The organism is Facivitalis istanbulensis (assembly GCF_040560405.1).
Lineage (GTDB): Bacteria > Pseudomonadota > Alphaproteobacteria > Sphingomonadales > Sphingomonadaceae > Sphingomonas > Sphingomonas istanbulensis.
Genome location: NZ_JAVSCQ010000028.1, coordinates 1 through 52,568, shown reverse-complemented (window position 1 = coordinate 52,568; position 52,568 = coordinate 1). Strand labels below are relative to the sequence as shown.

Genomic DNA, 52,568 nt, shown 5'->3' with positions numbered 1-52,568 from the left:
GCGATCCAGGCTTCCTGGATGACGCTGACCAGCGCCTTTTCGACGGTCTTGCGGGGTTCGAGAAAGCCGGGGAAGTACGCGCCGGTCCGCAGCTTGGGGATCTTCAGGTTGAGCGTACCCAGCCGGGCGTCGAGCGCCCGGTCGCGATAGCCGTTGCGCCACGTACTGCGCTCGCCGGATCGTTCATGCCGGCCGGCGCCGATCAGGCCGTCAACATCGGCCTCCATGATGATCTGCAGCACGCTCTCGGCAACGCTGCGCAGGAAATCGCCGTCTCCGGTCTTCGCCATCAGTTCGGCAAGCGGTAGTCTGTCCTCGGTCATCGGGAATTCCTCGGGTCAGGTTGAAGTCTGCAAACTCCACCATATCCGATGAGCCCGGTGGCCACCGTGACGCCGACGCCGGGGTGGGGCCTCGGCCCCACCCCGGCATACACCATCATCTACACCGGGAAATTACACCACGACCGCGGACGCTAACTGGCGGCAACTTCTGCGCGAGGGCGTCACCATCGCCAAATGCACGGGCGAGCGGCTGATGAAGGTGATGGGGCTGGCCGGTGTCGGCGCGGCAAATCCTGCGTCACCACCGTTCCCGATCGCAAGGCACCGTGCCGGCTCTACAAGGTCAAGCGCCTGGATCTGGCTTTTTTCGTCGACCGACAGCACGATGGCGTGGGCGGGCGGCGAGACATAGAGCCCGACCACATCGTGCAGCTTTTCAGCAAAAGCCTTGTCGTTGGACAGCTTGAAGCTGCGCCACCGGTGCGGCGCCAGACCGTGATCGTGCCAGATCTTCACCACCGTTGAAGCGGCAATGCCGACAGCTCTGGCCATCGCGCGCACCGTCCAATGTGTCGCCTCCTGAGCGGGCGGCTCCAGCGTCAGCGCCACGACCTTGTCAACCAACCTGGCTTCCAGCGGCGCAATGCCGGGCGGCCGGGTCTTGTCGCGCAGCAGGCCGTCGACGCCGTCGGCCATGAAACGCTCCTGCCACCTCCACACGCAGGTCTTCGACTTGCCGGTCGCCGCCATGATCGCGGCGGTGCCCAACTCCTCGTCGGTCAGCAGGATGATCCGGGCTCGCCAGACATGCTTCTGCGGTGAACCGCGAGCTGCGACAATCGCCTCAAGCCGAGCCCTGTCCGAGGCCGTGACGGAAATACTGATTCCGCTGCGCATGCCGCAACGTCGCACGCCACTCCATCTTTGGGAATCCTGAAACCAGACGCTTTCGTTCCGATCAACCCACTAGGTCCTGTGAAAGCGTTCGTGCCATCCATGCTGGCCTCCTGCCACCAGCAGATAGCCTGAATCACATCAGCGCTGCGAAGGGCACCCTTTCCGATTTAGTTCGTGTGAAAAACGCTATAGCCACCCAATTGCTTGGAAAAATGATAAATAATCATTGAGAACCGTCAGGTTATAATCGTTCATGATTTTTACCTGGCAGTATGAATTTGACCTTTCGAATTTTCTATTGCAGCATTGTTATGGCTGCATCGATCGAGTTTAGGAGTATCTGTTTCAGACCGTCACGGATGGCAGCATATCAAGTTAGTTCAGGAGGATAATATGAGTAAATTCATTTTCGGCGCACTCGTTGCGGTAGGTGTCGCGGTTTCTGGTGTCGCCGCGGCTGCCGAATTCGAGAACAATGCCAAAGTGGAGATCAAGGATTTTCCTGGCGGTGGCAAGCCCATCTACACCCTGATCAAGCAGGGCGAAGACGCGAACAAGGATGGTATCTACCTGCTCAAGACTCAGTCCAATAATTTTCTGACCGTTCAGAAGCCGGATGTCGGGGCCCCTGTGGGCTGGACGCAGACTGGCGATCCCAAGGCCAAACCGTCGAAGTGGATCCTTCACAAAAACTCGACGGGATGGTCGATCATTGCCGCCGGCAACGGCGCCAACACCGTCACCAAGGTCGGCGGCAAGTTGGTCCTTCAGCGGAACCAGGGCACCCCGACGCAGGTCTTCCAGCTCATTCGCCAATAGCATCTGAAGCCACGATCCTCTCCTGCCGAACGGATAAGCGGCAGGAGGGGGCGGACCGGCGCGGGAGAAGGCAAGATCGTTCGCGCCGGCCCGCCGCGCTTTTCCGGATCTCACCTGGTGCTTTGGCAAAGCAGCAGTGCGGTCGAGATACAATCTTGACCTTACCCGGTGCCCGACTGGCCTATCGACGCTCCGTAGCCGGTGCGCTTCAACAGCGCTTCAGCACGACCAAGTGGTTGGCATAATCAGCGGAGAGGTGGTCGCAGGATTTCGGACCAGTCGTTAAGCTCTGACGACTGACGAGGGATCCTCTTTATGACGAAGCGAAAGCGCTATTCGGCGGAGTGCAAGGCGAAGGTCGCGCTGGAGGCCAGGCGCACCAGCAACTCAAGGAGGAACTTGGTCTCGACCATTTCGAAGGTCGCTCCTGGACCGGGCTGCATCGCCATGCGCTTATGACAATGATCGCCTATGCCTTCCTCCAGACACGAAGGCTCGCCCAGGCGGGACGGAAAAAAAAGAGTCTCGGGCCCGCCACCTCAGCCGACCCTCCCGGCTGTCCGTCAGGCCATCCTTGATCGTCTGTTACGCCCGCCGCCGCGACACTGTCCGAATTGCGGAACGGCGCTATCATCACCGCGTCCCGAACTTCTGCCAAAGTAGTGCTAGGAGGTCTACCTCAACGCCTACGCCTCGATCCCCGAGGCCCGCGCCGGCATCGGCCGCTACATGGCGTTCTACAATGCCGTCAGACCGCATTCCGTGCTTGGCGGTCGCACGCCCGACCAGATATACTTCAACCAGCCGCTCCTCGCAGCGGCATGATCAACCAGCGGCAATCCACCTATCCGACCCGCGAGCCTGTGCAGACAAACCGAACCACCTCTGCAATATCGATATGGCAGAAACCGATCGGGTAGCGTTTGAAGCGCTGACGCTTTGGCTTGTCACCTTCGATATCTGGCAGGCGTGAGATGCCGTGTCGCTGCCGGCATCGGTGCAGCGCTGAGCGCGTCAGGTGCGGGATCGATGGTTGCAAGGCATGAAGACAGTCATCGAGCGGCAGCAACGTGTGTCGACGGAACGCCACAACCATTGCCTTCTCGGCCTCGGGCAGGGTGGTGGAATGAGGGGCCTTCGGCCGGGTCTTCAAATCCTCGACCGTCGTTCTCTTCCGCCACTTGGCGACCGTCTTCGGGTTGATCCCCAACTTCCGGCTCAACGCCGAGAGCGAGGCCTGCGATCGCTGTATTGCTGCTCGGACGGCGTGCGTGGTCGTGGCGCACCCATGACGTACCTGTCCCGTAAGGCTTCCTTCCGTTCCAACGAAAGGATCGCACCATCAAACCGTGGGATCAAATGCCTAGGCTCCGGTCGGCTTCAGTGGTCGCCCACCCGGTTTCCCCAGGGAAAACCGATAAATCGAATATTATATAAAGGCACGGCACCGGGCGTTATTTGACCCTCGTCAATGTCCGTCCTCGGGCGCCCTGCCTAATCCTGTCTCGCGAGCCGGCCGCGAAGGCGGGCTCTGTTGCCACGGAGTCCCTCATGGCGATCAAGATTGCAGTCCTGAAAGAATCCCTGTCCGGCGAGACGCGTGTCGCGGTGGTGCCGGTCATCCTTGGCCGGCTGGCGCATCTCGGCGCGGCGATCATGCTGGAACGGAATGCGGGGGTCGCCGCCACCTTCGCCGATGCGGCGTACAAGGACGCCTCCTTTGCCGACACGGTCGAGCCGCTGGTCGCGGATGCCGACATCGTCGTGGCGGTGCAGCCCCCGCCGATCGAAACGGTCAAGGCGATGAAGCCCGGCGCGCTGCTGGTGTCCTTCGTCTATGGTCAGGCGAATACCGGCCTGGTCGCGGCGCTGCGCGACGCGAAGGTCACCAGCTTCGCGATGGAACTCATCCCGCGCATCAGCCGGGCGCAGTCGATGGACGCCCTGTCGAGCCAGGCGGCGCTAGCCGGCTATTATGCGCCGCTGCTGGGCGCGGTGCACATGCCGCGCATCCTGCCGATGATGACGACCGCCGTCGGCTCGTTGCGGGCCGCCAAGGTGCTGGTCATGGGCCTTGGCGTCGCCGGTCTTTCGGCGCTGGCCACCGCGCACCGGCTGGGCGCGATCTGCGAGGGTTATGACGTTCGCCCGGAGACCGCCGAACAGGCACGCTCGCTGGGCGCGAAATTCGTCGACACCGGCATCGATGCGCGCGGCGAGGGGGGCTATGCCCGCGAACTGACCATCGAGGAAAAGGCGAAGGTCCGCCAGATTCTCTCGCAGCATATCGCCGAGGCGGACATGATCGTCACGACCGCGGCGGTGCCCGGCCGCAAGGCGCCGATCCTGATCGAGGCCGACCAGGTCGCGGCGATGAAGCCCGGATCGGTCATCGTCGACCTGGGGGCCGAGGGTGGCGGTAACTGTGCCGGCACCAGGCCGGGCGAGACGGTGACGGTCGGCCCGGCGACGATCCTCGGGCCGCTGAACGTCCCCGCCGCACTCGCGCAGGATGCCAGCGAGCTTTACGCCAAGAACATCCTCAATCTCCTGACGCTCATCGTGAAGGACGGCGCCATCGTGCTCGATTTCGACGACGAGGTCGTCGCCGGAACCGTGCTGACCCACGCGGGCGAAATCCGTAACGCGGCGGCGCGCAAGGCCGTCGAGGACGCCTCCTCCATCGGTGAAGGGCCTTCGCAATGACCATCGACACGTCCATGACATGGCTGATCGCGCTCTATATCTTCATGCTGGCGGCATTCACCGGCTATGAGGTGATCAGCCGGGTTCCCTCGATCCTGCACACGCCGCTGATGTCGGGGTCCAACTTCATCCATGGCATCGTCGTCGTCGGCGCGCTGCATGCGCTGCTCAACGCCACCACGCCCTTCGCCCAGATCGTCGGCTTTCTCGGCGTCATGCTCGGGGCGGCGAACGCGGCGGGCGGCTATGTCGTCACCGACAGGATGCTCGCGATGTTCAAGACCAGCGACAGGAAGGACAAGTAACATGGTTGCGCAGCACATCATGGGCCTGAGCGGCCTGCTTGCCGCGGGTCTGTTCATCTTCGGCCTGAAACGCATGTCCTCCCCGGCCACCGCGCTATCGGGCATCGTCGCGGCGGGTGTCGGCATGGTGGTGGCGGTCGCGGCCAGCTTCCTCGTGGTCTTCGACCTGGTGCAGGCCGGGAACGCGGAGCTCGGAACGAATGTCGCGCTGGCGCTCATCGCGCTCGTCCTAGGCGGCGGCTGGGCGTGGTGGCGCGGTAGCAAGGTCGCGATGACCGCGATGCCGCAGATGGTCGCGCTCTATAACGGCATGGGCGGCGGCGCGGCGGCGGCCATCGCGGCGGTCGAGCTGTCCGGCACCGGACGCGGCGCATCGCTCGCACTGGCTGTCACCGTGATCGGCGCGCTGATCGGCTCGGTGTCGCTCACCGGCTCGATCATCGCCTGGGCGAAGCTCGACGGAAAGATCAAGAAGCCGTGGCGGTTCGGCGGCCAGCGCCTGGTCAACGGCGTGGTGTTCGCGGCCACGGTGCTGCTCGGCATCGCCGCGGTCGTGCTGCACGGCACGGCGGACGGCGTTTCGCTGGCCATCCTGTTCTTCCTCGGCGCGCTGGCGTTCGGCATCATGATGACGCTGCCGATCGGCGGGGCCGACATGCCGGTCGTCATCTCGCTCTACAACGCCTTTACCGGGCTCGCGGTCGGGCTGGAGGGTTTCGCGCTCCAGAATCCGGCGCTGATGATCGCCGGCATGGTGGTGGGGTCGGCGGGCACGCTGCTCACCGTGCTGATGGCCAAGGCCATGAACCGCTCGCTGGTCAATGTGCTCTTCTCGAACTTCGGCGACGTGTCCGGCGGCGGTGGCGAGGATGTGAAGGGTGAGATGAAATCCACCGACGCGTCGGACGCCGCCATCAACATGCGCTATGCGTCGAGTGTCATCATCATCCCCGGCTATGGCCTCGCCGTCGCGCAGGCGCAGCAGAAGCTCTATGAATTCGTCAAGCTGCTCCAGACCGCCGGGGTCGACGTCAAATTCGCGATCCACCCGGTCGCGGGGCGCATGCCGGGCCATATGAACGTGCTGCTGGCGGAAGCGGGCGTTCCCTATGACATCATCTTCGACATGGACGATATCAACGCGACATTCGCCAACACCGATGTCGCCCTGGTCATCGGCGCGAACGATGTCGTCAATCCGGCGGCCCGGACCGACAAGTCCTCGCCAATCTATGGCATGCCGATCCTCAATGCCGATCAGGCCCGCCAGGTCTATGTCGTCAAGCGCGGCCAGGGCAAAGGCTATTCCGGCGTCGAGAACCTGCTCTTCTTCCAGGAGAATTGCAGCATGGTCTATGGCGATGCCCAGGCCGTGATGACCAGCATGATCCAGGCCGTCAAGGATCTGGGCGCCTGACCCTTCCCCCCTCCAGCACCCACAATCCAGCCACCATTCACGAAGGAGAATGACCATGGCCTATGCAACGATCAATCCATATACCGGCGAGGCGGTCGCCAGCTTTCCCGACGCGACGGACGCGCAGGTCCGGACCGCGCTCGACAAGGCCGATGCGGCGTTCGCGGCCTGGCGCAGGACGTCCTTTGCGGAACGCGGCCGCATCCTGCAAAATGCGGCCGATATCCTGCGCCGTGACGCCGACGCCTTCGCGAAGCTGCTGACGCTCGAAATGGGCAAGCTCTTCGCCGAGGCGAAAGCCGAAGTCGAACTGTCGGCCAAGATCTTCGAATATTATGTCCGCAATGCCGAGGCGCTGCTGCAGCCCGAAAAGCTCCCGGTCCTGGACCCGGCCGAGGGCGATGCGGTCCTGGTGTGCGAGCCACTCGGCGTATTGCTGGCGATCGAGCCGTGGAATTTTCCCTATTACCAGATCGCCCGCATCCTCGCGCCGCAACTGTCGGCCGGCAACACGCTCATCCTGAAGCATGCCTCCAACGTGCCGCAGAGCGCGGCGGCGTTCGAGACGCTGATGGCCGATGCCGGGCTGCCCGAAGGGTGTTTCAAGAACCTCTATGCGACGCGCGACCAGATCAACCTGATCATCAACGATCCCCGCGTCCAGGGCGTGGCGCTGACCGGGTCCGAGGCGGCGGGGTCGGTCGTCGCGGCCGAGGCGGGCAAGGCGCTGAAGAAATCGACGATGGAACTGGGCGGGGCCGACGCCTTCATCGTGCTGGCCGATGCGGACCTGAAGAAGACCATCGATTGGGCGGTCTTCGGCCGGCACTGGAACGGGGGCCAGGTCTGTGTCTCGTCCAAGCGGATGATCGTCGTCGACGAGGTCTATGACGCCTTCCTCGAAGGCTATCGCAAAGGCGTCGCGGCGTTGGTCGCGGGCGATCCCTTCGATGCCGCGACGACGCTGGCGCCTCTGTCGTCGCAAAAGGCGGCGGACGACATCAAGGAGCAGATCCGCAAGGCCGTCGGCCATGGTGCCAAGGCAGAAGAGGTCGGCCCGCCGGTCCCCAACCAGGGCGCCTTTGTGCAGCCGACCATCCTGACCGGGCTGGATGACCAGAATCCGGCCCGCCATTGGGAATTCTTCGGCCCCGTCTCGATGCTGTTCCGTGCGAAGGACGAGGATGATGCCGTGCGCATCGCCAACGATTCCCCGTTCGGCCTCGGCGGCTCGGTGTTCACGTCGAACGAAAAACACGGGCTTGAGGTGGCCAGGCGAATTTCGACCGGCATGGTCTTCGTCAACCATCCGACCAAGGTTGAGGCGGACCTGCCGTTCGGCGGCATTCGCCGGTCCGGCTATGGCCGCGAATTGCTGGGCCTGGGGCTCAAGGAATTCGTGAACCACAAGCTGATCGATGTGGTCGATATCGACACGCATTTCTGACGCTGCGAGGGTTCGCGGTGGCGGCCGGGGGGCAAAACCCTCCGGCCGTCATGCGCGTTTCGGGGCCCTTTAGTCGCTGGTCGTTTCGCGCGCGATCCAGGCCATGATGAGCGCGACGGTGAAGGATCGCTCCTCCTGCGTCATCGCCCGGTCGTCGGGAATCCGGTGCCATTTTGCCAGGCAGGCGCGGCAGCAGGTGGCCGTGGCATGCTGGGCGATGAATACCGGATGCCCGCGCATCGGGGTTTGCCGGCCATCGTTGCGCGGCTGGAATGCGGCCAGCCGGTCCGCCACGAAACCATGCGCATGGTCTTCAATGACGGACAGTCCCCTGGCGATCGCATAGGCGCGCTCGCGCTCGCCCAGATGGAAACGGGCGCGGAAACGGGACCGCGCCAGGCTGGCCAGCCGCTGGTCCAGCATGGGGCGATGTGGCGCGTTCCGATCATCCGGGGGCTCGGCCGATGGCACGATCATCCTCCATTGTTTCCCGCGGCGGACAGATACGGGAAGGGGCACCCCGGATCCTCCCGGAGCGCCCCTTCGCCGCGCAGCCACGGGACGCCGCCGGATCAGCCCGACAGCGCCCCGCGCCGGAGATCGTCAGAAAGCGGCGTCGATGTCGACGACGTCGATTAGCTTGTGATTGACGAACTCCTTGAGCCCCAGGCCGAGCAGCTCGCGGCCATAGCCCGAACGCCGCAGGCCGCCGAACGGCAGGTCGGCCTTCACCATCGTCGGGTGGTTCACGAACACCATGCCGGTCGACACCTTGCGGGCGACGGCCACGCCACGCTTCTCGTCGCGCGTGAAGACCGAGCCGCCAAGGCCGAAGGGCGAATCATTGGCGATGCGGATCGCGTCTTCCTCATCCTTCGCGCGGAAGATCATCGAGACGGGGCCGAAGAATTCCCAATAGCGGGCGGGATTGTCCTCGCCGATATCGGTGAGGATCGTCGGGCGGACGAACGCCCCGTGGTTGGGTGCCTCGGGGCCGACTTCCTGCGCGGTGGCGCCATGCTCGACGGCCTTGCGGATCTGCTCCTTGAGGCCATCGGCGGCGCGTTGCGACGACAGCGGCGCCAGCGTGGTCGCCGGATCGAACGGGTCGCCCATGCGCAGTTCGGCGACGCCCTGCGTATAGCGCTCCAGAAATTCGTCATAGATCTCGTCGGCGACGATCATCCGCTTGGACGAGACGCAGACCTGGCCCCCGTTCCAGTGGCGGCCGAAAACGGCCCATTTCACCGTCTTTTCGAGGTCGGCGTCGTTCAGCACGATGAAGGCATCCGCGCCGCCCAGTTCCATGGTGGACTTCTTCAGCGCCTTGCCTGCGGTGGCGGCGACGGCGGCACCGGCGGCTTCCGATCCGGTCAACGCCACGCCGTGGACGCGCGGATCGTTCAGGATCAGCTCGACCTTGTCATGCTCGGCGAACAGATTGATGAACGCACCCGCCGGCAGGCCGGCCTCGGCCATCAGCTTTTCAAACGCCTGCGCGCTCTGCGGGACGTTCGCGGCATGCTTGAGCAGGATGGTGTTGCCCGCCGAAAGCTGCGGCGCGATGATGCGCGCGATCTGGTAATAAGGGAAATTCCACGGCTCGATCGCGAGCAGCACGCCCAGCGGATCGCACACCAGCATGGCCTCGCCCTCGGCGGGATCGCTGACCGGCAGCTTTTCGGGCTGGAGCAGCGCTTCCGCATTCTTGGCATAATATTCGAAGATCGCGGCTGACAATTCGACCTCGGCGCGCGCCTCGGCGATCAGCTTGCCCATTTCCAGCGTCAGGATCGGGGCATAGGTCTCGACATCGCGGCGCAGAATGTCGGCGGCGGCCTGCATCACTTTGGCCCGCTCGGCAAAGCTGGTCTCACGCCACTGCTTGAAAGCCTTGTCCGCCTCGTCGATCGCGGCCAGGATTTCCGCGTCGCTGGCGGACGGGAAAGTTTTCAGGACTTCGCCGGTATAGGGATTGGTGGTTGCGAATGGCATGGGATGGACCTTCCTTCATGACGCAGACAGCCCGCCCGCCCGAGAATCGGGACGGGTGCATGCACCCGGACATAGGGTCTGCCCGGCGCTGCTGCCACAGCCGGATCAAAGGAATACATAAGACCAAAGTATCATTGCGACCATTCCACTTTGGGTATTCTATGGGGTGGTAGAATGGCGATTTCCGCGTCGGACTCCGTCATTTGGACCGGGCGGACGCCCTTCAAGCCCTGGCAAGGCTGATCTGCCGGTTGCTCGATTTCCGATGCTCGCTGAAGGCGGCGGTGATGGCGCGTAGCGTTTCCCGCGTCTTGGTGTCGGTCAGCGACGAATGCAGCAGGATCGAGAGCGACGGAATGGGCGGCAGGCCGAGCGCCTGGCTGACCTCGATCATGTCCGGCGTCGCCAGTCGGCAGGGAAAGGCCGCGACCGCCAGGCCGGCGGACAGCGCGGCGGTGACCGCCGAGGTGCCGCCGATGAAGACCTCGGTCCAGGGGATCGCCGCGCCGTCCAGCAACCGCGTCGCCACCTCGCGCACCGCACAGCATGACGGGTGGCTGGCGAGCGGCAGCGGTTCGCCCGCATGATGCTCGAAATCGGCCGACGCGTACCAGCCGAAATGCTCCGGGCCGAGGACTTCGCCGTCGCGCCGGTCGTCATCGCTGCGCGCGATGACGACATCGAGCGCGCCCTCCTGATAGGCATCGAGCAACGTGCGCGAATTGTCGATCATGACCTCGACCGTCAGGCAGGGGTCGAGCGTCTTCAGTTTCGCGAGCAGCGTCGGCACTTCGGGGCCCATGATATGGGCGGCGATGCCGAGCCGGAACCGCCGCCGTTCCGCCGTCAGCGCGGCCAGCGCCCGCTCATGCGCGGCCAGGAACTCGCGCGCCGGCGGCAGGAAGGTCTCGCCCAGCGCCGAGAGGCGGACCTGCCGGGGGGTGCGTTCGATCAGCCGTTTCCCGAGCCGCTCCTCAAGGCGCTTGAGCTTCACGCTGACCGCGCCTTGCGTCGAACCGAGTGCCTCCGCCGCGCGGGTGAAGCTGCGCAGGTCGGCGATCATCACGAACGCGCGTACGGCATCGACCTCGAGCATGATCAGCATTCATCCTAATTTGTTGTCACTGTAATATCCTGTCATTGGATTGATGGATGGTCAAGCGGCTGCCAGATGGATCCGCGTCACCAACGCCAATGTGCAGCGCCGCATCGTCACGTCCTGGCCTTCCCTCCGGCATGCGATCCGCCTGGCACTGGGAAAGAGCAACGCCGAACCATGAGCACGCAACCACCATCCCACAACAGACTCGCGCTGATCGCCATATGCCTCTCGGCCTTGATGCTGGGGCTGGAGATCACGAGCATTCCGTCGATCCTGCCGACGCTTGAAAAGGTGCTTTCGGCGGATTTCCAGCAGCTTCAATGGATCATGAACGCCTATACGATCGCGATGTGCTCCGTGCTGATGGCGATGGGGACCTTGGGCGACCGGTTCGGCCGGAAACGGGTGTTCCTGACCGGCGTCACGGTCTTTGCCGTCGCCTCGCTGATCTGCGGTCTGGCGACCAGCGCGCCGCTGCTGATTGCGGCCCGTTTTCTCCAGGGGACGAGCGCGGCGGCGATGCTCGCCTGCCAGGTCGCCATCCTCTCGCATCAGTTCCGGGACGGCGCGGAGCGCGGCAAGGCGTTCGGCTGGTGGGGCATCGTCTTCGGCATCGGCCTGGGCTTCGGCCCGGTCGTCGGCGCGATCATCACGCTGACCAGCTGGCACTGGGTTTTCCTCATCCATGTCGTGATCGCGGCGGTGACCATCGTCTTCGCACGGAAGGGCGTCGAGGAATCCGTCGACCCGCAGGCCACGCGCATCGACGTGGCGGGGATGGCGACGCTGTCGCTGGCGGTGTTCGGCATCGTCTATCTCATCACCCAGGGGCAGCGGATCGGGCTGACCAGCCCGTTCGCCATGACCGTCCTGGCGGTCAGCCTGGCCAGTTTCGCGCTGTTCGTCGTCGTCGAGACCCGCGCGGCGCGGCCGATGTTCGACTTCCGCGCCTTTCGCGTCCGCCGCTTCTCCGGCGCGATCCTCGGGTCGAGCGGCATGAACTTCAGCTTCTGGCCGTTCGTCATCTACCTGCCGATCTATCTTCAGGCGGTGCTGGGCTATGACGCGATCGCGGCCGGGATGACGGTGCTGGCCTATACGCTCCCGACGATCGTCGTCCCGCCGCTGGCCGAGCGCCTGTTGCTCGCGCGGGGGCCGCGACTGGTCATCCCGCTCGGGCTGTTCACGATCGGCACCGGGTTCATCCTGCTGATGCTGGCGATCACCAGCGGCCATGCGAGCTGGATGACGCTGCTGCCCGGCTGCGTCCTAGCGGGGATCGGCCTTGGCCTGACCAACACGCCGGTCACCAACACGGCCACGGCGGCGTTGCCGCCGGAACGCGGCGGCATGGCGTCGGGCATGGACATGAGCGCCCGGATGATCTCGCTTTCGGTCAATATCGCGCTGATGGGCCTGATCCTGTCGAGCAGCGTCGCGGGCTATCTCCCGCACGCCCTGCCGGATCTGGCCGCCGCCGCGCGCCCTGCGCTGGCGGACATGGTCTCCGCCGGGAACCTCGCCGCCAGCCAGGCGCATGGCGTGCCGGTGGCGGTGGCCCGCGCGGCGCTGGCGCACGGCATCGGCCGGGTCACGCTCTATGGCGCGCTGTGCGCATGGGGGCTCGCCCTGGCCAGTTTCACCCTGTTCGGACGCCACCCGGCCCCGCATTCCGGCCGGGGCGCGCATTGATGGCGGGCGCCGGACCCGCCCTCCAGCCATGGCGGCCCATGGATCGGCGGCGGGCGATACGCCTATTGCGCCACGGGCCAGCCGTCGCTCGTCCAGCCCAGCCGCTGGACCTGCAGCGTGGGAATGCCGTTCCGCTGCGTGTCATAGGCGTGATAGACGAGATAGTCGCCATCCGCCTGTTGCAGCACCTCGACGCCGCCACGGCCGACGAAGCGGCTGCCATCGCCCTGGCCGTTGGTCAGGACCACGGTGCCGCCGCCCTTCAGCATCGCCTTGCCATCGCGATCGACATAGGGGCCGTCGGGCGCGGAGGCGCGGCCGACCACGGTGTAATAGGTGCTCTTCGCCCCCTGGCAGCAGGCGTCGAACGACAGGAACAGATAATAATAATTGTCGTGCCGGATGATGTACGGGCCCTCGGCCGCATCGGGGGCGGGGCGCTCGGCCAGGGCACGCGGGGCCGCATCGCCCGCCAGCCGCAGGCCGGTCGTCGGGTCAAGGCGGATCAGCTTGATCCCGGACCAATAGCTGCCAAAGACCATCCAGTCGCGCCCCTGTGCGTCGGTGAAGGCCATCGGATCGATCGCGTTGAAATCGTCGCTGGTCTGCGACTGGATCACCGGCCCCTGGTCGACCCAATTGGCGGCCGGCGCGCTCGGATCGATCCGGGTCGCGGTGGCCAGGCCGATCGCCGACTGGTTCTTTCCGAAGGTCGAGATCGCGTAATAGAGCCGGTACTGGCCGTTCACCTTGGAGATATCGGGCGCCCACATGCCCGTGGCACCCGGCACGGCGGTCTTCGCCCAGGCGGGCAGCGACAGGTAGCTGCCGCCGCGCAGCGTCCAGTCCCTGAGATCGGTCGAGGTGCGCAGCGCCAGCAGCCCCTCGGTGTCGCCCGCATTGCCGGTGGTGAACAGATAATAGGTGTCGCCGTCCTTCAGGATCGCGGGATCATGCGCCGCGCTGACATTGCCGGTCAGCGCGAGCGGGCCGCCGGTCGGCGTCGCCGTGGCGCTGGGTGACGGTGACGGTGACGGAGAGGGCGAGGGTGAGGGCGAGGCGGTCGGCGTCGGCCCCGGCACGGTCGAAATGGCGGGCGAGGACGACAGATCGCCATCGCCCGATCCGCAGGACGAGGCGACGAGCAGCAACAGGATCGGCGAAATGCGCTTCACGAGCGATTTCCTTCCCAACATGTGCGGGCGGGCCCATCGACCCGCCCGGCAGGACATCAATTGAAGCTGTAGCGGGCACCGATCGCGAAGGTGCGCGGGATCAGCACGGTGCCCAGATTGTAGCGATCCTTGTCGCCGACATTGCCGAAGCGATAATATTCCTGCTGCTTCATCCGCGTCAGGTTGACCGCGTCGAAGGTCAGGCCAAGCCGGTCGGTCAGGCGTGCGGTCAGCTGGAAATCGAGGCTCGCCTCGGCCCGGCGCCAGACGCCCAGCGGGTTGGCGAACAACGCCGCTTCGTACCGCGCCTGCCACGGGTTGCGATAGACATAGGACAGGCGCGCGCCGATCGGCCCCTTATCATAGGCCAGCGTGGCATTGTAGGAGAAGTCCGATACGCCGAAGAAGCCCGAACGCTGCTCGCCGGTCTGCTGGCCCGCATTGTTGAAGACGGGGACATTCTGGTTCGAGTCGAGCACCGTCAGGCTGCCCTGGAAGCCCAGGCCGTCGAGGATCGAGGGCAGATAGGTCGGGAAATAGGTGAGGCCGACCTCCAGCCCCTTCAGCACGCCGTTGGAGGCATTGGCCGGGCGGCTGATGAGAAACGTATCGGTCTTGCCCGCGACGATGCCATTGTTGGGAATGGTCTCCAGGCTGCGCACCGAGGTGACCAGCCCCTGGATATCCCGCCGGAACCCGGTGACGGTGATCGCGCTGTTGCGGCCGAAATACCATTCGAGCGCGAGGTCGTAATTCTTCGACGTGGTCGGCTTCAGCGTCGCGGTGCCGGCCGAGCCGCTGCCATAGCCGACATTGGTCAGGTCGCCGGTCAGCGAATAATTGGGGTTGATGTCGCCGAAATTGGGACGACGCAGCGTTTCGCCATAGTTGAACCGGGCGCGGAAGTTCGAGGTGATCTCGTACCGGGCGGTGAAGCTGGGCAGCAGCCGCTCCGACCCCGGCGATGCGCGCGAGATCGCGCCGTTGTTGAACCGGTCGCGGAAGGTCGCATCGGTATCGACCGTGACATAGCGGAGGCCGGCTTGCAGCTTGAGCGGACGACCGAAGATGTCGATCTGTCCATCGGCCTGGAGATAGGCGGCCAGCGTGATCTCATCCACCTCGAACACGCGGGTCATGCTCAGCTGGTTGGACGTCTTCAGGCCATAAAGCTGGCGGATGTCGTCGGCATGGGCGTAGTTGTAATAGCCATTGGCCGACACCCAGCTGCTCGGCACGTCGCCGCGCCCCTCGAAAAAGTCCGAATTGGTGAAGGTCGCGCCCGCCGGCAGGCTGGACAGCGGCCGCCCCAGCCCGGCGGCGTCGGCGGTGCGCACGTCGCTCGACGCGCGGCGTTCGTCGAAGCGGAAGCCGCCCTTGATCTGCCGGAGAAAGCCCGAGTCCCAGGTGTAATAGGCGTCGAGCGTCCCGGTGATCGCGCTGCCCTTGTCGCGATTGGCGTTGTCGTACAGCTGCGCGACGTTCCACACCTTCGGATCGGCCAGCAGCGCGTCATTGTCGAAATGATAGGACGGAATGCCGCCGCCCGCGTTGAAGGTCGTGCTGATCTGGTTGGCGACGCGGTCGGTGCGCATCGCGAAGAACGCGGTCTTGTACTGGCTGGTCTGATAGGCGACGTCGGCGACGATGCCGCCGCGCGTGCCCAGGTCCCATTTGCCGTTCAGCGCATAGACGAAGCTGTCGGTCTGGTTGCGCGTATAGTCGGCGCTGTTGAAGCCATAGACGCTGTTGGCGATGCGCGATTTCACGATGTTGGTGCCGTCATACAGGGTCGGCGCCTGCGGATTGGCCCAGAAGTCGACAAAGCTGAATTGCAGGCTGTTGAACGTGTCGCCGCGGAAACCCGAATAGAAGACCTCGGCGGTATAGGTCGAGCTGCTGTTGGGCGCCCATTGCAGCGCCGCATTGACCGAGGGACGTTCGCGCTTGCCGTACAGGTCGGAACTGAACACCGCGTCGCGCGACAGCCAATAGGGTGTGTCGATGCCGTTGACGGAGATGGTCGAGCCGGGGGCGGTGGGCAGGCCCGTCTCGGTCCCGACTTCCCAGTTGCCCAGCCCGGGCGTGTTGACGAACGCGCGCGTGCGCGGATCGATCGGCGCGGGGAAGATGCGCTGGAAGCCCGCCAGCCCGGTGCCTGCGGGCGGGGCAAGCGTGGCGAAGGGGACGAACGCGCCCGCCGTGGTCGCCATGGTACGGAATTTGGACCGGCTGTAGCTGCCGTTCACCAGCAGGCCGATATCGCCGATCCCGGTTTCCCAGCGATCGCTGACCAGCAGCGCGGCGTTGGGATTGAAGCTGTCCGCCTCCTGGTCGTAAATGCCCCGCGCCAGCGCGGAGACGGCGAAACCGTCGAAATCGAACGGACGGCGGGTGACGACGTCCACCTGCCCGGCCAGCCCGGTCTCGATCTGGTCGGCGGCGCGCGTCTTGTACACGTCCACCCGCTTGATGAGGTTCGCCGAGATGTCCTGCAACGAGAAGGACTGGTTGGCGGCGGTGAAGATGGTGCGACCGTTCAGCGTGGTCAGCGCATCGGGCAGGCCGCGAATCTGGATGCCGCCCGCTTCGCCCTGGCCGCGATCGGTGACCTGAACGCCGGTCACGCGCTGCAACGCCTCGACGACATTGTTGTCGGGCAGTTTGCCGACATCCTCGGCCACCACCGAGTCGACGATCTGGGTCGAGTTGCGCCGGCGGTTGAGCGCCCCGACGATCGAGGCGCGGACGCCGGTGACGACGATCTCGCTGTCGTCCGGTTGCGGCGGCGTGGCTTGCGCGTCGGTCTGGCCCGGCATGGCGGGGGACGCATCGCTCTGAGCAAAGGCCGGCACGGCGAGCAGCGATACGACCGAGACGGACGCGAGGAACAGCAACCTGGACGTCATTTGAGATCCCCTCCCAAAGCAAGTTTATCATGACCGATGCGCTCTGTTGACGCTGATTACTCGGACATGTGCGAGAGAAGACGTTTAGCAGTTTTGCGGATCGCCGCAAGCCATTACGGTATCGCAATGCCTGTGACCGCACCGGAATACCATCGTTTGACAGGGTATTGTCCCGGAATGTGTTCGGGTATCTCATCGGCGTCATGGCCGTGCGCACCATCGTCACACGGCCATGTTAGCGCTAATTTATAGGAGTAATAGTCGGGCGCGGTCAGCCGCGGCGCAGCGGCCCGTTCGCGACCGGCTGGCCGAAATCGGGCGTGCCGTCCGCGCGATAGCCGAAATATTGCATCCGCGTATGGCGGTTCGGATCGAACAGCGGATCGCCCTTTATCTCGGCATAGTCGCGCGCGTGATAGACCAGGATGTCGCGGCCCCGCTCATCGACGGTGAAGCTGTTGTGCCCGGGGCCGAATATCCTGTGCTCGACCGAGGTCTTGAACACCGGCTCGGGGGCCTTGGACCAGTTGGCGGCGGTCATCAGGTCGGCATCGGCGTCGCAGGTCAGCATGCCCATGCAATAGCGCGAATCGGTGGCGCTCGCCGAATAGGTCATGAACAGCTTGCCGTTGCGGGCGAGCACGGCGGGGGCCTCGTTCACCTTGAAGCCCTGAATCTCCCAGTCGAGCGTCGGCACCGACAGCCGCACCGGCCGGGCGGCCAGGGTCAGCGCGGTCTTCAGCGGGGCGAGGTACAGGTTCGAGTTGGTCTCGATCCCCGGCTCGCGCTGCGCCCAGGCCAGATAGCGCTGGCCGCGATGGACGAAGCTCGTCGAATCGAGGTTGAAGCTGTCCCATTCGGTCTGCAACTGGCCAAGCACCGACCATTGGCCCTTCATCGGATCCGGCCCGTCGCACACGACCGCGAAGGTGCGGATGCGGAACACATCCTCGCCCCCGCCGCTGGGGCCCGCCGCGAAATACATCATCCAGCGATGGTCGACCAAGTGCATCTCGGGCGCCCAGATGAAGCCCGACATCGGCCCGCTGGCCAGATGCCGCCACACCACCCGTTCGGTGGCGGTGGACAGGCCCTCCAGCGTCCTCGACCGGCGCAGCACGAGGCGATCATATTCGGGCACCGAGCCGGTCATGTAATACCAGCCGTCGTCATGGCGAAACACCTGCGCGTCGGCGCGCTGGCGCACGACCGGATTGACGATCGTCGGGGCGGCGGCGACCCTGGCGATCGCCGGCGTCGCCAGGGTCGCCGCCGTGCTGGTCAGGAAGGAACGTCGGGTGAACATGTCTGCATCCTCTGCCATCGACAGCCTTGTGCGGCTGTGCATTGCGCCGGCCCCCTTGTCCGTCCATCAGGGGCCTGGGCGATGCCCTTAGACCATAACTCCGACATTATAAAAGGGCCGATGCACCGGCCACAACGGTCCTGTCGCGGGGCCACATGGCCCCGCCGCCCTGCAACGGCACGTCATGGCCGATCGCGGCGGCACCGCACGATATGAACCCGCTCAGCGCCAGCAGGCCCGACCCACCCGCCGCAATCGTCATGGGCGGTCCGCCGTAAGGACGGCCTTCAGGATCGCCTCGGAGCGCCGTTGGCCATAGCCATGACCATAGGCGCTGGAGGTGATCGCGACGACCATGTGGCGGCTTGGAATCACATAGATCTTGTTGCCGCCATTGCCCGACGCGAACGACACCGGGATCGCGGTCCCGGCTATCGTCTGGACTTTCGAATACCAGAAATAGCCATAGCCATCGGCATAGGGATCGTCGTCGGCGATCACGACCTTCGGTGTGAGCGCGGCGCGTATCCAGTGCGCGCTGACGATCCGGCGGCCGTGGTACAGACCGTCGCCGCGCACCATCTCGCCGATCGTCGCCAGATCGCGGGTCGTGAGCGACAGGTTGCCCTGGCCCTTGATATGGCCGGCGGCGTCCGACGCCCAGCGCCAGCGGTGGATGCCCAGCGGCTGGAAGAGCGATCGCCGCGCGAAATCGGCCAGCGATCGCCCGGTCGCCTTCGCGACGACGACGCCGGCGGTGTAGGCGGTGAGCGAGTTGTAGCGATAGCGCGTGCCCGGTGGATCGGCCCGTGGCACCGACCGCAGGAAGACCAGGGGATCGGGCGCGGCGTCGAGCCTGTCCTCATTGCCGGGCGATGCGGGGTCTTCGTCGAACGCGGCTAGCCCGGATCGCATCGTCAGGAGATCGTCGATGGCGACATCGCCGATCGCGCTGCCCCCGGTTTCGGGCCAATAGGTGGCGACCTTGTCGTCCACGCCATGGATCCTGCCCTGGTCGATCGCAATCCCCACGAGCAGCGCGGTGATGCTCTTCCCGGCCGAACGAATGTCGTGGAGGGTGCCCGCCGTTTCGCCGTTATAATAGCGCTCCGCGACCATCTGGCCATCGCGAAGAACGACGACTCCGCGCAGATCGGGATGCGCATCCCAATCGAATGTCGCCAGGATCGTGTCGAGCGCGGTGTCGCGCGAGGATGCGGGGGCGGCGGCGCCCAGGAGAATCCCTCCGAATATGACGATGATGGCGTTGACGTGGTTCACGGACCGTCTCCCAGTGCGAGGATGCCGTTTTCCGACAGATATCGGCGTTTGAGGAGTCCCGGGTCGAACAGGGGGCTCAGCGATCGGGCGGCCCCGCCCGGCCGTCGCCGGGCGAGAAGGCCTCCAGAATGCGGCATTCAGACACCTTGCCGCCGCCGCAGCTGGCGATCAGCCGGGCCAGTTCGTGCCGCAACGCCATCAGGTCGGCGATCTTGCCATCGATCCCCGCCAGGTGCCGCTGCGCCAGCGTGTCGACGGTGCCGCAATCCTGGTCGCGGTTGCCGGCCATGTCGAGCAGCGCGCGCACCTCGTCGAGCGAGAAGCCCAGGTCGCGGGTGCGCCGGATGAAGCGCAGCCGGTCGAGATCCTCGGGGTGGTAGGCGCGGTAATTCCCCTCCGTTCGTGCCGGTTGGGGCAGGAGCCCCGCGCGTTCATAATAGCGGACCGTCTCGACGCTGGTGCCAGTCGCCGCGGCGAGCCTGCCGATCGTCAGAGGTTTCACAGCATGATGCCCAGCCGGGCGGCGACCAGCGTCATCACCGTGTAGAGCAGCATGGTCAGCGCGCAGCCCGCGACGAGCGCCCCCCAGAAGGGGACGCCGCCCCGCAGCAACAGGGGGATGAGCAGGAACATCGGCAGCGACGGCAGGACATACCAGAAGGTGGCACCGGCATGGGCGGCCAGCCGCTGCGGATCATGCGTGTCATGCCAGAGCCACATCATGCCGAGGATCGAGATCAGCGGCAGCGAGGCGACGAGCGCGCCGACCCCCGGGCTGCGCCGGGCGATCTCGGACACGGCCGCGACGATGACCCCCGACAGCAGCGCCTTGACGACGAACCACATCATGCCCTTGACCCTGTAGCTGGTACAGGGTCCATATAGGGCGTCGCACCACGAACGCGAAGGGCGACGATCATGGCATGTGGCACCTGCTGTACCTCCGGGGCGGAGACGGGCGACGACCCGCACTGGCGGCGCGCGCTGTGGATCGCGCTGGCGGTCAACGCGGCCCTGTTCGCGGCCGAGATCGTCGCGGGCGTCGCCGGCCATTCCCGGGCGTTGCAGGCCGATGCGCTCGATTTCCTGGGCGACAGCGCCAATTACGCGATCAGCCTGGGCGTCACCGGAATGGCATTGGCGTGGCGGGCGCGCGCGGCGCTGCTCAAGGGCGCGACATTGATCCTGTTCGGCGGCTACGTCCTCGTCGCGACGCTCTGGGCGGTCTGGCACGGCGGCACGCCGCACGCCGAGGTCATGGGCGCGGTCGGGATCGCCGCGCTGGCCGCCAATGCCGGCGTTGCGCTGATGCTGTATCGCTGGCGCTCGGGCGACGCGAACAGGCGCTCGGTCTGGATCTGCTCGCGCAACGACGCGATCGGGAATGTCGCGGTGGTGCTCGCGGCGGCGGGTGTGTTCGGAACGGGCACGGCGTGGCCCGACCTGATCGTCGCGGCGGTGATGGCGTTGCTCGGTATCTCGGGCGGCGTGCAGATCATCGTGCAGGCGCGCGGCGAGTTGAGCCGCACGCGGCAGGGTTACAGCGCGGGTGTCGGCTGCTAGGAAAGACGGGATGCGTGCGGTGATGCCCTTTCTGGCCTGTCTGATGCTGGTGCTGACCGGCTGGGCGAGCATGGCCCATGCCGCCGAGATGAGCGGCGGCCGGATCGCGGGCGTCGAGGTCATCCTGCACGCGCCGGGCGACGGCGACGAGGTGCCGGGCGATGGCGACAACGCTTTGCCCCACCATCATAATAGTTGCCATGCGCATGATCTGGGAGCGCCCGTCACGCGCTATGTCGTGGACGCCCATGCGCCCGAGTCCCGCACCCGCCATCCCGGGGAGCCGAGCCTGTTGACGGGTGTGAAGGACAGCGTCCTGCCGAGACCGCCGCGCGCCTGACCGAAATCGCCACCGGCCGGGGCCGGTTCGCCGAATTCAGTCAGGAACGATCATGATGAAGACAATGGTTGCGGCCTTGATGGCCGCGGCGTCCTGCGTCGGGGTGGCGCAGGCGCGGACGGGTGTCGAGGCCGACAGGGCCGCGCCGGTCCTCACGCTCGATCAGGCGGTCGCGGCGGCGGGCGGGGCCGCTCCGGCGACCCAGGTGGCCCGGGCGGCGATCGACGCCGCCCGCGCGGCCCGCGATGTCGCCGGGCTGCGTCCCAATCCGGTGGCCCAGGGGCAGGTCGAGAATATCATCGGCTCCGGGGCCTTTCGCGGCCTGCGCAGCGCCGAGACCACCGTTGGCGTCGCGGTTCCGATCGAAACGGGCGGCAAGCGCGGCGCGCGCGTCGCGGTCGCGGGAGCGCAGCTGTCGCGGGCCGAATTACAGGCGGCGATCACGGCGGCCGATATCCGCGTCCAGGTGACCCAGCTCTATGTCGAGGCGGTCGCGGCCGAGCGGCGGCTGGCCACCGCGCGCGACCAGGTGCGCATCGCGGGCGACGCGCTGCATGCCGCGTCGATCCGGGTGCAGGCCGGCCGGGCCTCGCCGCTCGAACAGCAGCGCGCCGATGTCGCGCGGGTCAATGCGGCGGCGAATGCCGAACGCGCGGGCCGTCTGGCGCAGGCGGCGCGGACCAACCTGGCGCGCAGGATCGGGCAGCCGGTCGACGGATCGCTCGACGACGGGCTGCTCGATCGCCTGCCGGTGCCGATGATCGGGCCCGACGCCCCGGTCCGCGTCGCGGGCACGCTGGCGATGGCGGCGGCGGATGCCGATCTCGCCATCGCGGAGGCGGGGGTCCGGCTGGCGCGCGCGAACCGCGTGCCCGACCTGAACATCGGCCCGGCGCTGCGGCGGCTGTCGGCGACGAACGACACCGCCGCCGTCCTCAGCGTCTCGATCCCGATCCCGGTCTTCAACAATGGCCGCGCCGCCATCGCCGAGGCGACCGCGCAGCGCCGCCAGGCCGAGGCGGTCCGGCGCGTGACCGCGCTCGACGTCGAACAGGCCGTCACGGACGCCCGGGCCGAGGTCGCCAATGCCGCTACGATGGCGCGCGCGGCCTCGGGACCGGCGCTGACCGCTGCTCGCGAAGCCGCGCGGATCGCCCGCATCGGCTATCGCGAGGGGAAGTTCGGCCAGCTCGACCTGCTCGATGCCGAACGGACACTCGCCGAGACCCGTCTGGCGGCGATCGACGCGCTCGCCTCCTATCAGAACGCACGCGCACGGCTGGAGCGGTTGACCGCCCCCGTGCCCAATACCGGGGATCATTTCTGATGCGCTCCATTGCATTGACGGGTGCGGTGACGCTCGTGCTGCTGCTCGCCGCCTGCGGGCGCGGCCCTGACGCCGCCATTCCTGATAACAGCAGCCCGAATGCCTCCAGCCCTGACACTGGCAGCCCGCCGACGGGCCATGCGGACGACGGCACCGTCACGCTGTCGGGGGACCAGATCGCCGCCGCCGGTATCCAGATCGGGCGTCCGGTCGTCGGCGGCACGGGAACGATCGATCGCCCCGCGACGGTGGAGGGCGATCCGCAGGCGATGCAGGTCGTCTCCGCCGCCATTGCCGGCCGGGTCGTGGCGCTCACCCGCAATCTCGGCCAGACGGTGGCGCGCGGCCAGACCCTGGCCGTCATCGAAAGCCGCGAGGCGGCGCAGCTCAAGGGCGAGGTGCAGGCGGCCCGCGCCCGGCTCCAACTGGCCAATGCGAACCTTGCGCGCGAACAGCGGCTGTTCGCCCAGCGCGTCTCGCCCGAACAGGATCTGGTCGCGGCGCGCACCGCCGCCACCGAAGCGCGCATCGCGCTGGCGCAGGCACAGAGCCAGGTCGCCGCCGCCGGCGGTGGCGGCGGCGGGCTCAACCGGCTGGGCATCGTCGCGCCGCTGTCGGGGCAGGTGATCGCGCGGCCCGTGACGCTGGGCCAGACGGTCGCGGCGGACGCGGAACTCTATCGCATCGCCGATCTGGCCCGGGTGTCGCTGTCGTTCAGCCTGCGACCCGAAGAGGCGGGCCGCATCCGGCCGGGCGATCGCGTGACGGTGACCGCGCCCGGCCGCCGCGCCACCGCGCGGATCGGCTTCGTCTCCCCCGCGCTCGACCCGCAGACACGGCTCGTGCCCGTCATCGCGACGCTGGACAACCGGGCGGGCGCATGGCGGGTAGGCGAACCCGTCACTGCCTCGGTCCAGCTCGCCGGCAGCGGCGATGCGGGCGGCGCGGTCCGCGTGCCGACCACGGCGGTGCAGACGGTCGACGGCCGCAGCGTCGTGTTCGTGCGGACGGCGCGCGGCTTTCGCGCCACCGCCGTGACGCTCGGCGATGCCGCCGGAGACAGCGTCATCATCCGCGCCGGCCTGACCGGGGCGGAGCGCGTCGCCACCAATGGCAGCTTCACCCTGAAGGCCGAGCTCGGCAAGGGTGAGGCGGAGCATGAGGACTGAGCCATGATCGCCCGCATCGTCACATGGGCGGTCGAGAAGCGCTGGCTCGTCCTGCTCCTCACCGCCATCGCCGCCGTGATCGGCATCTGGTCGCTGTCCAGGCTGCCGATCGACGCCGTTCCCGACATCACCAACAACCAGGTCCAGATCAACGTCCGCGCGCCCGCGCTCTCGCCCGAACTGGTCGAGAAGCAGGTGAGCTTCCCGATCGAGACCGCGCTGGCCGGGATTCCCGGCCTCGACTATACCCGTTCGCTGAGCCGCAACGGCTTTGCGCAGGTCACGGCCGTCTTCTCCGACGCGACCGACATCTATTTCGCCCGGCAGCAGGTGGGCGAGCGGTTGCAGGGCGTCGGCGAGACGCTGCCCGCGGGGATCACGCCTGAAATGGGGCCGATCTCGACCGGGCTGGGCGAGGTCTACATGTACACCGTGCGTCTTCAGCACCGCGCGGACGACCGGCATCGGCCGGGCGAGCCGGGCCAGCAGCCCGATGGCAGCTATATCACGCCCGAAGGCGAGCGGTTGACCAGCGAGGAGGACAAGGCGACCTATCTGCGCACCGCGCAGGACTGGATCGTCACCCCGCTGCTCAGGACCGTGCCCGGCGTCGCCGGGATCGACTCGATCGGCGGCTATGCCAAGCAATATCTGGTCGTGCCCGACGTCCAGCGGCTCGCCGCGCTTGGCCTGACGCTGACCGATCTCGCCACCGCGCTGGAGCGCAACAACACCAGCGTCGGCGGAGGCTTTGTCAGCCGCAATGGCGAGGGGCTTGCCGTGCGGTCGGACGCGCTGATCCGCAACACGAACGAACTGGCGCGCACGGTCGTCGCGACGCGCCGGGGCGTGCCGATCACGCTCGACCAGGTCGCGACCGTGCGGGCGGGGCAGGCGGTGCGGATGGGATCGGCGTCGGAGAATGGGACCGAGGTCGTGGTCGGCACCGCGATCATGCGGATCGGCGAGAATAGCCGCGCGGTGGCGACCGCGGTGGCCGATCGGCTGCGGTCGATCAATGCCTCGCTGCCGCCCGATGTCGTCGTGCAGCCGGTGCTCGATCGCACCGCGCTCGTCAACGCGACGATCGCGACCGTGGCGCGCAACCTGAGCGAGGGCGCGCTGCTGGTCGTGGTGGTGTTGTTCCTGCTGCTCGGCAATGTCCGGGCGGCGCTGATCGCGGCGCTGGTCATTCCGATCACGATGATGATGACCGGCTTCGGAATGCTGCGGCTGGGCGTCTCGGCCAATCTGATGAGCCTTGGCGCGCTCGACTTCGGCCTTATCGTCGACGGGGCGGTCATCATCGTCGAGAATGCGCTCCGGCGGCTGGCGGAGCGCCAGCATGGCGCGGGACGGATGCTCTCGCTCCCCGAACGCCTGGCGACCGTCGCGGCGGCGGCCCGCGAGATGATCCGGCCATCGGTGTATGGGCAGGCGATCATCGTCCTCGTCTATCTCCCGCTGCTCACGCTGACGGGGGTCGAGGGCAAGACCTTCGTCCCGATGGCGCTGACCGTCATCCTGGCACTGGGCTTCGCCTTCGTCCTGTCGGTCACCTTCGTGCCCGCGATGATCGCGATCGGGCTGTCCGGCAGTGTGGAGGAGAAGGACGGCCGCATCGTCTCCTGGCTGAAGCGGCGCTACGCACCCGGGCTGGACCGCGCGATGCAGCGGCCGACGATCACGATCGGCGCGGGCGTCGCCAGCCTCGCGGTGGCGGCGCTCGCCTTCTCCAGCCTGGGCCAGGTCTTCCTGCCGCAGCTCGACGAGGGCGACCTGCTGATCCAGGCGCTGCGCATCCCGGCGACCTCGATCGAGCAGAGCCAGGCGATGCAGGCGCCGATCGAGCGGATGATCGCGAAACAGCCCGAGGTGCGGCTCGTCTTCTCCAAGACGGGCACCGCCGAACTGGCGTCCGATCCGATGCCGCCCAACGCGACCGACATGTTCGTGATCCTCAAGCCGCGCGACCAATGGCCCGATCCCGGTCTCGACAAGGCGGCGCTGGTCGAGCGGCTGGAGACGCGGCTCGCGCGCTTTCCCGGCAATGCCTATGAGATCACCCAGCCGATCCAGATGCGGTTCAACGAGCTGATCGCCGGGGTGCGCGGCGATATCGCGGTGAAGGTGTTTGGCGACGATTTCGCCACCATGAACCGCACCGCCGCGCAGATCGCGGGCGTGCTGCGCGGGACCAGGGGCGCGGTCGATGTGAAGGTGGAGCAGACGGCGGGGCTGCCGATGCTCGACATTCGCGTGAACCGCGATGCGATGGCGCGGCTGGGCGTCACCGCGCAGGACGTGCAGGACACCGTGACCGCGACGATCGGCGGCCGGACCTCGGGGACGATCTTCGAGGGGGATCGCCGCTTTCCCGTGGTGATCCGGCTGTCCGATGCCCAGCGCGCCGATCTGGATCGGCTGGCCCAGATCCAGGTGCCGGTGGCGGGCGGCGCGTTCGTGCCGCTGTCCAGCGTCGCGGACCTTCGCATCGTCGACGGACCGAACCAGATCAGCCGCGACAACGGCAAGCGCCGGGTCGTCGTCCAGGCCAATGTGCGGGGCCGCGATGTCGGCTCGGTCGTGGCCGAGGCGCAGGCCGCGATCGCGCAGCAGGTGCGCCTGCCCGCTGGCAGCTATCTGCAATGGGGTGGCCAGTTCGAGAATCTGCAATCCGCCGGCGCGCGCTTGACGCTCGTCGTCCCGGCCTGCGTCTTTCTCATCCTGCTGCTGCTCTACGGGGCGCTCGGCACGATCCGCGATGCGGCGATCGTCTTCACCGGCGTGCCGTTCGCGCTGGTGGGCGGCGTATTGCTGCTGTTCGCGCGGGGGATGGACTTCTCGATCTCGGCGGCGGTCGGCTTCATCGCGCTGTCGGGTATCGCGGTGCTGAACGGCCTGGTCATGGTCAGCGCGATCCAGGACCTGATGCGGTCCGGCATGGCGCGCGCCGAAGCGGCCCGTGCCGGCGCGATGCAGCGCCTGCGCCCGGTCGCGATGACCGCGCTGGTCGCGAGCCTGGGCTTCGTGCCGATGGCGCTGGGCCATGGTGCCGGGGCCGAGGTGCAAAAGCCGCTCGCCACCGTGGTGATCGGCGGGCTGATTTCGGCGACGCTGCTGACCCTGTTCGTCCTGCCGACCCTCTATGCCCGGTTCGGCCAGCCGCATCCGCGCGACGAGGCGGACCGGACGTCCGTTCCCGATCACCAGACCGAGGTTCTTCAACCATGATCATCCGCATCACCCGCGTCCCCGACGCGATCACCATCCACCCCGTCCCGTCGGCCATGGCGCGGACGGCCGGAATGCGGCAGAATGCGCGGTGGTTCGAGGGCCATCGCGTCTTCTCGGACGCCACGCCGCAGGGAGGTCGCTAATGGCCCATGATCATGCCGCCGCCGGTCACGCCCATGACCACACCGCCGGGGCGAATGCCCGGATGCTCGGCTGGGCGCTGGCGCTGACATCCATCTATCTGGTCGCCGAAGTCGTCGGCGGCATCGTCTTCAACAGTCTGGCGCTGCTGTCCGACGCCGCGCACATGATGACCGACGTCGCCGCGCTGGTCATCGCGCTGCTGGCGCTCAAGCTGGGAGGCAAGGCCCCCGACGACAAGCGGACCTTCGGCTATCGCCGGTTCGAGATTCTGGCGGCCGCGTTCAACGCGGTGCTGCTGTTCGGCATCGCGATCTATGTCTTTGTCGAGGCGATCCGCCGTTTCAGCGATCCGCAGGAGATCCAGTCCTGGGGCATGATGATCGTCGCCGCGATCGGCCTGCTGGTGAACATCGTCTCGATGCGCCTTCTGACCGCGGGCAAGGAGGCGAGCTTCAACGTCAAGGGCGCGTATCTGGAGGTCTGGGCCGACATGATCGGTTCGGTCGGCGTGATCGCGGGGGCGGTGCTGATCCGCCTGACCGGCTGGACCTGGATCGATCCGGTCGTCGCGGTGGCGATCGGCCTCTGGGTGCTGCCGCGCACCTGGATCCTGTTGCGCGACACGACGAACGTGCTGCTGGAGGGCGTGCCCGCCAATCTGCGGCTCAACGACGTCCGGGCCGCCATCGCGGCGGTGCCGGGGGTGGCCGGGCTGCACGACCTGCACGTCTGGTCGATGGCGAACGACGATGTCAGCTGTACGGTCCATGTCACCCTGGACGCGGGCGCGGAGGCCGATGCCGCGCGCCGGGGGGTGACCGCGATGCTGGCCGCGCGCTTCGGCATCGGGCATGTCACCGTCCAGACCGAAGCGGCCGGCGAGCCCTGTGGCGACGGACAGACGACCCATCCCTGATCGCGCCATGACCGGATAGGCGGGCATGGTCGGCGTGGTCGGCATCGCGCGACAATAGCCCGTTTATTCAACGCGACACGGGCAGCTTTTCATAACAGGCATTGGAGTGGTCGAGCAGCGCCGCGATCGCTTCGGCGGTTCCTGCGATCGCCTCGACCAGCGAATAGGTCGCGCCCGCCTGCCAGTGACAGACGACGGGTCGGGTCATGCCGATCACGCTGCCCGCCATCATGCGATAGCGCAGCTCGGGGTCTGGCGCGCGCGCGCGAAACGCGTCGGCCCCGGCCAGCGCCAGCGCGCACAGCCATTCCAGGCGGAGTTGCCGGTCGAACTCCGACGAACGCAGCGACGCCGAACCGCCCAGCAGGGCCGCGAAGGCACGCATCGCCCCGCGATGCTGCTCGCAATAGACGGCGGTCTCGGTCAGCGCGGCCAGCACCGCCCGATGCGGCGGATCGCCCCGGTCGAGCGCATTTTCCAGCGCGCACTCGAACGCGCTCACCTCGTCGGCCGCGGCATAGACGATCAGGTCCTTGCGCGGGAAATAGCGGAACACGGTCCGCTGGGTGACGCCGGCCGCCTCCGCGATGCGGATCGTGGAGACCGCGTCATAGCCTTCATCGCCGAACAATCGCATCGCGGCGTCGACGATGCGCTGGCGCACCGTGGCCTTCGCCTTTGCGCGGACACCCATGGTGCCGGTCTCTCGATCCTTCATGCCCGCCCTCCTGCGACCGGCCGCCTTCATCTTCAAGGCGCAACCGCTGATCGCCTCCAGAAAATCTGTCAGTGACTGACATAAAATGTTCACGAGGCGGATCTAGGGGCGGCGGCGAAGGGGGAGGGCACGATGCATTCGTGGACGGTTCGACTGGCCTGGGCCGCATTCGGGGCGGCGTCTGTTGCTACGCTCTGGGGGGCGAGTGCCGCAATGGGCGGTGGGCTGGCCATGCTCGATACTGTGGCGACGCCCTTTGGCGGCCATGTCGGCTATCTGGGCACCCATGTCCCCGATCTCGTCGCCATCCTGCCGCCGCCGCCCGCCCCGGCATCGCCGCAGGCCGCAGCGGATGACGCGTTCTTCCTGAATACCCGCGCGCTGGCGGGGACGCCGCGCTGGACCGTCGCGATCGCCGATATCCAGACCAGCGGCTATGGGCGCTTTGCCTGCGCCACCGGCATGGACCTGCGCCCCGGCATGGTGCCGGCGCTCGACCGGCTGACCGCGCGCATGGCCATGGACGCGCTGGTCATGGGGCTGGCCAAGAAGAGGTTCGCGCCGCGCCCGCGCCCCTTCAAGGCGCATCCGGGCGCGCCGGTCTGCGATCATGTCACGTCCGATCTGGACACGACCTATGACTATCCCTCGGGCCATGCGACGCGCGGCTATGCGACGGCGCTGGTCCTCGCCGAGCTCATGCCCGACCGCGCCGACGCGCTGCTGGCCCGGGGGCGCGACTATGCCGAGAGCCGTGCGATCTGCGGCGCGCACACGCAAGGCGCGGTGCGCGCCGGGATGCTGGCAGGGGCGGCGCTGGTCGCGGCCGAGCGCGGCGATCCCGGCTTCCGCAACGATCTTCAGGCCGCGCGCGTCCAGTTGTCGGCGCTGCGCAGGCCGTCCTCCACGCCGCCCGCCTGTCCGGCGGCCTGACCCTTTCACCAACCCTCCCACACTCCCATTCGAAGCAGGATCCGATCCGATGAAGACGTTCGCCATGACTTTGCTTGCCGCCACCAGCCTGTCCTGTTCGGCCGCCGCCCTCGCGCAGCAGACGCCGCCGCCGGGGCAGGCCGACCATGAGGGCGATGCGGCCGCCCCGGCGCCCGGTACGATGAGACCGGACGACACAAGGCAGGACGATGTCGTTGTTACAGGAGAGAAATTCGGCCGTACGCTGAAGGATACCGCGACCAGCGTCACCATCGTCTCGGCCAGGGAGATCAGCGGGCTGGCGGCGGTCACCAGCCGCGACCTGCTGGACACTGTTCCCAACGTCAATCGCGCGGGCGCCGATGGCCGCTTCGCCATTCGCGGCATCACCTTCGACAACATCACCGGCGCGGGCTATGGCGCGCTCGGTACCATCTATGTCGACCGCGTCAGGCTGGGCGACAAGGCGACGCGCTTCGGCCCGGACCTTTTGTTCGACGTCCGCGCGGTCGAGGTGCTGCGCGGGGCGCAGTCGACGCTGCAGGGCCGCAATGCGCTGGCGGGGGCGATCTACATCACCACCAACGACCCCGGTTTCGATTGGGAAACGGCGGTCCGGGCGCGTTATGCCTCGGGGCAGGATTCGGACCTGGCGGCGCTGATCGGCGGCCCGATCACCGACAGGCTGGCCTTTCGCCTGACGGTCGAGAAGCATGACCTGGGCGGTTTCGTCGATGATCCGACGCTGGGGCACAAGACGCAGTTCCAGGACGATCTGCAACTGCGCGGCAAGCTGCTCTGGGAGCCCGCCGCCAATCTGAAGGTCCATCTGACCGGCAGCTACGCCGATGTCCGGCGCTATGACTCGCCGTCCGACACGCGGGTGCCGGGCGCGGACGGCCTGCTCCCGCGCAGCCCGTCGACCGCGCTGAACGTCGAACAGGGGATTCCGGGCGTGGCCTCGGGCGATCGTCGCGTCACCTATATGAACATTCCCGGCTTCGATCATGACAAGGTCGGGCTGGGCGGCGTGTTCGTCGACTGGACGGTCAGCCCCGCGCTGACCCTGACCTCCGAGACGAGCGGCCAGGTGGGCACCAATTTCAAGCAGCGCGACGGCGATGGCGGCTATTTCACCTATTCGCCATCGGCCACCAGCTTCGCGGTCGTCGCGCCGGCGGGCTTCACCGGCTATTTCCCGCGCCTTGCGGGGAGCACCGCCAAGGTCGATCCGATCCAGCAGCAATATCAGCGCTTCTGGATGGTCGCGCAGGAGTTTCGCGCGAAATATGACGCGGGTGGGCCGCTGCGCCTGCTGGGCGGGGTCTATTACACGCATGAGAGCCGCCGCCAGTTCGACTATTCGCAACTGATGTTCCGCAACGTGTCGTCCACGGTCGGCGGCCTGTTGCGCCAGGCGGGGCTGCCCGCGGCGACGGCGGGCATGGTGGCGCGGCTCTATCCGGCCGATGTGCCCGTCTATTCGATCCAGACCGCGCCGATCGATGTGGACAATATCGCCGCCTATGCCGAGGCCGAATATGACGTGACCCCGCGCCTGACCCTGGATGTCGGCGCGCGCTATGACCGCGAGTGGAACACATCGGCGTCGCAGGCCAATGGCGGGGTCATCGGCCTGCCGGGCACGGCCGGTCTGCCCGCGGCGCTGGCCGGGGTGGTGACGACGGTGAACAAGGCGCTGAGCCCGTTCAGCGGCACCATCTCCAGCATCCGCGTGCCGCAATCCTTCGACGCGGTCCTGCCCAAGCTGAGCCTGCGCTGGAAGATGACCGATGCGGTGACCGTCGGCGCGACCGCGCAGCGCGCCTATCGCGCGGGCGGCGTGTCGCTCAACCCCTCGCGCCAGCTCGTCACCACGCTGAAGCCCGAATATACCTGGAATTACGAGCTGTTCACCCGGGCCGCGCTGTGGAACGGACTGCTGACGCTGGACGCCAACGCCTTCTACACCGACTGGCGCGATCTTCAGGCCAGCATCAACCTGTCCAACAACCTCGCCGACCAGATCGGCGTGAATGCGGGTCATGCGCGTATCTATGGCTTCGAGGCGTCGGCCCGGCTGCGGCCGGGAGCAGGGCTGGGCTTCGACGCGGGCGTGGGGTATGCCGATACGCGCTTCCTGTCGTTCGACGCCACCCTGCCGCCGGTCGTGACGGGGCTGGGCATTCCGATCGATGTCCGCAACCTGACCGGGCTGGCCGGCAAGCGCTTCGCCTTCGCCCCGCTCTGGTCGGCCAGCGGCACCGCCTTCTGGCAGAATGACAGCGGTTTCGTCGCCAGCGTCAACGTCAACTACCGCGCCAGCAGCTATAGCGGGATCAGCAGCGACCCTGCCTATCGCAACGATCCGCGCACGCTGGTCAATCTCAGCCTGGCGCAGACGATCGACCGGCTGACGCTCAAGCTGTTCGCGCGCAACCTGTTCGACGTCGATTATATCACCTCGAACACCCCGGCGCAGCCGCTCTACGGCGAACCGCGGAGCATCGGCATCGAGGCGGGGCTTCGCTTCTGATGGCGGCGGTCGACCATTTCATCCTGGGTGCCGCCATACCGGCGGCACTCTTCCTGGCGATCGCGGTGGCGCTGATGGTGCTGGCCATGCGGGGCAGGGGGCGCCCCGGGCGGTGGGGCACCTGCGTCTCCGCGCTGGGCGCGGCCTGCCTCGCCTTGTCGTTCGGCTTCGTCGCGGTGATGGGGGCAATGCTATGATCCGGCGATCCCTGATGTGCGGGCTGGTGGCGTTGCTGCTGCTGTTCGCAGGCGTGGGCGCGGGCCCGGCCATGGCGTGGGACGGCACGACGCATATGCGGATCACCGAGCTGGCGATCGGCGAGGTCCGCGACCCCGCGCTCAAGGCGTTCCTGCGCCGCCACCGCGACGTCGTGCTGACCGCCGCCGACTTTCCCGACTGGGGCCATCACCTCAAGCCGCATGGCGATGTGCTGCATCTCCGTTGGCCCGGTGCGGTGTGGGAGCATATCCGCCGCCAGGGCAGCGCCGCCCATCCCGCGCTGATCGCGCAGGCGATGGGTGCCTGGGCGCATGTCGCCGAGGACCGGATGCTCGACGCCACGCTCAAGGCCGCGGCGTGCGAGGTCGGCGAGTGCACCCGCGACGACATGGAACTGGGGCTGCTGGTGCCGTCCTTCTTCCCCTATGCGCGCGACCATCGGATCGTCCAGCCCGACGCCGATATCGCCGCCATCTATGCCGAACAGCGTTATTTCGGCGATCCCCGGCTCGACGCGCGGACCTATCCCGGCACGATCGCCGAGGATATGGGCGCGCTGGAGGTCGGGCGGCGCAAGCACAAGCTGCTGTCATGGCTGACCGGCGACTGGGCGCGCCGGGCCTTCCCCTGGAGCGCGGCCAATGTGCGGACCGCACCGGGCGGGCTCCAGGTCGAGGCGGCTGCCGTCGCGCGGGGGTGGGAAGCCGACTGGGCCGCGCTGCATGGGCGGGCCGCGCCGATCCTTGTCGCGACGATACCGGCGGAGGGCGGCCATCTGGCATCGCTCGACCCGCGCTCGGCCTTTGGCCGGATTCTCGTCCTGTCCCGCCGGATCGTCGACTTTACCCGCCTGCCGCCCGTGACGTTGACCGATGCGAAGGGGCAGGCGATCCCGGTCCGGTTGCGGCCCTATATCCCGGAATCGGGCGCGACGCCCGACTTCGCGTTCCTGGTCGTGTCGGCACGGCCCTGGCAGAAGGGCGAAGGCTATACGCTGACCGTTCCCGCCGCGCCCGGCCGTATGGACGCGCCGATGGTCGTGCATTTCACCGGGCAGGACGGTTCGGGTTTCGCACCGCCGGTAAAAGCCACCTCACCGCTCTGGCGGTTCGGGCTGTTCCTGTTCGGGATCGTCGGCGGGGTGGGCATGCTGCTGCTCGGCGCGCCGTCCTGCCTTCAGCGGATGGGCCGGCTGCGCCGTCCGGGCATCGGCGCGCAGGTCACGCGTGCGGTCGGCGCGGTGCTGCTGGGGGTCGGCGTTTATCTGCTGGTCACCGATGGCGAGAGCGTCATCGCCTTCCTGCGGGTGCACCACTGAGGCAGGAAGGGCAGTGGCGGTCGTGGCCGTTATCGGCACGCCGCCGATGCCCTCCGAGATGCGGTCCTCATGCCCTTGATGGCCCGGACATCCTGATATCCGGGCCATCCGGGCGGACGGCAGGGGGCATCCCCGACCGCCGCGCCGCGATCAGGCGGCCAGCAACTCGTCGGCGGGGCCGAAGAATTCATAATGGATCCGGTCGGCGGGCACCCCGGCCAGCGACAGCGCCGAGACCGCCGCGCGCAGGAACGGGCGCGGACCGCAGATATAATAATCCGCCGCATCGACCCGCGTGTTCGCGACCAGCCATTCGCTGGTGATCAGGCCGGCCTCGTCATAGTCGCGGCCCGCCACTTCGTCGGCCAGCGGCGTCTGGTGGAAATCGGTGACGGTGATCGCCCCCGATCCGGCGGCGAGCGCGCGGACATGATCGCGCATCGCATGGGTGTCGCGGTCATGCGTGCCATGGACATAGTCGACGGCGAGCGCCGGGTGCCGCTCCACGATGGTCTCCAGCATCGCCACCATCGGGGTCAGCCCGACGCCGCCCGACAGCATCACGATGGGCCGTTCGGGATTGTCGGCGAGGAAAAACTCCCCGGCAGGCGGCGAGACCCGGAGGATCGTGCCGGGCTTCGCCTGGTCGTGCAGCCAGCCCGAGGCCAGACCCAGCGGCTCGCGCTTGACCGAGATGCGATAGAATTCGCCGTTGGGCGCATTGGAGATCGAATAATTGCGCTTGATCGGCGGGTGGCCCGGAATGGCCAGCCAGAAGGTCAGATACTGGCCGGGCTTGTGCCGGATGACGCCCCGCCCATCGACCGGCCGCAGGATGAAGGACGAGATCACGCTGCTCTCGCGGATCACCTCTTCGACGCGGAAATCGCGCCAGCCCGTCCAGCCGCCCTCGGCATCGGCGAGGTCGTGATAGATGCGCCCCTCCCGCGCGATCAGGATATTGGCCAGGAACCAATAGGCCTCGCCCCAGGCGGCGAGAATCTCGTCGGTCGCGGCCTCGCCCAGCACATGGCGGATCGCGCCGAGCAGCGCCTCGGCGACATAGGGGTAATGTTCGGGCAGGATCTGCAATCCGACATGCTTCTGCGCGATCCGCTCGACCGCGGGGGCCAGCGCGCCCAGATTGTCGATATTGGCGCCGTAAGCGAGGATGGCGGTCGCCAGCGCGCGCGGCTGCGACCCGGCATCGCCGTGATGCGACTGGTTGAACAGGTCACGGATGTCGGGATTCTGGAACATCCGGCTATACATCTCGCGCACGATATCGAGGCCATGGACCTCGAGCGCCGGGACCGTGGCTTTGACGAGCGCGATCGTGCGCTCGCTGAGTGGCTGTGACATCAACGTCTCCTTTTGACAGCAATGGAAAGTGGAACGGGGCTCAGCCGTCGGGCGGCTGGTCGTAGAAATCGACGCGCATCCGCATCGGGCCGAGCGGCGTGACGAAATGGGGCTGGCCGGGACGGATCAGCCCCGGCGTGGCAGGATCGAGCACCGTTTTGCACGGCGGCTTGACATAGGTCAGCCGCACCCGCCCTTCGAGGATCCGCACCATCCCCCAGACACCCGCTTTGGTGGCATGGTGCGCGCGGAGTGCGGCGGGCAGCGAGATCTCGTCGAAGACCGGCGTCGACCGATAAGGCTCGACCGCCATGTCAGGCGGCCCGATCGGAGCGGGGCTCCAGCGTGAAGAACAGCGCCAGCTTGAGGCTTTCCGCGATCCGCGCGGCCTTGTCCTGGAGTAGGGCGGCGGCGGGGGCGGGCATCCGCGCGTCGGTCGTTTCGCGCCAGAGGCCGAGCCAGCGATCGAACAGTTCGGGCGTGATGCGGTCGAGATGCTTTCTGTGGGCCGGAACGGGCTGTCCCTTATAGCGCCCGCTGGTGAGTATCACCGATGACCAGAAGGCGGTGAGCGTCTCCAGATGCCGGGGCCAGTCGTCCACCGCGTCGTTGAAGATCGGGCCGAGCGCCGCATCCTCGCGCACCCGGGCGTAGAAGGCGGCGACAAGCCGTTCCAGTCCCGCTTCGTCGATGCCTGCCGCCCCGTCCACGATTCGACCTCCAATCATGTATCGTCAATACATCTATACCGGCGCTTTGAAACAGGCAAGGATGATGCATATTATTCTTTCACCGCCCTGGAGTGCGTTCGACCCGGCATGAAGCTGACCTTGTTCACCGATTATGCGATGCGGGTGCTGCTGCATCTGGCGGCGAATCCCGACCGGCTCTGTTCGATCGCCGAGGTCGCGCGGGCCTATGGAATCTCGCACAATCATCTGATGAAGGTGGTCAACGACCTCGCGCGCAACGGCTATATCGAGAGCGTGCGGGGGCGGTTCGGCGGCATCCGGCTGGGCCGCGCGGCCGGGGAGATCAATATCGGCGATGTGGTCCGCCACACCGAGGACGGGTTCGCGCTGGTCGATTGCAGCAACTGCGTGATCGCGCCCGCCTGTGGCCTGACCGGCGTTCTCCGGGAAGCGCTCGCGGCCTTTCTCGCGGTGCTCGATCGCTACACGCTGGCCGACCTCGTCACGAATCGCCAGGATCTCCGTCGGCTGTTCGGCGCGCTTCCCGCCACCAGCGCCGCCGAGCCCTGATTCTCAGCCGTCACGCGTTCCGCATATAGTCGGCCAGCACGCGCGCATGGTTATGCTGCGTGTCGCGCGCGGCGTAGAGAAGGGTGACATCGCCCCGCGAGAGGAATGCGCGAAGTTCCGCGACGGCGGCGACATTCGCGTCGAGTTCGCACCGGTAGTGCTGGCGAAACGCGTCCCAGCGATCGGGATCGTGCCCGAACCATGTCCGCAGGCCCGTGCTCGGGGCGATCTCCTTCAGCCACGCGTCGAGCCGCGCGTCGTCCCGGCGAAGCCCGCGCGGCCATAGCCGGTCGACGAGCACCCGCTGACCATCGCCAGGGACGGGGGCTTCGTAGACCCGCTTGATGCGTGCTTCGCCCATCAGTCTTGTCCCTCCATCAGCCTCGGGCCTCCACCTGCCTTGGGTCGGGGAATGGCCGATTGCGCCGCGCCGATCTGGTCGCGGCGACACGGGCGGCGCGGCGGGGGGCCCCGTCATCCACCGTCATGCCATGATCGTCGCGGCGGTGCGCAGGCCGAAGCGGATGCGGTCCATGACGCCTGGATCGGCCTTGGTCGAATGGACGACATAGGCGGAATAGGAGAATTCCGGGCTGTCGGGCACCAAAGTCAGGCGGCCGTCCTCCAGATAGGAGCGGATGAAACCCTGCCGGAAAAAGCCGCTGCCGCCGGTTGCGAGGATATATTCGAGCGCCAGCGGCCCATAGCTGATCGAGACCACCGCATTGGGCTGGTCGGGAAAGGCGGCCTGATAGCTGGCCGCGAATTCCTCGCCCCAGTCGATCTGGACATGATCCTCCGGCCCGAGCGGCGTCGTGGTCGGCGTCGTGCGGACGAGCACCAGCTTTTCCTCGAACAGGAGTTCTGCGATCACGCCGGGACGGCTGGGCGCGGCATAGAGGATGGCGACGTCGAGCGTACCGTCCTGGACCTGTTCCATCAGGCGTTCGGACGTGTCGATCGTCGTGCTGACGGCGATTTCGGGGCATTCGCGGCGCATCCAGAGCAGCCAGTGGCGCAGCAGTGGGCTCCACAGGGACAACTCGGCGCCGATGGTCACGACCGTCTCGCGGCCCGGCGGCAAGGCGACGGCCCGCTTGGCGCGCGCCCAGACCTGCACCATCGTCGTTGCGAAGCGGAGGAATTGCTCGCCCGCCGGGGTCAGCCGGGCGCCGGCCTTGTTGCGGATGAACACCGGGCGATCGAGCTGCTCTTCCAGAACGCGGATGCGGGCGCTGACCGCGGTCTGGGTCAGGTTGAGATTGGACGCTGCGGCCACGAAGCTGCCGGTCTTCACGACCTCCAGAAAGGTTCTGGCCACGTTGATGTCCATGCATCAAGATCCTTGTGCTCTTGGGCCGATGATAGGCATCCATTTGATGGATGCCAATGGCCCGACGGCTCCCGGCTATTGCCGCCTGGCCGTCGTCGCGACCGGCGTCCATCCGCCGCCCAGCGCGAGGAACAGCGCGATCTGATCCTCGCTCATCGCGACACGGCCATCGGCGGCGGCCTGTTCGGCGATCACCAGATCGCGTTCGGCCTCGATCGCGGGAAGCTCGGCGATCTTGCCGCCGCGCCGCAACCGCGCCGTCTGCTGCGCGACGCGTGCCGCCGCCGCGCGGGCCTGTTCCAGGCTCTGTTGCTGCTCGATTCCGGCGGCATAGGAGTTGAGCGCGCTCTCCACCTCGCGCAATGCCTTCAGCACGACACCATCGAAGGTCGCGAGTTCGACGCGGCTCTGGGCTTGCGCCGCATCGATGCGCGCGCGCACGGCGTGGCGATTGACCGCCCAGCTGATCGAGGGGCCGATGCCGAACCGGTTGGTCAGCGGGGACAGCGCATCGGCCGCCGCGCCCGTCGAGCCGAGCGAGGCACCGAAGCGGATATCGGGATAGAGTTGGGCGGTCTCGACCCCGATCCGCGCCGTCGCCGCCGCCAGCCGTCGTTCGGCGATGCGGATGTCGGGCCTGCGCCTGAGCAGCGCCTGGCCGTCGCCCACGGGGACCAGCCGGGCAAGGTCGAGCGGATGGTGGCAGGCGAGGAGGTTCTTGTCCGCCTCGGCGGGCGTCTTGCCCAGGAGTGCGGTCAACCGCAGCAGCGCATTGTCCTGCCGGGCGACGATCCGGGGACGGCGCGCGCGGCTGGCGTCCAGTGCCCCCTGCCGCCGATCGCGGTCGAACGACACCGCGCGGCCATAACGGATCAAGGTGCGCGTCAACGCGATCCCCCGGCCCTGCAGCGCGATCGACCGGTCCAGAACGTCCCGCTGGAACCCGGCATTGCAGATGTCCATATAGGCGCGCGTGGTTTCCGCCGCGACATTGACCCGCGCGAGATCGCGCGCGGCGATGGCCGCTTCGGTATCGGCGCTGGCTGCCTCGATGCCGCGGCGCAGCCCTCCGAACAGGTCGAGATCATAGCTGGCGGTGATCCCGGCATTGTAGATCTGGCGGGTAGGCGGCTGCACATGGCTGAGTTCCGCTTCCGCCGATCGCTGCGCATAGCTGGTGTCGGCCGCGAGGCTGCCCTGCAGTTCGCGGCTGGCCCCGCGCGCATCCAGCAGGGCATAGCTGCGCGCCAGACTGGCCTCGGCCACGCGCAGGTCGGTATTGGCGTCGAGCGCGCGAACGACCAGGCCGTCCAGCACCGGATCGTTGAACAATGTCCACCAGTGATCCGGCAAGGGCTGCGACGAGGTGACGGCGGTGCCGCCCGCGAAGGCGCCCTGCGCCGTGGGCGCGCGGACGATTGCCGCGTCCGGGACATGATAGTCCGGACCGACCGTGGTGCAGCCGGCCAGCAGGATCGCGAGCAGCGGGGCGATGCGCGGCCTCACCACGGCAGGCCCCGGTGGATGGCGGGGCCGCCATGCTTCGGATGGATGATGACGGTCGCGGTCTGGCCGGGGATCATCCGGACGCCGTTCGGGATCCTGTCGATCGCGATGCGGACCGGAACGCGCTGGGCGAGCCGGACCCAGGTGAAGGCGGGGTTGACGTTCGCAAGCTGGCCGTCGGTCCCGCCGCGTTCGCGATCCTCGACCCCGCCTGCGATGCTCTGGACATGCCCCGTGATCTCGTCGGCGACACCCATGAGGTAGATGCTCGCCCGGTCGCCGACCTGGATCGCGGGCAATTTGGTTTCCTCGAAATACCCCTCCACCCGCATCGAACGATTATAGACGAGGGCGAGCGCGGGTTTTCCGGCGGTGAGATAGACGCCCCGCTGAAGCGAGACATTGGAGACCGTGCCGTCGAAAGGCGCGCGCACCACCGTCCGGTCGAGGTTGAACCGGGCGAGGTCGCGCGCCGCCAGCACCTGTCCCATGCTCGCGCGCAGGCCGGCCGCCTTCGCCCGTCCCTGTTCGATCATCTCGGCGGCGACGACGTCCGGCATGGCGCGGTTGCGCCGGTCCTCGCGCTCCGCCTGCGCCAGCGCGGTTTCCTGCACCGCGACATTGGCGCGCGCCTGTTCGAGCGCGAGGCGGTAGCGGGGCTGTTCGATGACGAAGAGGACGTCCCCCTTCCTGACCGCCTGATTGTCGGTCACCCGGACATCGTCGACAAGGCCGCTGACATCGGGTGCGATCGGGACGAGGTCGGCGCGGACCTTGCCGTCGCGGGTCACCGGCTCGACCTGATAGCGCAGCCAGAGCGCGTAGATCCCGCCGAGGATGACGAGGATGGCGACCAGCGTCGCCAGCGAGCGGAGGAGATTATAGCGATGGAGCATGATCAGGGGGCCAGCCACGGCAAGAGGAATGCATCGGCAAAGGCGCTGAGGCCCCACCATAGCAGAACGAACAGCCCGAGCTCGACGAGGCTCGGATGCCAGAGGATGCGGATGATCGGCAGCCGCTGAAGGAGCGGACGCAGCAGATAGACGAGCACCGCCGCGAGCACCGCCCAGGCCAGGGCGGCGGGCACATAGACGCCAAGGATGTGGAGTTCCTCGATCACGCGGCACCGCCCTTCACGAACGGCGCGGCCGACGGAAACAGGTTGCAGCGCATGCCGACGAGCGCGCGCAGCGCCCGCCGCCTCGGCGCATCGGCGGGAAGGTCGAGCAGCGCGCCGAGCGCCGCATCGATCGGCTCCAGCAGCGTGGCGGGCACCGGGTCGGCATGCGCATGGCGCCACCGCGCGTCGTAGAAGGCCGCCAGCCCGGACAGCACCAGGCCCAGCCTGCGTCGCGCGTCGTGCGGCACATGCGACAGCGACCGACGGACCGGGATGATGTTGCGCCCGATCCTGAGATCGGCGAGGCCGTCCGCGGCGTGCAGCGCGTCGCCCGGCGTCGCCACCGCCATGCGTGCCGCAACCTGCCCCAGACGGTCGATCGCCGCCGCGGTCCAGCGCTCGGCCAGGAACGGTCGCCGGATATCGGCGAGCTGCGCCAGATCGGCCCAGTTGGCGCGCAGGATCCGCCGCGCGGTCCACAGCATGTTGACCGATCGGAACAGCCGCGTGACGGCGAGCGTGACGACGATGCCGCCAAGCTGGGCCAGCCCGGTATTGAGGAACAGGGCGAAGTCGGCCTGGAATCGCGCCAGGAATCCCATGGCGACGATGAAGCAGGAGAACATCGGCAAGGCTTGCGGCGATCGCTTCGGATCGGCCTGGATATAGCCCATCCAGAGCAGCACGGGTGCGATCGTGATGACCAGCATCGCATAGCCATCGACGCGGGGCAGGATGACGAACAGATAGAGCGCCGCGACCGGATAGGTCTTCAGGGTCGCGATCAGATAGCGGCCGATGGCGGGCGCCGGATCGTCCTGGGCGGCGAAGGAGCAGGTGATGAGCGCGGCGAACGCCGCCGTCGCGGAGCCGTTGGGCCAGGCGAGGAGGATCCAGACCGCGCAATAGAGGCAGATCGCGGTGGCGGTCGCCAGGCCCGCGAGCGCCGCGACGCCGTGATCGCGCGCCAGGGCGAAGGCGTCGCTGGGCACCGCCGTGAGATTGGGGCGGCCGGGGGAGCCGAGACGGCCCTCCAGCCGCCGCGCCGCGGCGATCGCCGAGAGGAATTCGGCCATGCGGATGCACGCGCTGGCGGTCAGCAGCGCCTCCCAGTCGCCACGCGCTTCCTCCTCCGCCGCCATCGCCTCGCAGCGGTGCACCAATGGCCGCACCCCCCCTGGGCGGCTGCCCGCGTCGCGCAGCCAGTCGGTGATATCGGCCAGGAGCTGTTCGAGCCGGGGGGAGAGCGATCCCTCCTCGCGGAGCAGGTCGAGCCGGTTCGCCGCGGCGGAGGCGAGCGGCAGGATGCTGGCCAGCAATTGCTGCATCGCCTGGACGCGGCGCTTCGTGGCAGGGGCCCAGCGCTGGTCGAAGGGCAGGTGAACCGCGATCATGCCGAGTTCGGTCACGTCGGCGGCGAGCCTGCGGCGATGCGCATCCTCAAGGCGGGTATGACGGTTGCCGAGCGCCTCGGCCGCCCATTCGCGGGCATCGGCGAGAAAGGATTGCGCCCGATCCCGGATCACGATTGTCGCGCTCCAGGGTTGAAGCAGGGCGTGGACCAGCGTCACGCACAGGATCGCGACGGTCATTTCCTGGACGCGGGCGATGGTCGTCTCGAAGATGTCGGCCGGATCGTCGAGATAGGGAAAGCTGATCACCGCCGCGCTGAATGCCGCCATCTGGAACAGGAAGGCGCGCGGGGTGCGGTCGAGGATCGCGAGATAGATACACAGGCCGGTCCACGCGGCAAGGCAGAGGACCAGCAGCTCCGGGGAGTTTTGCAGGTTGGGCACCAGCAGCAGCGTGAGGATCGCGCCGGTGGCGATCCCGCCGAGGCGATAGAGGATCTTCGGGCGAAAGGCTCCCGCCATGGGCTGGGCGGTCACATAGACGGTGAGCAACGCCCACCATGGCCGGGGCAGGCTCGCGGCGAATGCGATGCCGAGCGTCACGACCGCAGCGATCAGGCTGCTCAGCGAGAAGAGCAGCTTGCGCGGGTCGAGATGGAGCGCGGGAAGTGACAGGCGCGCATGGCCCGTCGCGGGAGAGATCATCGCTGGCAACCGTGACAATGGACTGGTGGGGTCTGTCACGACCGACAGCGAATGTGGCCATTTCCCCCTGATCGTGCGGGGGCGTCTTAGACGAAGAAAAACCGGCAACCGCAGATCAAAATATTGATGCTTAACCGCAAAAATATTGTTGTATTGAGCGACGAACGCCTATCGCGAGGCGGTGCCGATCCTTCGCGACCGGGCTGATGGCTTGCCTCTCCGGCGGTCAAGCGCCGGCAGCGCGGCGCATCAGGGGTGGTGGAATCGAAAGTGCCTTCCCCCACCGGAGCAGGGGAAGGCACTCACTATGGCCGGCAAGGATGAAGCGCCGGCCGGGCTCTTATGCGCGCAGGTCGAAACGATCCGCGTTCATCACCTTGGTCCACGCCGCGACGAAGTCGTTGACGAATTTCGCCGCATTGTCGTCCTGGGCATAGACTTCCGCATAGGCGCGCAGGATGGAGTTGGAACCGATCACGAGGTCAACCCGCGTGGCCGTGTACTTCGTCGCTCCGGTCTGGCGATCGCGGATGTCATAGGTGTTCTTGCCCGTCGGGAGCCAGCTATAGGCCATGTCCGTCAGGGTGGTGAAGAAGTCGGTCGTCAGCGCGCCGACACGGTCGGTGAACACGCCATGCGCCGTGCCGCCATGGTTGGTGCCGAGGACACGCAGGCCGCCGATCAGAACGACGATCTCCGGTGCCGTGAGGCCCATGAGCTGGGCCCGGTCGAGCAGCATTTCCTCGGGGCTGACGACATAGTCCTTCTTCTCCCAGTTGCGGAAACCATCCGCCAGGGGTTCGAGGACCGCGAGGCCGTCGGCGTCCGTCATGTCGGCGGTGGCATCGCCACGGCCCGGCGCGAACGGAACCTGGACATCGAAGCCGGCGGCCTTCGCCGCTTGCTCGACACCATAGCTGCCACCCAGCACGATCACGTCGGCGATGCTGGCACCCGTCTCGGCGGCGATCGCCTCCAGGACCGGCAGGACGCGGGCGAGGCGTTCCGGCTCATTGCCTTCCCAGTCCTTCTGGGGTGCAAGCCGCAGACGCGCGCCATTGGCACCGCCACGATTGTCCGACCCGCGGAACGTGCGGGCGCTGTCCCACGCCGTGGCGACCAGATCGGCGACCGACAGGCCGGACGAGGCGATCCGGTCCTTCACCGCCTGGACGTCATAGTCCGTGCGGCCGGCGGGAACCGGGTCCTGCCAGAGCAGATCTTCCTGCGGCGCGTCCGGCCCGAAATAGCGGGACTTCGGCCCCATGTCGCGGTGGGTCAGCTTGAACCAGGCGCGGGCGAAGGCGTCGGAGAAGGCGTCGAAGTCGTTCAGGAAGCGCTGCGAGATCTCGCGGTAGATCGGATCCACCTTCAGCGCCATGTCCGCATCGGTCATCATCGGCAGCACGCGGATCGAGGCATCCTCGACATCGACGGGCTTGTCGTCTTCCGCGATGGCGATCGGCGCCCACTGGGACGCGCCCGCCGGGCTGTGGGTCAGCGTCCATTCGTGCTTGAACAGCATCTCGAAGAAGCCATTGTCCCACTTGGTCGGTTCCGACGTCCAGGCGCCTTCAATGCCAGAGACGACGGTGTCGCGACCGATGCCGCGGCCCTTGGTGTTCATCCAGCCCAGGCCCTGGAACTCGGGGCCGGCGGCTTCGGGATCGGGGCTGAGATCGGCCGCGCTGCCATTGCCATGGGACTTGCCGATGGTGTGGCCGCCTGCGGTCAGCGCGACGGTCTCTTCGTCGTTCATGCCCATGCGGGCAAAGGTCTCGCGCATCTGGGCGGCGGTCGCCAGCGGATCGGACTTCCCGTTGACGCCTTCAGGGTTGACGTAGATCAGCCCCATCTGCACGGCGGCCAGCGGGTTTTCCAGCGTGTCGGGCTTGGCGACTTCGCCGTAGCGGCCATCGCTGGGCGCCAGCCATTCCTTTTCGCTGCCCCAGTAAATGTCCTTTTCCGGGTGCCAGATATCCTCGCGACCAAAGGCGAAGCCGAAGGTCTTCAGGCCGGCCGCCTCATAGGCCATGGTGCCGGCGAGCGCGATCAGGTCCGCCCAGCTGATGCTGTTGCCGTACTTCTTCTTGATCGGCCACAAAAGGCGACGACCCTTGTCGGTGTTGACGTTGTCCGGCCACGAATTCAGCGGCGCGAAGCGCTGGTTGCCCGTCCCCGAACCGCCACGTCCGTCGGTGACCCGATAGGAGCCGGCGGCGTGCCAGCTGACGCGCGCCATCATGCCGACATAGCTGCCCCAGTCGGCGGGCCACCAGGGCTGGCTGTCGGTCATCAGCGCGCGCAGGTCGGCCTTCAGCGCCTCGACGTCGAGCGACTTCAGCGCCTCGCGATAGTTGAAGCCCTGACCCATCGGATTGGTCTTGGCGTCATGCTGGTGAAGGATGTCCAGATTCAACGCGTTCGGCCACCAGCTCGTGACAGATGCCCCTGCCGTGGTCAGGGCACCATGCGCGACGGGACATTTGCCCGCCGATTGTGACGTCGAGTTCATATATTCCTCCAAAGGAATTGTTTGGTAATGCGAAACGTTGAATGTCGAGTTCAAACCCGAACCTGAAAACCATCCGTTCCCGGACCATCGCCGTGGCCGTTATGTAGCTGTAGGCGTGGGTTGGTACTAATGGTATCTTTTGGAATCTCTGATAGGTTTTCCTCATGATTGGCCGGTCGTTCGGAGCCTGGCCGAAAATGCATTGAGCGATGTCGATCGAGTGTGACTGCCGACTGGGCGGCCAATGCGGCCAGAGCCACGGGGCTCGCGTCACGCCGCTGCACCGCTGGACGGATCGCTCCCGTCCTTTCCGTGCAGAACCAGCCGCATCGCCCTTGCCGCACTTCGAGGGGGTTGAAGGGGCCATCACGAAGCGGGATCGATCATCGGGTACGGCAGGGCAGCCCAGCACCAGTCGGAGGTCGGCATTCCTGGGGCGTATCGAATCTGTTGTTTGGCGGTGGTTTTGCTATATATTCCCACCCGGGAATATATAGCAAAACCACCGGATGAGGATGCGAAATGTCTACCAAATTTGCCGACGCCTCGCATGAGACGAACAGGGTCGTTACCCAGGAAAGGCTGCTGGGCACGCCGTCGCGCTGGCGGCGGCATGGCGAACCGCACATTGCCGATCCGGACACGGCCGATACCGGGGTTTTCGGTCCCGGTTCGGTGGCGTGGGACATCCTCCTTCATCCCGCGACGATCGTTTTTCAGTCTGCCGCGCAATTCGTGCTGCAATTGACCTATAAGCCGATCTTCGCCGGGGTACGGGATTGGGACACCATTTCGCGCAAGGCGCACAGTGGAACGCTCACGATTTTCGATATGTTCGATCGTGCCCAGCGCAACTCCGGCATTCATGCTCCTATGTGGCTGGGGGACCGGGCAACGGCGGCGCGCGTCGCCGGCCATCTGGTGAACGTGCATGCCAAAGTCGCGGGGCCGGTCATCGATGTGGGCGATCCCGAGCTGGGAGGATATGAGGCCAATTCCCCGCGCGAATCGATGTGGGCCGTCCTTACCGAAATGCACTCGATGCTTTGGCTGTACGAGTCCCTGGCATTCAATGGCCTGCGGCTTCCCCGCCGCCTGCCGGCGGCAACCCGAGACATATTCGTCGCCGAGGTTTCCGAGTATGCCCGCCTATTTCCGGGCAAGGATGAGAATCTCCCGACCAACATGGCCGAGCTGAATGCCCTGTACGCGAGAGACGCAAGATTATTCGGGAATACCCATAGCTCGACCATGGCGACCATTCCGGCGACGGGCCAGAATTGGTATCAGCTTATACAGCAATCCATCCGCAAAAACCGTCACCCATCGCAATATCGGGTGAAGATACAGTTATTCTTTCAAAACAAGCTGTTTTCGATTCCTGTCCTGAAGTCCGTATCCGGTAAAACCCGCCGATCCATGGGGATCAGCCGGGCACAGGAGAGGAAGATATTTTTCCTGTCCTATCTGCTCATGCCAATGGTCTGGCTGTTCCAGCGTGGACCAATAGAGCGATACTTCATGCGGATGATGTGGGGGCCGGATGCAGTGAATCTGATAAAGTCAGCGCGACAGTTCCATGCGAAGGCGAAATCGGAACGTACAAATCGGACCTTCGCCACGGTGTAATTCTTTATCGACGGATGCGTGGCAATATTCCGGAACGGCGCAAATGTATTATATTCTTATCGATGATAGGATTTGGATATATATCGTCCTTCAATGATATCTATACTTCAGGTTGAAGGATTGCATTTGCGCCGAGAAGGAAGATCTCTAGGTTGAATTCCATCTGCTTCCTATTATAGGTGTCAACTTCCAAATCGGCGATGCGCGCCAGATTTTCAAATTTCGAAACATCGACATTGGCAAGCGCCGCCCTCAACGTACGAGGCCTGGGCCGATCGGCGGAATTTTTAACCTGAATAGCGTCGCGGGCGAACCCCATGCAAAGCGTGACGAGCATGGCGACCAGGCGGACCGCCACATCATCCTTAAATCCGGCTTTTCCAAGCCATCCAAAAAGAGCTTCCGTGGGTTCCAGGCCCCAGGATGCCAGGGATTCATTGAAGTGTTCGGCCAGCCCGTCCAGCGCGGTTAATCCATCGACCAGATCCATTGCATAGAGCCGACAAGCATCCTGCCAATTCTTTGACTTCGCGATTCCATTCGACGAGAATCGACAGGAGAACATGTCCTTGGCGACCAGATTTAGAAGCGTCTGCCTGTCCTTGACGTGATAGTTGAGTGCTTTTCTATCGACGTTCAGGAAATCGGCGAGTGACTGCATCGATAGCATATTTGCATCAAGAGATCGTGCGGCCTCGACAATCTGATGCAAATCCAAGCCGGCGCGTTTCCCACGCGTCCGGACTTTGGAACGGTTCGTTTTGATATCGCTCATCATCTTACCCACAGTCGAATCTGCCATTCAAATCTTCACAACGGGCGATTGCAGGGGCTGCGAGCGATGCAGAAATGGCGTTCCTGCTCCGGGTACCATCTTGACTGCGTGTCGCACCGTTGGGAACCCTCGCCGAGGCGCCATCCGGCCCCGGCATAGACCCTGTCCGATCACCCGCGTGGCGATAGGCCACCTGCATGAATGATGCATCCGCTGGCATCAGACTTCTTTCCCTGGAACGCCGTTCGTAGACAGCCAGTGATCTGGCCCTCGTTTCACCGGACGGAATCAAGCGGTTGCAGATTGCGCCCTGAATTGGGGGTGGTTGTCATTATAGTCCTCGATCCACCTGGCAAGCGATGTCAACACGGTGAGTGGATCAGGGAGCGGCGAGACGCGGTCGTAATCGCGCTTGGGGGTATGCACGAAGGCCTCGGAGATGCCGTTGGATCGGGGGCTGCGGATTCCCGGACGAGGATGGCCGACAACCTGTGGCGCGCACCGAACGGGTCAGGTCGTCGGCGGAGGTGCGGCGCGGTGGGCTTCCGGTTCCGACCATGCGCCCACCGCATCCACCGGGTTATCGTGACCGGCGATAGGTCTTGCCCATGAAGTCGAGGGCCGGCAGCGCCTCGTGCCGCTTCAGGTCGAACCAGGCGGCGTTCTCCCAGTTCGATCCCGGCCCCCAGCGCGTGCCGCAGCGGGTGGAGACCCAGTCGGGCGCCCAGTAGACGACGCCGTTGCCGCCGCTGTCGACCACCGTCTGGGTCAGGTCCTCCAGATATTTGAGCTGTCCGGCGGGCGTCGCGGGATAGCCGGGGATCAGCGAATCCTGCCCCAGCAAGTTGGTCGAGCTGTCCGCGCTGTCGAGGGTGAAGGGATAGGCGGTTTCGACCACCATCACGTCCGCGCCATAGCGCTTGTGCGCGGTCGCGATCACCTTGGCCAGCCCGGCCAGATTGTATTTCGACCATTTGGAATAATAGCTGATGCCGATCATGTCATAGTCCATCACGCCCGCGACGGTGGCGTCGTCGAACCAGGGGATGACATTCTCCGGCTGCGCGATATGCAGCATGATGCGGGGTTTGGTATTGGTCGCCTTGCCCGCCGCGCGCACTGCCGCGATCCCGGCGTTGAGCAGCTTCGCATTGCGCGCCCAGTCGATCACCGGCTTTTTCGGCCCGGCCATCAGTTCGGGATTGGTCTCGTTGCCGACCTGCACCAGCTCGGGCATCTGCCCGGCGGCGGCCAGCTTCATCAGCGTGTCATAGGTGTAGGCGTGCAGCGCCCTGACCTGCTGGTCGGTGGTCATCCCGGCCCAGGCGGCGGGCGCGATCTGCTTGTCGCCGTCCGCCCAGTCGTCCGAATAATGGAAGTCGAGCAGCACCTGCAATCCGGCAGCATGGGCGCGGCGAATCGTCTTCAGCACGTCGTCGTAATTGCTGTATTTGGTCCAGCGCGGGTCGTTCCAGATCCGCACGCGGACAAGGTTGCCGCCCTTCTGCTTGAGCAGGACGAAGGGATCGGCGGGCTTGCCCCTGGCCTGAAAGGCCGCGCCGCACGCGTCCATCTCGTTGGTGAAGGACAGGTCGGCGCCCAGATAGAGCGGCGTCTGCGGCGTGGCGGCGGCCAGCGCGGCGGCGAGCGAGAAAAGCGGGACCATCGCGATCTTCCTTCAGGCTTGATGGGCGAACAACTGGACGGTGGCGGGGCGCAACCCCTCGGCCCGCGCGGTGACGCGCACGCCGCCCGGCGTGGTGCCGGTGCGCAGGATCGCCTGCGCCAGCGCGTGAAAGCTGGTGCGGCGGGTAGCGACGTCGGGCTCGTGGCTGGTCGGATCGCCATTGCCGACGCCGATGATCCGCCCGTCGCCCGCGACCGTGAAGTCGATCGCCGCCGCTCCATCGGGCACCGGCGTCCCGCGCGCATCCACCACCTCGGCCATCAGCATCGCGATATCGGTGCCGTTGGCGACCAGCCGGGTGCGGTTGCTGGTCAGGCGCAGCGCGGCGGCGACGCCGGCGGTGCGCCGCTCGTCGCGCGCGGTGATGCGGCCATGGTCATAGCCGCGCGCCTCGATCCGGCCCGGTTGATAGGGCACCTGCCAGACGAGGTGCCGGTTGCGCGGCATCGCCTTGCGCCCCAGGCTGCGGCCGTTGAGCAGCAGCTCCACCTCGGCGCAATTGCCATGGACCCAGACCTCGATCGGCTGGCCCTCCTTGCCCGGCCATGTCCAGTGCGGCAGCAAGTGGACCAGCGGCCGATCGGGCCGCCACCATGCCCGGTAATAATAGAAATCGTCCTTGGGGAAGCCGCACAGGTCCATCACCCCGAAATAGCTCGAGACGCTGGGCCATGCCGGGTAGGGCGTCGGCTCGCCGCGATAGTCGAAGCCGGTCCAGATGAAGCCGCCCGCGATATAGGGCCGCTCCGCCGCGATGCTCCACCACGCCTCGGCGGTCGAGGCCCACCAGGGATGCTCGGTATCATAGGCGCGCACGACATGCGCGGCGGGATCGTTGGCATAGGCTCCGCGCGTCGCCACCGTGCTGCCCGTCTCCGAACCATAGACGGGGACGGTCGGATGCGCCTGGTGAAACGCCTCGATCCGGTCGGTCCGATAATTGAAGCCGACCACGTCGACGACCTTGGCCGTCCCCTGGTCCCAGCTATGGTCGAAGGCGAAGGTCGTCGGGCGGGTGGGGTCGAGCGCGCGGACCCGGTCCTGCATGACCGTGGTGATGCGCGCACCGCGCGCGGTACCCTGTTGCGGCTCCTCATTGCCCAGCGACCAGGCGATGACGCACGGATGGTTGCGGTCGCGCCGGACGATCCGCTCCAGCTCGCCCATCGCTTCGGGATCGCTGCTGTTGCGGCGCATCTCGACGATCATCATCATGCCCATCGCATCGGCGAGGTCGAGCAGCGCGGTCGCGGGCGGGTTGTGCGCGCTGCGCCAGGCGTTGCCGCCCATCTCCTGCACCTGCGCGATCCGCCAGCGGTGCAGCGCATCGGGGATGCCGGTGCCGACCCCGGCATGGTCCTGATGGTTGCAGGTGCCGAGCAGCTTGGTCGGCTGTCCGTTGAGCAGGAACCCGCGCGCCGCGTCGAAGCGCAGGAAGCGGATGCCGAACACCGTCTCGTACCGATCGACCAGCGCGCCATCGACGAGCAGCTCGCTGACCAGCCGGTAGAGCGACGGGCTGGCGGGCGACCAGAGCCGGGGCGCGGACAGGTCGACCATCGCCTCCGCCACCGCTTCGCCGCCGGCCGCCAGCGTCAGCGTCAGCGCCTGGTCGGGCAGGGCGGCGACCCGCTCTCCGTCGGGGCCGATGACATGGTGTCGGACCATCAGCGTCGCGGCGGTCCTGGCACGGTTGGCCAGGTCCAGCCGGACGGCCACGCGCGCGCCGGTCGCGCTCGCCTCGGTCCGTACCGCGCTGCCCCAGGGGGCGACATGGACCGGCGCGGTGCGCACCAGATCGACATGGCGGTAAATCCCGGCCCCCTCGTAGAACCAGCCTTCGCCCAGCGTGGCGTCGACGCGCAGCGTGACCACGTTCGGTCCGCCATCATAATCGAGGAAATCGCCGATCTCGACCAGGAAGGGGGCATAGCCGCTGGCGCTGGTGCCGACGATATAGCCGTTGACGAAGACCACGCAGTCGCGGAACACCCCGTCGAAATGCAGCGTCAGGATGCGGTCGCGGTCACCGGGTTCGACCGCGATGGCGGTGCGGTACCAGCCGATGCTGTTGCCCGGCCAGTCGCGCCCGATCGCCTTGAAGCCATGCGCGGCGGCGGCATCCTCGCGATCCTTGGCGACGGCGCTGACCGGCGCGGCAAAGGGGAGGGCGGCGGCCCAGTCATGCGGCACCTGCACCGCCTGCCAGACGCTGTCGTCAAAACCCGGCTGGGCCGCATCGGCGGTGCCCGTACCGGCCTTGGCAAAGGTGCGCTGGTCGCGGCCATAGCCGAAATCGCGCGCCATGTCGGCGGCATGGCCGAGATGGAAGCGCCACTGCGCCAGCCGCGTCGATCGCCGGGGAGAGGATGGGGCCGTCGCGGGCACCGCCGGATCGCCGCCGGCCCCCGTCGCAGCGGCGGCCTGGCCGCCCGCGGCACCCAACGCCCCGGCCGCGCCCGCAGCCGCCATCACGAATGCCCGTCGATCCAGCACCAACCCCTCCCAACCTATTTGTCTGATAATTGGATTAGGGGCATTTTATCGGAACTGCAATGGCGTCGGGGATGTGGCGGCATGGGGATGGGGCACGGATCAGGGAACGTCGCGCTGGGGGAGCATGCCGTCATCGGGGGGAGGGGGGAGCGGGCGATCGGGGCCCAGCCATTTTGCGGGGCGTTCCGCTGCTGCCGGCGTGGGGCCACTCTATGTCCCCGGCGTACCATTCGGGTCGATAGCTGTGCTTCGACGGCAGCAACCTTAAACAGGTTGACCTCGCTCGTTAAGCCCATTCATTCAGTAGGAATTGAGAACAGGCTAAAGGGGATATTCATGAGCGGAGCGTCGGGTGTCAGGAAAGGAAAGGTCCAGCGGCGCATCGGTCTTGCCCTATCGATCGGCTCCATCGCCTCTGCCTCTCCGGCTTGGGCAACCGATGGTTATCTGCTGAGCGGCGTCGGCGCGAAGGCGAAGGGCGAAGCCGGGGTCGCGATCGCGCTCCCACAAGATGCACTGTCGATCGCCACGAATCCGGCGACTGCGACGGAAGTCGGCCATCGGCTCGATGGCGGCGTGGATATCTTCATCCCGGACCGGGGCACGCGTATCCATGGCAACGCATACGGCCCCGACGCCGACTATGGCGGCAACGGGTCCAACCCTTTCCTTCTGCCCGAGCTGGCCTATGTCCGCCCCCTGTCCGACAGGGTCGCGGTCGGCATCGCCATCAACGGCAATGGCGGCATGAACACCAGCTACGACCGTAATCCCTATGCCCGCTTCGGTGCGACGGGCAGGGCCGGGGTCAACTTGCAGCAGATCACGATATCGCCGACGATCGCGGTACGGTTCGTGCCAAACCACAGCATCGGGATTGCCCCGGTCGCGGTCGTCCAGGGCTTCCGCGCTCGGGGTCTCGCACCGTTCGCCGCTGCATCGTGTAGCGCGACATCGTCGGTGACTGGTCAGCGACATTGATGGTGATGTGTCAGCGGTGACGTTGGGGATAGTGTCACACGAGGTTGGCCTGGATCAAGAGGCGTTGTCGCGCAGCGATGTCGCTGG

Annotated in this window: 43 protein-coding genes and 6 pseudogenes; 22 read left to right on the top strand and 27 right to left on the bottom strand. The window is 66.7% G+C overall.

Going from position 1 to position 52,568, the window contains the following annotated elements:
• Together RN629_RS14560 and RN629_RS14550 are read right to left on the bottom strand one after the other, a co-directional pair.
• On the bottom strand, nucleotides 1–323 hold a 323-nt coding region (locus RN629_RS14560), incomplete at its 3' end, for a transposase (protein WP_407035862.1).
• A gap of 261 nt (nucleotides 324–584) precedes the next feature.
• Nucleotides 585–1,181 (bottom strand): annotated as a pseudogene (locus RN629_RS14550) (helix-turn-helix domain-containing protein); the annotation flags it as partial.
• Nucleotides 1,182–1,574: 393 nt separating this feature from the next.
• Here RN629_RS14550 and RN629_RS14545 point away from each other — a divergent pair.
• From RN629_RS14545 to RN629_RS14535, 3 genes and pseudogenes are all read left to right on the top strand, one after another.
• Nucleotides 1,575–2,000 (top strand): hypothetical protein, encoded by a 426-nt coding sequence (locus RN629_RS14545; RefSeq protein ID WP_407035861.1) that lies wholly within the window; start codon nucleotides 1,575–1,577, stop codon nucleotides 1,998–2,000.
• 371 nt (nucleotides 2,001–2,371) lie between these two features.
• Nucleotides 2,372–2,578 (top strand): annotated as a pseudogene (locus RN629_RS14540) (IS701 family transposase); the annotation flags it as partial.
• A gap of 91 nt (nucleotides 2,579–2,669) precedes the next feature.
• A pseudogene (locus tag RN629_RS14535) lies at nucleotides 2,670–2,825 on the top strand (integrase core domain-containing protein); the annotation flags it as partial.
• 55 nt (nucleotides 2,826–2,880) lie between these two features.
• Here RN629_RS14535 and RN629_RS14530 read toward each other — a convergent pair.
• Nucleotides 2,881–3,252: pseudogene (locus tag RN629_RS14530) on the bottom strand (IS481 family transposase); the annotation flags it as partial.
• 299 nt (nucleotides 3,253–3,551) lie between these two features.
• Here RN629_RS14530 and RN629_RS14525 point away from each other — a divergent pair.
• The 4 genes from RN629_RS14525 to RN629_RS14510 are packed head-to-tail and all read left to right on the top strand — an operon-like array spanning nucleotide 3,552 to nucleotide 7,875.
• On the top strand, nucleotides 3,552–4,706 hold the full coding sequence (locus tag RN629_RS14525) for an NAD(P) transhydrogenase subunit alpha (protein WP_407035860.1): 1,155 nt from the start codon (nucleotides 3,552–3,554) through the stop codon (nucleotides 4,704–4,706).
• Complete coding sequence (locus RN629_RS14520; protein ID WP_407035859.1) at nucleotides 4,703–5,011, top strand: NAD(P) transhydrogenase subunit alpha; 309 nt, start codon at nucleotides 4,703–4,705, stop codon at nucleotides 5,009–5,011. Before RN629_RS14525 ends, RN629_RS14520 begins: the two co-directional genes overlap by 4 nt.
• 1 nt (nucleotide 5,012) lies before the next feature.
• Nucleotides 5,013–6,428 (top strand): NAD(P)(+) transhydrogenase (Re/Si-specific) subunit beta, encoded by a 1,416-nt coding sequence (locus RN629_RS14515; RefSeq protein ID WP_407035858.1) that lies wholly within the window; start codon nucleotides 5,013–5,015, stop codon nucleotides 6,426–6,428.
• A 55-nt stretch (nucleotides 6,429–6,483) separates the two neighbouring features.
• Nucleotides 6,484–7,875, top strand: a complete 1,392-nt coding sequence (locus tag RN629_RS14510) for an NAD-dependent succinate-semialdehyde dehydrogenase (protein ID WP_407035857.1) — start codon at nucleotides 6,484–6,486, stop codon at nucleotides 7,873–7,875.
• A 69-nt stretch (nucleotides 7,876–7,944) separates the two neighbouring features.
• Here RN629_RS14510 and RN629_RS14505 read toward each other — a convergent pair whose 3' ends face one another.
• The 3 genes from RN629_RS14505 to RN629_RS14495 all read right to left on the bottom strand — a co-directional run bounded on the left by RN629_RS14505 (nucleotide 7,945) and on the right by RN629_RS14495 (nucleotide 10,975).
• Nucleotides 7,945–8,352, bottom strand: coding sequence for a DUF4186 domain-containing protein (locus RN629_RS14505; protein ID WP_407035856.1), 408 nt, complete (start codon nucleotides 8,350–8,352; stop codon nucleotides 7,945–7,947).
• A gap of 126 nt (nucleotides 8,353–8,478) precedes the next feature.
• Nucleotides 8,479–9,870, bottom strand: coding sequence for an NAD-dependent succinate-semialdehyde dehydrogenase (locus RN629_RS14500; RefSeq protein ID WP_407035855.1), 1,392 nt, complete (start codon nucleotides 9,868–9,870; stop codon nucleotides 8,479–8,481).
• A gap of 223 nt (nucleotides 9,871–10,093) precedes the next feature.
• Nucleotides 10,094–10,975 (bottom strand): LysR family transcriptional regulator, encoded by an 882-nt coding sequence (locus RN629_RS14495; protein WP_407035854.1) that lies wholly within the window; start codon nucleotides 10,973–10,975, stop codon nucleotides 10,094–10,096.
• 171 nt (nucleotides 10,976–11,146) lie between these two features.
• On the opposite strand from RN629_RS14495, the gene RN629_RS14490 reads away from it, so the two are divergent.
• A complete protein-coding gene (locus RN629_RS14490) occupies nucleotides 11,147–12,664 on the top strand; it encodes an MFS transporter (protein WP_407035853.1) in 1,518 nt (505 codons plus the stop codon).
• 62 nt (nucleotides 12,665–12,726) lie between these two features.
• Here the strand turns inward: RN629_RS14490 and RN629_RS14485 are convergent, their stop codons facing one another.
• The 6 genes and pseudogenes from RN629_RS14485 to RN629_RS14460 form a co-directional block, all read right to left on the bottom strand.
• Nucleotides 12,727–13,839 (bottom strand): arabinan endo-1,5-alpha-L-arabinosidase, encoded by a 1,113-nt coding sequence (locus tag RN629_RS14485; RefSeq protein ID WP_407035852.1) that lies wholly within the window; start codon nucleotides 13,837–13,839, stop codon nucleotides 12,727–12,729.
• 56 nt (nucleotides 13,840–13,895) lie between these two features.
• On the bottom strand, nucleotides 13,896–16,748 hold the full coding sequence (locus RN629_RS14480; protein ID WP_407035851.1) for a TonB-dependent receptor: 2,853 nt from the start codon (nucleotides 16,746–16,748) through the stop codon (nucleotides 13,896–13,898).
• 283 nt (nucleotides 16,749–17,031) lie between these two features.
• Nucleotides 17,032–18,054: pseudogene (locus RN629_RS14475) on the bottom strand (glycoside hydrolase family 43 protein); the annotation flags it as partial.
• Between the two features lie 258 nt (nucleotides 18,055–18,312).
• Complete coding sequence (locus RN629_RS14470) at nucleotides 18,313–19,335, bottom strand: serine hydrolase domain-containing protein (RefSeq protein ID WP_407035850.1); 1,023 nt, start codon at nucleotides 19,333–19,335, stop codon at nucleotides 18,313–18,315.
• Nucleotides 19,336–19,411: 76 nt separating this feature from the next.
• Entirely contained in the window at nucleotides 19,412–19,828 is a 417-nt protein-coding gene (locus tag RN629_RS14465) for a MerR family transcriptional regulator (RefSeq protein WP_455189840.1), read from the bottom strand.
• 5 nt (nucleotides 19,829–19,833) lie between these two features.
• On the bottom strand, nucleotides 19,834–20,184 hold the full coding sequence (locus tag RN629_RS14460) for a DUF3147 family protein (RefSeq protein ID WP_407035848.1): 351 nt from the start codon (nucleotides 20,182–20,184) through the stop codon (nucleotides 19,834–19,836).
• Between the two features lie 69 nt (nucleotides 20,185–20,253).
• Here RN629_RS14460 and RN629_RS14455 point away from each other — a divergent pair, with 69 nt between their 5' ends.
• The 7 genes from RN629_RS14455 to RN629_RS14425 are packed head-to-tail and all read left to right on the top strand — an operon-like array spanning nucleotide 20,254 to nucleotide 28,031.
• A complete protein-coding gene (locus RN629_RS14455; protein WP_407035847.1) occupies nucleotides 20,254–20,898 on the top strand; it encodes a cation transporter in 645 nt (214 codons plus the stop codon).
• 10 nt (nucleotides 20,899–20,908) lie between these two features.
• Nucleotides 20,909–21,238: a hypothetical protein gene (locus tag RN629_RS14450; protein WP_407035846.1), complete on the top strand. Its 330-nt coding sequence runs from the start codon at nucleotides 20,909–20,911 to the stop codon at nucleotides 21,236–21,238.
• Nucleotides 21,239–21,293: 55 nt separating this feature from the next.
• Complete coding sequence (locus RN629_RS14445) at nucleotides 21,294–22,565, top strand: TolC family protein (RefSeq protein WP_407035864.1); 1,272 nt, start codon at nucleotides 21,294–21,296, stop codon at nucleotides 22,563–22,565.
• Entirely contained in the window at nucleotides 22,565–23,734 is a 1,170-nt protein-coding gene (locus RN629_RS14440) for an efflux RND transporter periplasmic adaptor subunit (RefSeq protein ID WP_407035845.1), read from the top strand. Before RN629_RS14445 ends, RN629_RS14440 begins: the two co-directional genes overlap by 1 nt.
• Nucleotides 23,735–23,737: 3 nt before the next feature.
• Entirely contained in the window at nucleotides 23,738–26,968 is a 3,231-nt protein-coding gene (locus RN629_RS14435; RefSeq protein WP_407035844.1) for an efflux RND transporter permease subunit, read from the top strand.
• Complete coding sequence (locus tag RN629_RS14430; protein ID WP_407035843.1) at nucleotides 26,965–27,114, top strand: hypothetical protein; 150 nt, start codon at nucleotides 26,965–26,967, stop codon at nucleotides 27,112–27,114. Before RN629_RS14435 ends, RN629_RS14430 begins: the two co-directional genes overlap by 4 nt.
• The gene (locus tag RN629_RS14425; protein WP_407035842.1) at nucleotides 27,114–28,031 is read left to right on the top strand and encodes a cation diffusion facilitator family transporter; all 918 of its coding nucleotides are present in this window, start codon (nucleotides 27,114–27,116) and stop codon (nucleotides 28,029–28,031) included. The genes RN629_RS14430 and RN629_RS14425 overlap by 1 nt, the downstream gene beginning before the upstream one ends.
• Before the next feature lie 67 nt (nucleotides 28,032–28,098).
• On the opposite strand, the gene RN629_RS14420 is transcribed toward RN629_RS14425, so the two are convergent.
• Nucleotides 28,099–28,749: a TetR/AcrR family transcriptional regulator gene (locus tag RN629_RS14420; protein WP_407035841.1), complete on the bottom strand. Its 651-nt coding sequence runs from the start codon at nucleotides 28,747–28,749 to the stop codon at nucleotides 28,099–28,101.
• 231 nt (nucleotides 28,750–28,980) lie between these two features.
• Between RN629_RS14420 and RN629_RS14415 the strand changes: the two genes are divergently transcribed.
• The 4 genes from RN629_RS14415 to RN629_RS14400 are packed head-to-tail and all read left to right on the top strand — an operon-like array spanning nucleotide 28,981 to nucleotide 33,755.
• On the top strand, nucleotides 28,981–29,682 hold the full coding sequence (locus RN629_RS14415) for a phosphatase PAP2 family protein (RefSeq protein WP_407035840.1): 702 nt from the start codon (nucleotides 28,981–28,983) through the stop codon (nucleotides 29,680–29,682).
• A 49-nt stretch (nucleotides 29,683–29,731) separates the two neighbouring features.
• Nucleotides 29,732–32,218 carry a TonB-dependent receptor gene (locus RN629_RS14410; RefSeq protein ID WP_407035839.1) on the top strand — a complete coding sequence of 829 codons (2,487 nt, stop codon included), beginning with the start codon at nucleotides 29,732–29,734 and terminating at the stop codon, nucleotides 32,216–32,218.
• Nucleotides 32,218–32,415, top strand: coding sequence for a hypothetical protein (locus tag RN629_RS14405; RefSeq protein ID WP_407035838.1), 198 nt, complete (start codon nucleotides 32,218–32,220; stop codon nucleotides 32,413–32,415). The genes RN629_RS14410 and RN629_RS14405 overlap by 1 nt, the downstream gene beginning before the upstream one ends.
• Nucleotides 32,412–33,755, top strand: a complete 1,344-nt coding sequence (locus tag RN629_RS14400; RefSeq protein ID WP_407035837.1) for a hypothetical protein — start codon at nucleotides 32,412–32,414, stop codon at nucleotides 33,753–33,755. The genes RN629_RS14405 and RN629_RS14400 overlap by 4 nt, the downstream gene beginning before the upstream one ends.
• A gap of 150 nt (nucleotides 33,756–33,905) precedes the next feature.
• Here RN629_RS14400 and hmpA read toward each other — a convergent pair whose 3' ends face one another.
• Genes hmpA through RN629_RS14385 form a run of 3 tightly spaced genes read right to left on the bottom strand, consistent with a single transcriptional unit; the run spans nucleotide 33,906 to nucleotide 35,845 of the window.
• The gene (gene hmpA, locus RN629_RS14395; protein WP_407035836.1) at nucleotides 33,906–35,117 is read right to left on the bottom strand and encodes an NO-inducible flavohemoprotein; all 1,212 of its coding nucleotides are present in this window, start codon (nucleotides 35,115–35,117) and stop codon (nucleotides 33,906–33,908) included.
• A 40-nt stretch (nucleotides 35,118–35,157) separates the two neighbouring features.
• Nucleotides 35,158–35,430 (bottom strand): DUF1971 domain-containing protein, encoded by a 273-nt coding sequence (locus tag RN629_RS14390; RefSeq protein ID WP_407035835.1) that lies wholly within the window; start codon nucleotides 35,428–35,430, stop codon nucleotides 35,158–35,160.
• 1 nt (nucleotide 35,431) lies between these two features.
• Nucleotides 35,432–35,845 carry a group III truncated hemoglobin gene (locus tag RN629_RS14385; RefSeq protein ID WP_407035834.1) on the bottom strand — a complete coding sequence of 138 codons (414 nt, stop codon included), beginning with the start codon at nucleotides 35,843–35,845 and terminating at the stop codon, nucleotides 35,432–35,434.
• Nucleotides 35,846–35,935: 90 nt separating this feature from the next.
• On the opposite strand from RN629_RS14385, the gene RN629_RS14380 reads away from it, so the two are divergent.
• Nucleotides 35,936–36,379 (top strand): Rrf2 family transcriptional regulator, encoded by a 444-nt coding sequence (locus RN629_RS14380; RefSeq protein ID WP_407035833.1) that lies wholly within the window; start codon nucleotides 35,936–35,938, stop codon nucleotides 36,377–36,379.
• Nucleotides 36,380–36,389: 10 nt separating this feature from the next.
• On the opposite strand, the gene RN629_RS14375 is transcribed toward RN629_RS14380, so the two are convergent.
• The 7 genes from RN629_RS14375 to katG form a co-directional block, all read right to left on the bottom strand.
• Complete coding sequence (locus tag RN629_RS14375) at nucleotides 36,390–36,740, bottom strand: DUF488 domain-containing protein (RefSeq protein WP_407035832.1); 351 nt, start codon at nucleotides 36,738–36,740, stop codon at nucleotides 36,390–36,392.
• Nucleotides 36,741–36,863: 123 nt separating this feature from the next.
• Nucleotides 36,864–37,712 carry a LysR family transcriptional regulator gene (locus RN629_RS14370; RefSeq protein ID WP_407035831.1) on the bottom strand — a complete coding sequence of 283 codons (849 nt, stop codon included), beginning with the start codon at nucleotides 37,710–37,712 and terminating at the stop codon, nucleotides 36,864–36,866.
• 75 nt (nucleotides 37,713–37,787) lie between these two features.
• Nucleotides 37,788–39,221, bottom strand: coding sequence for an efflux transporter outer membrane subunit (locus RN629_RS14365; protein ID WP_407035830.1), 1,434 nt, complete (start codon nucleotides 39,219–39,221; stop codon nucleotides 37,788–37,790).
• The gene (locus RN629_RS14360; protein WP_407035863.1) at nucleotides 39,215–40,114 is read right to left on the bottom strand and encodes an efflux RND transporter periplasmic adaptor subunit; all 900 of its coding nucleotides are present in this window, start codon (nucleotides 40,112–40,114) and stop codon (nucleotides 39,215–39,217) included. The genes RN629_RS14365 and RN629_RS14360 overlap by 7 nt, the downstream gene beginning before the upstream one ends.
• 2 nt (nucleotides 40,115–40,116) lie before the next feature.
• Nucleotides 40,117–40,341, bottom strand: coding sequence for a DUF1656 domain-containing protein (locus RN629_RS14355; RefSeq protein WP_407035829.1), 225 nt, complete (start codon nucleotides 40,339–40,341; stop codon nucleotides 40,117–40,119).
• A complete protein-coding gene (locus tag RN629_RS14350; RefSeq protein ID WP_407035828.1) occupies nucleotides 40,338–42,398 on the bottom strand; it encodes an FUSC family protein in 2,061 nt (686 codons plus the stop codon). The genes RN629_RS14355 and RN629_RS14350 overlap by 4 nt, the downstream gene beginning before the upstream one ends.
• A 340-nt stretch (nucleotides 42,399–42,738) precedes the next feature.
• A complete protein-coding gene (gene katG, locus RN629_RS14345) occupies nucleotides 42,739–44,913 on the bottom strand; it encodes a catalase/peroxidase HPI (protein ID WP_407035827.1) in 2,175 nt (724 codons plus the stop codon).
• Nucleotides 44,914–45,435: 522 nt separating this feature from the next.
• Here katG and RN629_RS14340 point away from each other — a divergent pair.
• Nucleotides 45,436–46,542 (top strand): oxygenase MpaB family protein, encoded by a 1,107-nt coding sequence (locus RN629_RS14340; RefSeq protein ID WP_407035826.1) that lies wholly within the window; start codon nucleotides 45,436–45,438, stop codon nucleotides 46,540–46,542.
• Between the two features lie 100 nt (nucleotides 46,543–46,642).
• Here the strand turns inward: RN629_RS14340 and RN629_RS14335 are convergent, their stop codons facing one another.
• The 4 genes and pseudogenes from RN629_RS14335 to galA all read right to left on the bottom strand — a co-directional run bounded on the left by RN629_RS14335 (nucleotide 46,643) and on the right by galA (nucleotide 51,500).
• Nucleotides 46,643–47,317, bottom strand: coding sequence for a hypothetical protein (locus tag RN629_RS14335; RefSeq protein ID WP_407035825.1), 675 nt, complete (start codon nucleotides 47,315–47,317; stop codon nucleotides 46,643–46,645).
• A gap of 288 nt (nucleotides 47,318–47,605) precedes the next feature.
• Nucleotides 47,606–47,782 (bottom strand): annotated as a pseudogene (locus RN629_RS14330) (integrase core domain-containing protein); the annotation flags it as partial.
• Between the two features lie 115 nt (nucleotides 47,783–47,897).
• Entirely contained in the window at nucleotides 47,898–48,983 is a 1,086-nt protein-coding gene (locus RN629_RS14325) for a glycoside hydrolase family 53 protein (protein WP_407035824.1), read from the bottom strand.
• Between the two features lie 12 nt (nucleotides 48,984–48,995).
• Nucleotides 48,996–51,500: a beta-galactosidase GalA gene (gene galA / locus RN629_RS14320; protein ID WP_407035823.1), complete on the bottom strand. Its 2,505-nt coding sequence runs from the start codon at nucleotides 51,498–51,500 to the stop codon at nucleotides 48,996–48,998.
• 273 nt (nucleotides 51,501–51,773) lie between these two features.
• Here galA and RN629_RS14315 point away from each other — a divergent pair, with 273 nt between their 5' ends.
• Nucleotides 51,774–52,481 carry an OmpP1/FadL family transporter gene (locus RN629_RS14315; protein WP_407035822.1) on the top strand — a complete coding sequence of 236 codons (708 nt, stop codon included), beginning with the start codon at nucleotides 51,774–51,776 and terminating at the stop codon, nucleotides 52,479–52,481.
• Nucleotides 52,482–52,568 lie beyond the last annotated feature (87 nt).

Coding starts and splice junctions, on each gene's coding strand:
- RN629_RS14495 (WP_407035854.1), bottom strand. CDS start 10,975: ATGCTGATCATGCTCGAGGTCGATGCCGTACGCGCGTTCGTGATGATC.
- RN629_RS14430 (WP_407035843.1), top strand. CDS start 26,965: ATGATCATCCGCATCACCCGCGTCCCCGACGCGATCACCATCCACCCC.
- RN629_RS14440 (WP_407035845.1), top strand. CDS start 22,565: ATGCGCTCCATTGCATTGACGGGTGCGGTGACGCTCGTGCTGCTGCTC.
- RN629_RS14335 (WP_407035825.1), bottom strand. CDS start 47,317: ATGAGCGATATCAAAACGAACCGTTCCAAAGTCCGGACGCGTGGGAAA.
- RN629_RS14450 (WP_407035846.1), top strand. CDS start 20,909: ATGCGTGCGGTGATGCCCTTTCTGGCCTGTCTGATGCTGGTGCTGACC.
- RN629_RS14490 (WP_407035853.1), top strand. CDS start 11,147: ATGAGCACGCAACCACCATCCCACAACAGACTCGCGCTGATCGCCATA.
- RN629_RS14375 (WP_407035832.1), bottom strand. CDS start 36,740: ATGGGCGAAGCACGCATCAAGCGGGTCTACGAAGCCCCCGTCCCTGGC.
- RN629_RS14390 (WP_407035835.1), bottom strand. CDS start 35,430: ATGGCGGTCGAGCCTTATCGGTCGACGCCGGTCTTCGACGAGATCTCG.
- RN629_RS14460 (WP_407035848.1), bottom strand. CDS start 20,184: ATGATGTGGTTCGTCGTCAAGGCGCTGCTGTCGGGGGTCATCGTCGCG.
- RN629_RS14445 (WP_407035864.1), top strand. CDS start 21,294: ATGAAGACAATGGTTGCGGCCTTGATGGCCGCGGCGTCCTGCGTCGGG.
- RN629_RS14480 (WP_407035851.1), bottom strand. CDS start 16,748: ATGACGTCCAGGTTGCTGTTCCTCGCGTCCGTCTCGGTCGTATCGCTG.
- RN629_RS14425 (WP_407035842.1), top strand. CDS start 27,114: ATGGCCCATGATCATGCCGCCGCCGGTCACGCCCATGACCACACCGCC.
- RN629_RS14325 (WP_407035824.1), bottom strand. CDS start 48,983: ATGGTCCCGCTTTTCTCGCTCGCCGCCGCGCTGGCCGCCGCCACGCCG.
- katG (WP_407035827.1), bottom strand. CDS start 44,913: ATGAACTCGACGTCACAATCGGCGGGCAAATGTCCCGTCGCGCATGGT.
- RN629_RS14545 (WP_407035861.1), top strand. CDS start 1,575: ATGAGTAAATTCATTTTCGGCGCACTCGTTGCGGTAGGTGTCGCGGTT.
- RN629_RS14380 (WP_407035833.1), top strand. CDS start 35,936: ATGAAGCTGACCTTGTTCACCGATTATGCGATGCGGGTGCTGCTGCAT.
- RN629_RS14520 (WP_407035859.1), top strand. CDS start 4,703: ATGACCATCGACACGTCCATGACATGGCTGATCGCGCTCTATATCTTC.
- RN629_RS14370 (WP_407035831.1), bottom strand. CDS start 37,712: ATGGACATCAACGTGGCCAGAACCTTTCTGGAGGTCGTGAAGACCGGC.
- RN629_RS14515 (WP_407035858.1), top strand. CDS start 5,013: ATGGTTGCGCAGCACATCATGGGCCTGAGCGGCCTGCTTGCCGCGGGT.
- RN629_RS14405 (WP_407035838.1), top strand. CDS start 32,218: ATGGCGGCGGTCGACCATTTCATCCTGGGTGCCGCCATACCGGCGGCA.
- RN629_RS14350 (WP_407035828.1), bottom strand. CDS start 42,398: ATGATCTCTCCCGCGACGGGCCATGCGCGCCTGTCACTTCCCGCGCTC.
- RN629_RS14340 (WP_407035826.1), top strand. CDS start 45,436: ATGTCTACCAAATTTGCCGACGCCTCGCATGAGACGAACAGGGTCGTT.
- RN629_RS14505 (WP_407035856.1), bottom strand. CDS start 8,352: ATGATCGTGCCATCGGCCGAGCCCCCGGATGATCGGAACGCGCCACAT.
- RN629_RS14510 (WP_407035857.1), top strand. CDS start 6,484: ATGGCCTATGCAACGATCAATCCATATACCGGCGAGGCGGTCGCCAGC.
- RN629_RS14385 (WP_407035834.1), bottom strand. CDS start 35,845: ATGATTGGAGGTCGAATCGTGGACGGGGCGGCAGGCATCGACGAAGCG.
- RN629_RS14420 (WP_407035841.1), bottom strand. CDS start 28,749: ATGAAGGATCGAGAGACCGGCACCATGGGTGTCCGCGCAAAGGCGAAG.
- RN629_RS14500 (WP_407035855.1), bottom strand. CDS start 9,870: ATGCCATTCGCAACCACCAATCCCTATACCGGCGAAGTCCTGAAAACT.
- hmpA (WP_407035836.1), bottom strand. CDS start 35,117: ATGTCACAGCCACTCAGCGAGCGCACGATCGCGCTCGTCAAAGCCACG.
- RN629_RS14400 (WP_407035837.1), top strand. CDS start 32,412: ATGATCCGGCGATCCCTGATGTGCGGGCTGGTGGCGTTGCTGCTGCTG.
- RN629_RS14525 (WP_407035860.1), top strand. CDS start 3,552: ATGGCGATCAAGATTGCAGTCCTGAAAGAATCCCTGTCCGGCGAGACG.
- RN629_RS14360 (WP_407035863.1), bottom strand. CDS start 40,114: ATGCTCCATCGCTATAATCTCCTCCGCTCGCTGGCGACGCTGGTCGCC.
- RN629_RS14435 (WP_407035844.1), top strand. CDS start 23,738: ATGATCGCCCGCATCGTCACATGGGCGGTCGAGAAGCGCTGGCTCGTC.
- RN629_RS14415 (WP_407035840.1), top strand. CDS start 28,981: ATGCTCGATACTGTGGCGACGCCCTTTGGCGGCCATGTCGGCTATCTG.
- RN629_RS14410 (WP_407035839.1), top strand. CDS start 29,732: ATGAAGACGTTCGCCATGACTTTGCTTGCCGCCACCAGCCTGTCCTGT.
- RN629_RS14455 (WP_407035847.1), top strand. CDS start 20,254: ATGGCATGTGGCACCTGCTGTACCTCCGGGGCGGAGACGGGCGACGAC.